Raw genomic sequence first — 56867 nt, 5'->3', positions numbered from 1 at the left:
GGCGGTACGGGCACGGCCTGCGGCGGCGCCTCGCGGACCTCCGTGTCGATCAGGTTGTACCGGCGCAGCGCCTGCCGCAGCGCGACCAGGTTGAGCAGGCTCAGCTGCAACGGCAGCTTGTGCCACGGCACGAACCGGTTCACCAGCCGGAACACGGCCCGTACGGGAACCCCGAGCACCACGTTGCGGCGCGGCTCCACCGTCATGAACCGCAGCCCCAGCCGGTGCGCGCTGCTCGCCTCGTACGCCACCTTGCGGGCCCGGTTCAGGTTGCCCAGCGGGCGGAACTCGTCCGTGGTGTACCAGGGGTTGAACGCCAGCTCCTCGACGCGCCGCGCCGCCGACCGGGCCTCGGCGGTGTCGATGTCCTGCGCGGGCAGCGTCAGCACCGCGACCGGCACCACCGCCGCCACGCTCTCCTTCCACTCCACCGCGCCGTTCTCGATGGGCGTGCGCCGCTCGTCCACGAACCGCTGCACGCACAGCTCGAAGGCGACGTCGCCGGAGGTCAGCCGCCGCGCCAGCTCGCGCCGCAGATAGCCGGGGTCGGCGTGGTCCGCCTTCGGCGCGGGCGGCGCGCCGGGGGCCGGGCGCAGTTGGTAGCGGACCGGGCCGGCCTCGCCCCACAGGATGGCGCCGCGGCTCCAGTACGTCTCCTGCGCGAGGCTGTCCACCGTGCGGCGGGTCGCCGCCTGCACATTGCGCCGCATCCGGTTCGCGGCCGTCAGCCCCACCGCCAGCGGCAGCTTCACCAGCAGCCCGAACGCCTTCTGGAGCGTGTTGCCGGCGCCCGCCATGGCCTTGGCGAAGGCCACGAACTCCCGTGCGTCGCGGGCGTGCGACACGGGGAAGTTCGTGGTCAGCAGGTCGTGGCTCTCCTCCGCCGACACCTCGACGCGCACGGCCGCGCCGCGCATGTCGCCGGTGGCGTCGTGCTGCGGTATGCCGCTCGCATTCGAGAGCCGTACCAGCGCCGGGTACTCGGCGCCGGGCTGGGCGAAGCCCGTCCGCAGCGGCGCGGGCAGGTCGTCGAGGAACCGCAGCCGCGCGTTCTCCAGCCCCAGCACCGCCTTGGCGTGGAAGGCCCGCTGCGGGTGCGCGGCCCCGCTCGTCTTCTTGTTCTTGAGCTGTACACGCATCAGCTCGCGGGCGAGCCGCTCGAAGACCAGCCGTTCGGCCTCGGGACTGCCGCCTTCGTAGTGTTCGTAGTGGTCGTGCTGCCCGGTGTCGGCCATGGGACGTGCCCTCCGTTGCGGGAGCAGGGGGCAGTGACGCTACTCGCGCGGATTCGCTTGCCACAGATGAGGTTTCGGGCCTCCTTGTGGATCTCGGCGGAGGGCGGCCGGGCCCCGGCCCGCCGCGGGAAGTCCCAGCTCGGCGGGGGCGGTCGCGCGACTGTGCGGGCGCCGGGGCCGGGCGGACGGGGACGTCCTACCCCAGCAGCCACACCAGGCCCGCACCCGATGGCCGGTGTTCGCGTCCGCCCCGGCCCGCCGGGGCCCGGCCCGCTCCGGACCGCCGCCCGGAGCCCTCCTCAGTACCCATGAATATTATCTCTGACCTGCACTTATTGATGCCGGGGTACCTGAGCAGTACGGTGGCCCCATGCCAGCCCTGAATGTGGACTTCCCCGACCAGGAGCTCCAGGAGATCCGGGAGATCGCCCAGGAGCGCGGGATGACGATGAAGGCCTTCGTCCGCGCGTCGACGGCCGATGCCATCGCGCACCACCGGGCGCTCAAGGAGGGCGCGGAGGTCTTCCGCCGGGTCTTCAACGACCCCGACCTCGCGGCCGCCATCGCCGAGGCCGGGATAGACGACGGTCCCACCGGCGCCTCCGGCCGGGCCGCCTGAATCCATGCTGCCGATCCTCCACATCGATGTCCGCTGGCTGCTCACGCAGCACGAGATCGCGCTCCCCGACCAGCCCGTGATCTCCGACTTCTCCGCCCTGGTCGCCGCCGTCGCCCGGCACCGCGTCGACCCGCCTCGCCTCGGCGTCGACTCCGACCCCGCCTGGCGCGCGGCGGCGCTCCTGCACACCCTCGTGCTGCTCAAGCCGCTGCCTGCGTACAACGTGCGGTTCGCGTGCGCGGTCACCATCTCCTATATGCACGCCTCGGGCGAAGGGCTCGACGATCCGTACGGCGAACTGGTCGAGCTCACCAAGGAACTGGCGGCCGGTGAGAGCGACGTCTTCGCGGCCGCCGACCGCATCCGCTCCTGGCGGCTGTGACGCGGGCTCTCAGTCCTCGGCGTCCGCCCCCGGCGGGGCCGGCGGCCACGCGTCCGTACGGAGCACCCCGAGCACGTACGCCTTCGCGACCAGCGCCGTCCGGTTGGGGACCCGCCAGCGGCGCGTGAGCCGGGTCAGGTGGTAGTTGACGCCGTCCACGGTCAGGCCGACCGCCTTGCCGACGGCGGCGGTCGTCGCGCCCGAGGCCACGAGCGCCAGCACGCGCGCCTCGACCTCGCTGACCTCCGGCGGAGCGGGCTGCGGCGGCTCGGGGGCCGTCTGGAGGACCGCGAGGAGCAGCGGATAGCCCGTCGGGGACGGCTCGCCCACCGGGTCCACCATCAGTTCGCCCGCGCGCTCCGCCCCGCCCGCGGCGCCCGAGCGCCAGCGCACCGCCAGCGGATAGCGCGACCGGCTGCCCCGCCGTATCGCCTCGATGACCCGGTCGAGTTGGGCGGGGGAGCGGGGCCGCAGCAGCTCCAGCAGGTCGCGCCCCGGCAGCCGGCCGGGGACCGTGCCCCACTCGGCGGCCATCGCCCGGTTGGCGAGGACGACCAGGCCGTTCGCCTGGCACACCGCGATCGGCAGGGGGACGCGGTCGAGCAGCAGGATGAAGTGGTTGCGCCAGACGACGGGCGACTCGTGCCCGCCCGAGTACGGCTCGTGCCCGTACACGCCAACCGCCCCTTCCCGCACCGCCGAAGACGCCCGGACGCCCGGCACAAGACCGGAACGTCAAAATCCACTGCACAATCATGCAGTGCGGCGGCGCGCGGCGGCCGAGCGGGGTGGCCAGGCTTGAGACATGAGCAATGTGACCATCGCGCACAGTGACACGGGTACCGCCGCGGACATTCCGCAGGTGGACGTCACCGACACGCCGAGCGACACCCCCATACAGCAGGCCATGGAGCTGGCCCGGCAGTACGGCCCCGTCTTCCGGCGCGTCCGGCACGGGCACGGCGTCCTCTTCGTCTCCGGGCTGGACCTGGTCGCCGAACTCGCCGACGAGGAGCGGTTCGCCAAGGGCATCGGGCCGGGGCTGGAGAACGTACGCGAGTTCGCCTCCGACGGGCTGTTCACCGCCTACAACGACGAGCCCAACTGGGCCAAGGCGCACGACATCCTGATGCCCGCCTTCGCGCTGGGCTCCATGCGCGCCTACCACCCCGCCATGCTCCGTGTCGCGCGCCGCATGATCCGCAGTTGGGACGGCCGCCTCGCACGGGGCGCCGCCGTCGAGGTCGCCGAGGACATGACGCGGATGACGCTCGACACCATCGGCCTCGCCGGATTCGGCTACGACTTCGAGTCGTTCGCCCGCGACGAGCCGCACCCCTTCGTCGGGGCCATGGTCCGCTGCCTGGAGTGGAGCATGCGCAAGCTCGGCCGCGCGCCGGACGGCGACTACGCGGCCGAGGACCGGGCGTTCCGGGACGACGCCGGCTTCCTCGCGGGCGTCGTCGACGAGGTCATCGCCGCCCGTACGGCCTCCGGCGACACCTCCACGGACGACCTGCTGGGCCTCATGCTCAGCGCCCCGCACCCCGCCGACGGCACCACCCTGGACCTCGCCAACATCCGCAACCAGGTCATCACCTTCCTCATCGCCGGCCACGAGACCACCTCCGGCGCCCTCTCCTTCGCCCTCTACCACCTGCTCAAGGACCCCGTGTCGCTGCGCCTCGTGCAGCGCGAGGCCGACGAACTGTGGGGCGACGCGGACGAGCCCGACCCGGCCTTCGAGGACATCGGGCGGCTGCGCTTCACCCGGCAGGTGCTCAACGAGGCGCTGCGGCTGTGGCCCACGGCCTCCGCCTTCGGCCGCGCGCCCCGCGAGGACACCCTCCTCGGCGGCCGGTACCCGCTGCGCGCGGGGGAGACCGTCACGGTGCTCGCCCCGATGCTCCACCGCGACCCCAGCTGGGGCGACAATCCCGAGCTGTTCGACCCCACCCGGTTCTCGCCGGAGGCTGAGGCCGCCCGCTCGCCGCACGCGTACAAGCCCTTCGGCACCGGTGAACGCGCCTGCATCGGGAGGCAGTTCGCGCTGCACGAGGCCACCATGCTGCTGGCGCTCCTCGCCCACCGCTACCGCTTCACCGACCACGCCGACTACCGGCTGAGCATCAAGGAGACGCTCACCCTCAAGCCCGACGGCTTCACCGTGAAGCTCGCCGCCCGCACCCCCGCCGACCGCGCCGCGGCCCGCGGCGGCCTCCCGGCGGGCGGCGGCGAACAGCCCCGCGCGGAGACCGGGGCCGGCGCCGCGAGCGGCCTGCCGACCCGCGCCCGGCAGGGCGCCGGGCTGCTCCTGCTGCACGGCACCAACTACGGCACCTGCCGCGACTACGCGCAGCGCCTCGCCGACGCCGCCGCCGACCTCGGCTTCGCACCCGCCGTCGCCCCGCTCGACGCCCACGCCGGCGCGCTCCCCGCCGACCGGCCCGTCGTCATCGTCGCCGCCTCCTACAACGGCCGGCCCACCGACGACGCCGCGCGCTTCGCCGCGTGGGCCGAGAGCGCCGAGGACGGCGCGGCCGACGGCGTGGCCTACGCCGTGCTCGGCGTCGGCGACCGCAACTGGGCCGCCACCTACCAGCGCGTCCCCACCCTCCTCGACGACCGCCTCGCGGCCCTCGGCGGCGCCCGGCTCCTGCCGCGCGCCGAGGCCGACGCCTCCGGCGACCTCGGCGGCGCGGTCAAGGAGTTCGCCGCGGCCCTGCGCGACACCCTGCTGGAGCGGTACGGCGACCCCGCCTCCATCGGCGCCGCCGCCGACCCGCGCGCCGACGAGCCCGCCTACGCCGTCACCGAGGTGACCGGAGACCCGCTGGACGCCCTCGCCGCGCGCCATGGACTGGTCCCCATGACCGTCACCGAGGCGTACGACCTCACCGACGCCGCGCACCCGCGCACCAAGCGGTTCCTGCGCCTCGAACTCCCCGCCGGGACCGAGTACCGCACCGCCGACCACCTCGCCGTGCTCCCCGCCAACGACCCGGCGCTCGTCGCCCGCGCCGCGGCCGTCCTCGGCGCGGACCCCGAGACCGTACTGTCCGTGCACGCCCGCCGCCCCGGCCGCGAAACCCTGCCCGCGGACCGCCCGCTGACGGTACGTCAACTGCTGACCCGCTACGTCGAGCTCCAGGACCGGCCCACCGCCGAACAGCGGGCCGCCCTCGCCGAGCACAACCCCTGCCCGCCGGAACAGGCCGCGCTCCGCGCGCTCGGCGACGACGACCCGCGCACCCTCATCGACCTCGTCGAGGACCACCCCGCGCTGCGCGGCGCCCTGCCCTGGCCGGTCCTGCTGGAGCTGCTGCCCCCGATGCGGACCCGCCACTACTCCATCTCCTCCGCACCCGCCGACGACCCCCGCCACGCCGACCTGATGGTCTCCCTGCTGCACGCCCCGGCCCGCTCCGGCCGCGGCGACCACCGCGGCACCGGCTCCGGCCACCTCAACGCGCTGCGCCCCGGCGACACCGTCCTCGCCCGTGTCCAGCCCTGCCGCGAGGCGTTCCGCATCGACCACGACGCCCGGACCCCCGTCATCATGGTCGCCGCCGGCACCGGCCTCGCCCCCTTCCGCGGCGCCGTCGCCGACCGTCGGCGCCGCGCCGCGACCGCCCCGGCCCTCCTCTACTTCGGCTGCGACGCGCCCGACGCGGACTTCCTGCACGCGGACGAGCTCCGCGCCGCCGAAGCGGCCGGGGCGCTCTCGCTGCGCCCCGTCTTCAGCGCCCGCCCCCAGGACGGCCACCGCTATGTGCAGCACCGCATCGCCGCCGAGGGCGCGGAGCTGTGGGACCTGCTGGAGGCGGGGGCCACGGTGTACGTGTGCGGCGACGGCAGCCGCATGGCGCCCGGCGTGCGCGACGCCTTCCGTGACCTGTACGCCGAGCGTACGGGCGCGGGCCGGGCGGCGTCGGACACCTGGCTGCGCGAGCTGACGACCGCCGGACGCTATGTGGAGGACGTCTACGCGGCGGGCTGAGGGCGTCTCCGCGGCCGAGGACGGCTACGCGGCGGGCCGGCCGCCGGGCCTGTCCCACCACTGGGGCGGCAGATGCAGCACCACGAGCGTGAAGCCCGCCAGGATGAAGTTCCGTCCGGCGGGCTCCAGCCCGTTCCACTTCGATGACTGCCACATCGCGAACCACTCCCCGCCGATCGCGATGAACCCCGCCCCGAAGAGCAGCATCAGCATCAGGAGCCCCAGGGTGCTCAGCCGCCGGGCGTGGACGAAGCCGCCGCGCCACAGCCCGCGCACCCACAGCGCCGTGCCGGCCACGAGGACGAGGGCGGCCAGCGTCTCCCAGGCGATGATGGCGATATAGGCGATGTCCTGCACGGTGCGCGAGTCGATCGCCCGCCACATCAGGTCGTCGTCCTTGAAGGTGGTGTCCATCGCCAGGACATGCCGCACGAAGTCGCGATTGGTGTCGAAGTCGGTGATATTGCCGAAGGCGACGAGCGCGATGTAGAGCGCCAGCGTGCCCGTGAGCACCGTCGCCGCGACGGGCAGCGTGCCGAGCCGCCCGAGTCTCTTGATGACCATGTCAGGAACGTAGCGGTGCGACCGCCACGAGGACAGTGCGGGGCGGCACCTCGTACCGGTCGCCGACGGCCGTCGCCGCTCCGGGCGCGGGCACGCCGTCCTCGGCGCCGGTGTCCAGGACGAGCCCGTAACGGGCGCCGGGCCTGCCGGGCACGGCGAAACCGGCGGGCGACGTGTCCGCGTTGAGCAGCACCAGGATGTCGTCGTCCGCCGCCGGAGCGCCCCGCCCCGGAACGCCGTCGCCCGCCAGCAGCAGCCCGAGGAAGCGCGTCGCCGGGTCCTGCCAGCGGCCCACGGTCATGACGCGGCCGTCCCGGTCGTACCAGGCGACGTCCGGGGGAGCGCCCGCCCCGGTGAGGAACGCCCGGCGCTTGAGGGCCGGGTGCGCGCGCTGGAGGGCGACGACCCGGCGTACGAACGCGGTGAACGGCTCCGGCTCCTGCGGCCAGTGGTACCAGCTCACCTCGTTGTCCTGGCAGTACGCGTTGTTGTTGCCGCGCTGGGTGCGGCCCAGCTCGTCGCCGCCGAGGAGCATCGTGACGCCCTGCGACAGCAGGAGGGTGGCGAGCATGTTGCGGCGCTGCCGGGCGCGCAGGGCGTTGACCGCGGGGTCCTCGGTCGGGCCCTCGACACCGTAGTTGGCGGCGCGGTCGTCGCCCGTCCCGTCCCGGTTGTCCTCGCCGTTGGCCTCGTTGTGCTTGCGCTCGTACATCACCAGGTCGGCGAGGGTCTTGCCGTCGTGGCAGGTCACGAAGTTGATGGACGCGTCCGGGCCGCGCCGGTCGGCGGAGTAGAGGTCGGCGGAGCCCGCCAGCCGCTCCGCGAGGCCGCCGACGGCCGGCCGGCCGCGCCAGAAGTCGCGGACCGTGTCCCGGTAGCGGTCGTTCCACTCCGCCCAGCCCGGCGGGAACCGCCCCACCTGGTAGCTGTCGGGCGCCCCCACGTCCCACGGCTCCGCGATGAGCTTCGTACGGCCCAGCACCGGGTCCTGGTACAGCAGGCCGAAGAACGCGGAGAGCCGGTCCACATAGCCGTGCTGCCGGGCCAGGGTCGCGGCGAGGTCGAAGCGGAAGCCGTCGACGCGCATCTCGGTGACCCAGTAGCGCAGCGAGTCCAGGATCAGCCGCAGCACCTCGGGGCGGCCCGCGTTGAGAGTGTTCTGGGTGCCCGTCGTATCGATGTAGCGGGACGGGTCGGCCGGGTCGAGCCGGTAGTAGACCTCGTTCGCCAGCCCCCGGAAGCTCAACGGCGTTCCCTCGGGCGGCCCTTCGGCCGTGTGGTTGTAGACGACGTCGAGGATCACCTCGATGCCCGCGGCGTGCAGCGCCTTGACCATCGACTTGAACTCCGCCACCTGCTGCCCCCGGTCGCCCGCGGAACTGTAGGCGCTGTGCGGCGCGAAGAATCCGACGGTGGAATAGCCCCAGTAGTTGGTCAGCTTCATGTCCAGCAGCCGCTGCTCGGAAAGGAACTGATGGACCGGCAGCAGCTCCACGGCGGTCACGCCCAACTCCGTGAGGTGCCCGACGACCGACGGATGGGCGAGCCCCGCGTAGGTGCCGCGCAGCGCGGGCGGCACACCGGGGTGCGTGACGCTGATCCCCTTGACATGCGTCTCGTAGAGCACCGTGTCCGCCCAGGGCCGCTCCGGCAGCCGGTCCGCACCCCAGTCGAAGGCGGTGTCCACGACCAGGCAGCTCAACTGCCGTGGCGCGAGCGGGTACATGGCCTTGGCGTACGGGTCGAGCAGCAGTCGCTCGGCGTCGAAGAACAGGCCGCGCGAGGGGTCGCGGGGACCGGACGCGCGGAAGCCGTACCGCTGCCCCGGCCGCGCCTCCGGCACGTACGCGTGCCAGATGTCGCAGTCCGCGGACATCGGCACCCGCCGCTCGCCGCCGCCCTCGTCGAGCAGGCACAGCACCACCTCGCCGCCGTACGCGCCGGCGGAGGAGTACACCGCGAAGTTCGTGCCCCGCCCGTCCCAGGCGGCGCCGAGCCGGTACGGTCCCGGAGTCTCCAGAGATACGGTCTCCATCATCGAACTCCCCTCGAACCGGGCCCGCACGGGGCCGGGTTCAGTCGTAGCCGCCGAACATGAAGAGGGCGGCGCGCTGGTCCGCCGGGTTCAGCAGCCCGTGCAGCTGTCCGCCCTTGAGCAGCGCGAGGTGACCGGCCGTCAGCCGCCGGACCTCGAAGCAGCGGGTTCGGGTGCCCGAATCCGCCCAGTCGCCGATCACCATCAGGCCGTCCCCCTCCAGCATCAGGAAGACCTCCTGGTTGTCGCGGTGCCGGTGCAGCCCGATCCCGCAGGCCGGATCCAAGACGTGCAGATCCATGTAGGAGACGGCGAAGAACGGCTCACTCTCGCCGCTCGCGTGCCCCTTGCGGCCGAACGCGTCGAGGTTGTACGGCTCCAGCACGCGGTCCAGCTCCCCGCTGTCCGCAAGCCGCCCGTACGAACTGAACAGGTTGCGGTACTCCAGGAAGCCGAGACCGCCGTGCGGCTGCGGGCTGACGCCGACGCTCAGGAACGCGTCCCAGCCGCGCACCCGCATCTCGAAGCCGAGCCGCACCGACCCCTCGGCCGGGTCCGAGGCCCCCGAGCCGTCGGCGTCCGCGGTCCACCGCACATCCACGTGGAGCGGGTTGACCGGGTGCATCGGATGGCGCGCCGAGACGGAGCGCAGATCCTGACCGTCGAGCCCGTCGCGGGCGAAGTCCGCCGCCCCGCCGGACAGCAGGTCCGGGCGCGGCTGGAGCAGCCCCGAGTCCAGCGAGGTCTTCCCCCGCTCGCCGAGCCGCTCGCGCAGCCCGTCGCGGCCCCGGCCCCACAGCTCGACCATGTAGAAGTCGCTCTCCTCGTCGTACGGGGCGCGCAGCCGCACCGGCTCGCCGCCGCCGACGGAGACCGTCACCCCGATGGCGTCGCCGAGCCGCCCCGCCGCCTGCCACAGCCCGGAGTCGGGCCCGCCCCGGTAGCCGAGCTGGAGGAACGGGCCGCGCCAGTCGTCCGTCGCCGCCCAGCCGCGCACCGCGCGGGTGTCGCCGAGGCGGAAGTCGCGGAGGTTCTGCTTCTGGAAGTCGGTCTTGACGTCCTGCTCCTCGGCGGCCAGCAGGTCCTGGTCCGGCGCGCTCGGCCCGTACAGCTCCAGCTGCCGCAGCGGGAAGAGGTACTGGAGCGAGACCGCCTCGTACGCCTCGCGCTCCGCCGCCGGCCGGTGGCGCTCCACGAGTCCGAGGAGCTTGACGAGCGGGTTGGCGTTCTCGTAGTCCGGTGATTTGCCGGGCTCCACGCGGAAGACCGAGTCGCTGTGCACGATCGTGGGCATCGGCCCTCCAGCAAGAGGTCTGCGGCGTCAAGAGGTCTGCGCCGGGCGACGGCGGCTACGTGGTGTGGTACAGGAACGCGACGAAGACGAGCGGCTCGTCGAACGGGTTGCGGATGCCGTGCACCCCGCCGCTCTTGGTGTAGATGACGCTCCCCGGCCGGACCGGGAGCTCGCGGCACTTGACCGGCCCCACCCCGAACACCGGCCGCTCCACCAGCGGATAGCCGTCCGTGTCCGCGGCGTCCCCGTCGCCCAGGTACGCGAGGCCCGCGCCCGAGACGACGTAGTACAGCTCCTCCGAGCCGATGTGCCGGTGCGTGCCCTCCACCGCGTGCGGCGGGACGGTGACCTCGTGGAAGAACACGAGATCGCTGCCGAGCTCGCGCTGGAAAAGCCACCGCATCCGCACGATGTTGTCCTCGCGCCGGTCCGGGCTGCTCTCGTCGCTCATGGCGTTGCGGTAGTTGACCGGCCGCACGCGCGAGGCGTCCGGAATGAAGAAGCCGCGCCGGAAGTCCAGCAGGTAGTTGCTGTCCGGGACGGTGTTCTCCGGGGCGCTGGGCGCATCGGTGCGCGGCTCCTGGTGCGAGCGCAGATAGGCGTTGTCCCACTGCGGCTCGCGCAGCACCTGCCCCGTCGGGTACACCACGCCGTCCTCGCGGAACGCCACGGCCACCTCGCGGACCGCGCCGAGCAGCGGCGCGAGGGCCGGCGCCCGGGTGATGGGCGCGTCCCGCCCCATCAGCGGCAGCACCCGCAGATCGTGCGGCGTGCCCTCCGGCGGCTCCAGGGTCTCCCAGAGCTCGACCGCGTACGCGCCGATCACCGGGTCCCAGTGCAGCGTGACCACCGCCTCCGCCGGCGCCGCCGCGTCGTCCCCGGTCACCCGCAGCCACGCCTTCGTACGGGGCCCGAGCCGCCGCCCGAACTCGCGGGCCTGCTCGACGAGGCGGATGCCGGAGTACTCGATCCGCAGCATCGCGCAGAGCCTGGTCCCGCCGAGGTACACATCGCCCTTGATGGCCGTGCCGTCCGCCGAGCCGCGCACCTCCGCGACGTAGTAGCGGTAGCGCGAGGACCGCGTCGCGTTCAGATACCGGGCATGGTAAATGCGGTCGGGGTAGAAGACGACCCGGAAGATCTCGTTCTCCGGGTGGGTGTAGACCTGATCGAACCGGCTGTCCATTCAGCGCCTCCCGCCCATCACAGCCCCCTGCTCATCAGCGCCGCCCGCTCATCACAGCCGCCCCAGCAGGGCGTCGCCGACCCGGAACGAGTTGGCCTCGATCGTGAGCGTCGGGTTGCCGCTCCCGGACGTCGGCATGAACGCCCCGTCCGTCACATAGAGGTTGTCGAAGTTCCAGGCCCGGCAGTCCGCGTCGAGCACCGAGTCCCGGGGGTCGGCGCCGAACCGCGCGCCGCCCAGCACATGGTTGGCGATCCGCACCACGGAGGCCCCCACCGAGCCCGAGCTGACGTCCTTCACCTCGCCGCCGTTCTCCAGGACCGCCCGGCACCGGTCGGCGAAGACGTCCATCAGCGCGCGGTCATGGCCGTGCCACGTCTTGAGGATGTACGCGACCGGGCGGCCCCACTTGTCCTTGACGTGCGGATGCAGCTCCACGCGGTTGGCGCGCTGCGGTACCTGGTTGGCCATGAACGCCAGCGACAGCCGCCGCCCGAACCCCGCGTCCAGATAGTCCTCGAAGCCGTTGCCGAGGATGTCCGTGTCGTAGAGGTAGCCCTTCCACATGTCGTCCATGTCCATCGCGTGCCAGGTGCGCGCCAGCGAGATCGGCAGGGCCCCGTCCGAGGTGTTGTTGTAGATCACGCCGCCCGCCCACAGCCCCCGCTCCCGGAACCACTCGGGCCGCGCGCAGTGGTCGGTGGCCCAGTCGGAGTCCAGCGTCCGGGACTTGTCGGCACGTGTCGGCACGGCGCACTGGGCGCCGCCGAAGCAGTGCGTGAGGAAGTACGCGCCGAGCAGCCCGTTCCCGTTCATCCGGCGCTCGAAGGCGGGGTCGGCCGCGCCCGACAGGAGCAGCAGCCGCACCGACTCGATCGCCGAGCACGCCACCACGACGACCTGCGCCGAGACCGTACGGGCCGCGCCGCCCGGATCGCGGTAGTGGACCCTGGTGACCCGCGCGCCCTCCGCCTCCAGATGCGTGACGCAGCAATTGGCGCGCAGCTCGAACCCCGCGCCGTCCGCCCGCAGCGGGGCGAGCAGCGACACCCACGTATTGGACTTGAGGCCCAGCGGATCGCCGTACCGGTTCACGAACGCCGTCTTGATCGACTCCCGGTCCGCCGGCACCGTACGGCCGCTCGGCGCGTGGTCCTCGGTGATCACGGCGAGCGGGGTGCGGTAGCGGCGCATGCCGAGCGCGTCCATCCCGGCCGCCGCGTACGCGCTGATCGGGTTGGGCGCCAGCGGCGGCTGGTAGTGGTCCGCCGACGGCGTCTTGGCCTGGCCCTCCCACGTGCCGTTGACGCCGATGAGCCGCTCGGCCCGGCCGTAGTACGGCTCCAGCTCCGCGTAGTCCACCGGCCAGTCGCGGGCCTCGCGCACCACGTCCCCGCCCGGGTCCGCCCGCAAATCCGTACGGCCCTCGTTGAACGAGCGCAGCCGCAGGTCCTCCGGCGTGAACCGGGGCGAGACCCCGCCGTACAACTGGGTGCCGCCGCCCACCACCTGCGCCGTGTACCCCTCGATGGTGACCCGGTCCCGCCCGTCGCCGTCCCGGTAGACATGCGGCTCGTCGTTGAGATCGGGCTCCACATGGCTGGAGAAGTAGGACTCGCCCGTATTGGCCACCCCTTGCACGGTGACCCGCTTCTCCGCGCCGGTCGCGAACGACTCGTCGCGCTTGAAGTCGCTCAGCCCGTCCGGGCTCTGCGCCTGCGTGCGCAGCAGCGGCCCCTTCTCCAGCACGAGCACCTGATGCCCCGCGCGGACGAGCGTATGGGTCAGCGGTGCGCCGCCCGCTCCGCTCCCGATGACGACGACCTCGACGTGCTCCGTCTCCTGCCGCACGTTCCCGCCCCCTCAGCCGCGGTAGTCCGGGCTGTGCCCCAGCGGCTCCTCGACGGCGCGCCGCCAGTCGAAGAGCGTGCCGCCGGCCTCGTCCCGGAACCGGCTCTCCAGATACATCCAGCCCGCCGCGCCGGAATTGCCGCCGTGCCGCGGATGCACGAAGGCGCCGGTCATCGCGTGCCGCCGCAACAGCAGCAGGAAATACCGGGGACTTCGATAACGGTCGTAATCCCAGCCGTCCACCCGCTCGGCGGCCATCTGCGTATAGAGATCCGCGTACAGCTCCGGGGGAGCGACCGCCGGATCCAGCCCGCTGAACCGCGACCGCAGCACATCGCCGATGATGTCCAGGCAGATGCGGTAATCGACCGCGTGATGCTGCTCCTGCCGCGAAATGACCTTGTCGATGTAATTGACCGTGCCGACTTCCTCGTCGAGCTGATAGGAGAGCGGGAACTCCGAGCCCCGCGCGCCCCGGTCGATCGACTCGTACGCCTCCCGCACGAACCGCCGGTTCTCCTCCAGCCGGAACGGCAGCAGATGCCGTACGAGCCGCCCCAGCAGGTCCCGCTCCGCGCGGCCCAGCGTCAGCGGCGCCGAGCACGCGTCCGTGAACAGCCGCGACCACGTACGGCCGTTGTCCGCGACCGTCTGCTGCGGGTTGACCGGGTCGAGGACGTACGCGCCGTCCACCGCGTACTTGTACTGGTGCACCTGCCCCTTGGCGACGCGCACCGTGGCGGCGAAGAACCCCGTCGGCCGCCGGGCGAAGAGCACCGGCCGCAGCGGCACCAGGACGTGCAGCGGGGCGAAGGTGCCCACCACCGACACCGACTCGGGAGACGCGGCGCGGCCGTCGTACACGAAGGTCACATCGTTGAAGGCGAACGACGTACGGGCGCCGATCCCGTCCCAGTGCGTGTCGACGACCGGGAAACGCCACGCCTCGCACACCGCGGCCCGCGGGTCCAGCGGCCCGTACTGGCCGAAATCATGACGGGCGTCGGAACTGTCCCGCGCGAGATATTTCGTGCAGTGATTCAGAACGTATTGATCGTCCTTATCGATGATCTCGACTTTCACCGCGGCCCCCCGGGCGATATGCCGATCAGGCGTCGCCGACGCCGGAATGCCAATGAACGTATTCCCGGTCCGCGGGCTTGTCCACGGCAGCGGTACGAGCCGATGAACCGGATGGCCGTGGTCCGGAGGTTTGCCACCGCCGTGCGGGGTACTTGTGGTGTTCTCGACCGTATCGTCTCCTTGGCCGCCGTCGATCCGGTCGCCGTCACTCAGGTTGGAGCAGATCGTGAGCCGAGCCCGGATCGTCATCATCGGAGCCGGGTTCGCCGGCTACCAGGCCGCCCGCGCCCTGTCCCGCTCCGCGCGCGGCGCGGCCGAGATCGTGCTGGTGAACCCCACCGACTACTTCCTGTACCTGCCCCTCCTCCCGGAGGTCGCCGCCGGGGTGCTGGAGCCGCGCCGCGCCTCCGTCTCCCTGACCGGCACGCTCAAACACGTCCGCCTCGTCCTGGGCCAGGTCGACCGGGTCGACCTCACCGGGCGCCGGATCGGTTACACCGACCCCGAGGGCGGGCGCGGCGAACTCGGCTACGACCGGCTCGTGCTGAGCGTCGGCAGCGTCAGCAAGCTGCTGCCGGTGCCCGGCGTCGCCGAGCACGCGCACGGCTTCCGCGGCCTGCCGGAAGCCCTGTACCTGCGCGACCACATGACCCGCCAGATCGAGCTGGCCGGCTCGGCCGCCGATCCGCGCGAACGCGCCGCCCGCACCACGTTCGTGGTCGTCGGCGCGGGCTACACCGGCACCGAGGTCGCCGCGCACGGCGCCATGCTCACCGAGGCCCTCGCCCGCCGCAGCCCCACCCTCCGCGAGGACCGCCTCCGCCCCCGCTGGCTGCTCGTCGACATCGCCCCGCGCGTCCTGCCCGAACTCGACGAGCACCTCTCCCGTACCGCCCACCGCGTGTTGCGCAAACGCGGCGTGGAGATCCGCACCGGGGCCTCGGTCAAGGAGGCGACGGCGGACGGCGTCCGGCTCGACGACGGCGACTTCGTCGAGACCCGCTCGCTGATCTGGTGCGTGGGCGTACGGCCCGACCCGCTCGTCGCCGGCCTCGGACTGCCCACCGAACGCGGGCGGCTCTGCGTGGACGAGTACCTGACCGTCCCCGGCCACTCGGAGGTGTTCGCCTGCGGCGACGCCGCCGCCGTGCCGGACGCGACCCGGCCGGGCGAGTACACCCCGATGACCGCGCAGCACGCGCAGCGCCAGGGCCGCACCGCCGCCCGCAACGTAGCGGCCTCCCTGGGCCGCGGCGCCCGCCTCCCGTACCGCCACCACGACCTCGGCTTCACCGTCGACCTGGGCGGCGCCCAGGCCGCCGCCAATCCGCTGCACGTCCCCCTCTCCGGACCCCTCGCGGGGGCCGTCACCCGCGGCTACCACCTCCTGGCCATGCCCGGCAACCGCGTCCGCGTCGCCGCCGACTGGCTGCTCGAATCGGTCCTGCCGAGGCAGGGCGTCCAGCTGGGCCTGGTGCGCTCCGGTTCCGTACCGCTGGACAGCGAGTCCCCGGAGCTGCCGCGGGTGCCGGTGGACGGGGCGCGCTGAGCGGATCAGGCCGGCCGGCGCCCGACCCGCGGGCCCGGCCGAAACGCTCGCCTCGCGGGCCCGGGCCCGCTGCGGCACCGTGGAATGAGCCCCACTGTCCTGCCCGACCGTGAGAGGGAGAGACCATGTCAGGCCACACCTACCGGGTGACGGAGATCGTCGGTACGTCGCGGGAGGGCGTCGACGACGCCATCCGCAGCGGAATCCAGCGGGCGGCGCAGACGCTGCGCGGGCTCGACTGGTTCCAGGTCACGGAGGTCCGCGGGCACATCGTGGACGGGGACATCGAGCACTACCAGGTCGGCTTGAAGGTCGGCTTCCGCTTGGAGGACGGCGACTGAACGGGGCGTCCGCGCGGCGTACGCGGGCGGAGCCTCCTGGCGCGTGCGTGCGTGAGTGAGTGCGTGCGATGCGATCGCGGGGCAGCGGAAGGCCGCTCGTAGCCGGGGAGCGTGAGCCCGGAGCCGCGCGCCCGATCAGGGGGACGGCCCAGACGATCTTCAGGCCAGCGCGGGCCACGGCGGCGGCGGGCCGGCGGCGAAGAAGCGGAGCAGGCCCAGCAGGCGGCCGGCCGGGGGCGCGGTCCAGTGGCGCTCGCCGGGTCTCGGTACGGGGTCCGGGAGGCGGCCGAGCGCCCAGGTGACGTGGTGCCACAGGACGCGCGCCTCCCAGGCGCCCTCTTCCGTAGTGTCCCCGGCCTCCTGCCGGTAGCCCTCCAGCATCGCCGGCACGCCGCCCAGCGGGATCTTCGCGAACTCCGAGGCCGGGTCCGCCCACATCGCGTCGCCCCAGTCCACGAGGGCGCTCAACGCCGTCGGGTCCGAGGTGACGAGGAGGTTCTGCGGGGCGACGTCCCCGTGCACCAGGACGCGGGGCGGATCGGCGGGCAGCCGCACCGCCAGCCGTTCCAGCCAGTCCGTGAGCCAGCGCGCGGCCCCCGGATCGAGCCAGCCGCCGTCGAGGAGCCGGGCGATCAGCGGCCGTGGGGCCTCGGGGACGTCGTCCACGGGGACGCCGGGCAACTCTCCACAGGCCCGGTACGGGGCATGCAGGTGGAGCTTGGCCAGCTCCCGCCCGACCTGGCGCAGGACGTTCCGCTCCGCGGACTCCGGCAGGCCGAGTACGGACATGTCCCGGCCGGGAGCGCGGCGGAGCACCATATGCGGCACGCCGCTCCCGGACCCGTCGGCCTCGTCGAAGGCGACGACCTCCGGGGTGAGCACGCCCGCGGCGCGCGCGACGGGGATGACCTCGGCCTCCTTGCGCAGATCGGCGACGGCCGCCCGCGTCCGCGGCACCCGCAGCACCAGCCCGTCCCCGAGCAGGAAGACGTGATTGGCGCCCCCGGAGGGGAGGGGGCACACCTGGTCGGCGCGGACGCCGTATCGAGCGGCGAGAGCCGCCGTCGTGTCATCCATGACCGGACATCCTCACACGGCCCTACGGCGGCCCCGCAAGCGAAATAGGCGGGCCGCCGACTCAGGGCCCTGTCGCCGGTCTCCCGCCTGCCCCGCGCCGCGTGGCACGTACTCCCGCCGCGCTGTCAGGCGCAGCCCGGCACCACTCGGAGCAAGACCGGACCCGCGCGGCGCGAGCGCTCGTGCCGCAACGCCCGCCCCTCCGCGCGCAGCCCCGGCCCGGAGGGCTACGGCACCACGGTGACCGGCCAGCGCCCCGCCTTCACCAGCCGTACCGCGACCGAGCCGATGATCCGGTGCCCCGCCTGCTCGGACGCGCCGACGACCACGGCGTCGGCCGTGAGGTCGTCGGCCGCCTGCACCAGCCCGGTGTACGGGTCGCCGCGGAAGGTGTGGAACTCCCAGCGCACATCCCATATGCCGCGCAGTCGCTCCGACGAGGCGCGGATCTCCGCCATCAGCTCCTCCGCGACCTCCTCCGTGGTCTCCACGACCGCCGCGCCCAGCGCCGCGCCGGACGCGAGCACGGGCTGTACGTACACGATGGCGAGCAGCGCGTTCTGCCGCCGGGCGAGGCCGGAGGCGTAGGCGGCGGCACGCCATGAGGAGTCGGAGCCGTCCACTCCGGCGACGATCACCTTCGGCCCGTCCGTGCCGCGCTCGAACGAGCCGCGCTCGCACTCGCCGGGACTCCGGTCCGCCTCGTCGCCGACCTCGTTGTGCTGGTCCTTCTCGTCCTTCACTGACCTTCGCCTCGCGTCATCCTCGATACGGCCCCGGGGGAGAGGCTAGCGGCCCGGACGTGCTCATGATCACTTGCCCCCGCCGCCGGCGCCCGGCGAGGGCGCCGGCACCGCCAGGCAGAGCGCGAAGCGGCCCGCGTGATCGGTCCACCAGTGCGTGAGCTCCATCCCCGCCGCCGCCAGCTCGGCCCGTACGCCCGCCCGGCGGAACTTCGCCGACACCTCCGTCCGCAGCTCCTCGCCCGCCTCGAAGGCCACCGCGAGGTCGAGCGCGGGGATCTTGACGGTGACGGCGGAACGGGCCCGCAGCCGCATCTCGATCCACTCGTGCTCCGGGTCCCAGAGCGCGACATGGTCGAAGCCGCCGGGATCGAAGTCCGCGCCCAGCTCGCGGTCGATCACGGCCAGGACGTTCTTGTTGAAGGCCGCGGTGACGCCCTCCGGGTCGTCGTACGCGCGCACGAGCACCCGCTCGTCCTTGACCAGGTCCGTGCCGAGCAGCAGCGCGTCGCCGGGCTCCAGCGCGGCCCGTACGGACGCCAGGAACACCGCCCGCTCGGGCGGCAGCAGATTGCCGATGGTGGAGCCGAGGAACGCGAGCAGCCGCGGCCCCGGCGTCCCCGGCAGTTCGAGCCCCTGCTGGAAGTCGGCGACCAGGGCGTGCACGGACAGCCCCGGGTGGTCCGCGAGCAGCGCGCGGGCGGCGCCGTCGAGCGCGCTCTCGCTGACGTCCACCGGCACGTAGTGGTCCAGTCCGGTCAGCGCCCGGATCAGGTGGCGGGTCTTCTCCGAGGAGCCGGAGCCCAGCTCGACGAGGGTGCGGGCGCCGGTCGCGGCGGCGATGTCGGCGGCGCGGACGAGGAGGATCTCCCGCTCGGCGCGGGTCGGGTAGTACGCGGGCAGCCGGGTGATCTGATCGAACAGCTCGCTGCCGCGCGCGTCGTAGAACCACTTCGGCGGGAGCTGCTTGGGCTCGCGGGTCAGCCCGGCGGCGACGTCGGCGCGCAGGGCGGCGGCGGTGGCGTCGGCGGGCAGGGCGCGGGTCAGGGCGAACGGGCTCACGGGCAGGGCTCCTTGAGCGGGGTCAGCAGGACTTCGGTGCGGGAGGCGGTGAGCAGGGTGCGGTCCGGGACCTCGTGCCAGCGCGGATCGTCGTCGTACGGCTCGGAGGCGACGACCACCCGGCGGCGCGGCCCGTCCGCTGTCGGGCCGACGGCCTGGGCCAGATACCAGAGCGTGTCGCCCCACGCCGTCGCCGTGATCTGCTCGCCGTCGGTGAGCAGCAGGTTCAGGCGCGAGCCGGGGGCGGCCGCGGCGAGCGCCGCGACCGTCTCCGCCAGGGCCTCCGCGGCCGTGTCCCCGCCGCTCAGCCGGTGTCGTACGAGCGCCCACACGAACGCGGAGTCGCAGCGCGCCGCCAGGTCCAGCAGTTCGGCGGCGGGCAGCCCCGCCGCGAGCCGCGCGGCGGAGTCGGGCCAGCCGAGGAGCGCGCCGTTGTGGCTGAACAGCCACGGCCCGTCCGCGAACGGCGCCACCGCCGCCTCCCCGTCGGCCCCGGCCTCGGTCGCGTCCCGCACGGCGCCGAGCAGCGCCCCGCTCCGCACGACCCGCGCCAAGTCCATGACCGACAGGTCCGCCCAGATCGGCCCGGATCTGCGGTACCGCGCGGGCACGGCGTCCCCGGGCGCGTACCAGCCGATCCCGAAACCGTCCGCGTTCACGGTCCCGTACCGCTGCCGGCGCGGGGCCCACGACTGCCGCAGGAGCGAGTGCGCGGGCCGCGTCAGTACCTCGCCGAGCGCGATGTCCGGCCCCACATAGGCCAGGTGACGGCACATCAGGCGGCCTCCGCGTCGCGAGCCGTGCGGAACCCCGAGAAGATCTGCCGGCGCACCGGCAGATCCCAGTTGCGGAACGTGCCGCGGCAGGCCACCGCGTCGACGCCGAAGGAGCCGCCGCGCAGCACCTTGTAGGAGTCGCCAAAGAACACCTCCGAATACTCCCGGTAGGGGAAGGCCCGGAACCCCGGATACGGCAGGAAGTCGCTGGACGTCCACTCCCAGACGTCGCCCATCAACTGCCGCACGCCCAGCGGCGACTGGCCCGCCTCGTACGCGCCCAGCGGGGCGGGGCGCAGATGGCGCTGCCCGAGGTTCGCGTGCTCGGGGCCGGGATCGGCGTCCCCCCACGGATAGCGGCGGGAGCCGCCGGTGAGGGGATCGTGGCGGGCCGCCTTCTCCCACTCCGCCTCCGTGGGCAGCCGCCGCCCCGCCCACCGGGCGTACGCGTCGGCCTCGTACCAGCTCACATGCAGCACCGGCTCGTCCAGCGGTACGGGCTCCACCACCCCGAACCGCCGCCGCACCCAGCCGGTCCCCTCGCGCCGCCAGAACAGGGGCGCGGTCAGCCGGTGCCGCCGCACCTGCGCCCAGCCCTCGGGCCGCCACCAGCGCGGGTCCTCGTATCCGCCGTCCTCGACGAAGCGCAGATACGCGCCGTTGCCGACCGGCAGCGTGTCGATGCGGAAGGCGGGCACGAAACGCCGGTGGGCGGGGCGCTCATTGTCCAGCGCCCACGGCTCGGTGGACGTGCCCATCGTGAACGGGCCGCCCTCCACCCGCACTTCGGACGGCAGCAGCGCCGTCGACGCGGGGGCGCGCGGCGGCTCGGGCGCGCTGAGCGCGGCGGGGCCGCGCCGTAGCTGATGGGTGATCAGCATCGTTTCGTCGTGCTGCTGCTCGTGCTGCGCGACCATGCCGAACGCGAAGGCCGCGGCGAGCAGCGGACGCCCGTGCAGCGGCGCCCGCGCCAGTACGTCCAGCGCCCGGTCGCGTACGTCCGCGACATAGCCGCGCGCCTCGGCGGGCGGCAGCAGCGGCAGCGCGGGCCGCTCGGCGCGCGGGTGCTCGAAGGCGTCGTACACGGAGTCGATCTCGGGGCGCAGCGCGTCCTGCCCGCCGACGGCCCGCAGCAGCCACAGCTCCTCCTGGTTGCCGATATGGGCCAGGTCCCAGACGAGCGGGGACATCAAGGGCGAGTGCTGGGCGGTGAGTTCGTGTTCGTCGACGCAGCCCGTCAGTACTCGGGTGCGCTCGCGCGCGGCGGTCAGCGCCGCCGCGGCGCGCTGCCGCAGCGCGCCGGGGTCGGTTTCCGGGATGGTCATCGGGATATCTCCTCGCCGGTGGCGGTCTCCAGCAGGTCGTCGGCCGGACATCGGCGGCGGGCCACGTACCGGTCGGTGAAGTCGGCGACGGCGCGCCGTATCTGCCGCGGCGCGCCGAGGCGGGGCAGTGCCTCCTCCGCCGCGGCGAAGCAGACGACGGCGGCGGCGTGCAGCTCGGGGTCGGCGAGGCCGTGCCGGGCGGCGCCCAGCCACAGCGGGTTGCCCGGCGCGGGCAGCGAACCGGCCGTGTCGGCCAGCGGCTTGACGGTCCGGTAGGCGGTCTCCGCGGCGGTCGGGTCGTCGAAGAGCGCCGCGGTCACGGCGAGCGGCACCAGCCAGCCGTCGTCGCCGGGCTGCGCGTCGATCATGCGCAGTTCGAGGTGGCCGCGCGGCCGCACCGGCGGGAACAGCGTCGTCAGGTGGTAGGCGAGATCGTCCTCCGTGGGCGGCCGGGGCCGCCCGCCGCGTGCCCAGGCGCGGAAGGACAGCGCCTCGGGCATCTCCCAGGGCCCGTCGTCGGCCCGTACGCACATCACCGGCGCGTCGAGCGCGTACGCCGTCCACGCCGCCCGCGGATCGGGGCAGTCGTCGGGCGGCGCGAGGGTGCGGCCGGGGTCCAGCTGCGCCCACGTCGCCTGCCGGGCCGAACGCCACCCCGTCGGACGGCCCAGATGCAGCGGCGAATTCGCGAACGCGGCCACCAGGACCGCGCCCAGCAGATGAGCCAGCCGCCAGCGCCGCCCGAAGCCGAGCGGTCCGGGCTCCTCGTGGCCGGCGTCCACGCAGACCTGCACCGACGCGGTGCGGCTCATCATGGTCCGCCCGGCCGGCCCGCGCCGGTCGAAGTAGGACTCCATGGCGTCGTATCGCGCCTCACGCAGCAGGCGGCACGGCGTGTGCCAGGGGTCCTTGCCGTGTCCGGCGAGCGCGATCCCGAATTCGCCCAGCGCGGCTCTGATGAGCTCGAGGTCGCGGGCGGTGTCCGCGACGCAGGCGGCGAGGGACTCGGCGGGCAGCGAGCTGAGCTCCAGCTGGCCGCCGGGCTCGAAGGTGAGCGCCGATCTCAGCGGCAGGGCGCGCGCCCGGTCGGCGGCGGCCCGCATACGGGCCGGGGCGACGGGGCGCAACGGGTCGTGCAGGTCGTGCAGGAGCCATTCGAGTTCGACCCCGACCCGGCGCGGCGGCCCGGTCTTGAAGCAGATGCCGTGCACGAACTCCTCGGACTCGGACTCCGTGACGGCCCGCGCGATGTGCTGCCTGTGCGGCATGACCTGTGCCTCCGTCCGCTGCTGCCGCGACTTCCGTCGCCGCCGGGCGTGGTGCTCCGTACCACCTAAGCCATTGCGGGCGATCGGCTCAAGGGGGCCGAGCGAAAGATCCAGCCGCGCGGGACCGCCCGCGGACGTCCCCGGCCCGGCCCCGCCGCCCCGGCCGCGGACGGGGCGGCGGACGGCTCAGCCGGCGATCGCGCAGACGCTCGAGGCGTGCGCGGCCGGCTCGTCCCGGCCCTTCGTCGTCAGCGTAATATCGGCGAACGCCAGCCGCCGCCCGAGCTTGGTGACACACGCCCTGACCAGCACATCCGTGCCGGTGACGGGGCGCTGGAAGGTGATCGACTGCTGGACGGTGGTCATCGGCCCGAACCCGCCGCGGGCGGCCGACACCGCGATCACGGCGGCCGTGTCGGCGGCGGCCATCAGCGCCTGCCCGGACAGCGCGCCGCCCTCCCGCGCCAGCGCGTCGGACCACGGCAGCCGCAGCACCGCGTGGCGCTCGCCCGTCTCCGTCACGGTCAGCCCCAGCTCCCGCACCCACGGGGCGAAATGGTCGGCGAGGATCTTGTCGGCGGCTTCGTTCGTCAGCGTCATCGCGCCATTGTGGCCTTGACGCGGCCACCGAGGAACGCCGTACGGTCGCGGCGTGAGTGCCGACGACGTGTTCGCGCCCGAGACGTACGCCCGCGGCGTGCCCTACGACCTCTTCCGCGAGCTGCGGGCCACGGCCCCGGTGTGCCGCGTCGAGGAGCCCGCCAGCGGCCCCTGGCCGGCCGGCCCCGGGTTCTGGGCCGTCTTCCGGCACGCCGACGTCCGGCATGTGCTGCGCACCCCCGAGGACTACTCCTCGCACCTCGGCGCCACCCAGATCCGCGACCCCGACACCCCCGCCGACCTGGCGTTCGTCCGGTCCATGATGCTCAATCAGGACCCGCCCGGACACGCGCGGCTGCGGCGGATCGTCGCGGCGTCCTTCACCCCGCGCGCCGTGCGCGAGCTGGAGGGGGTTATCGAGGCGCGGGCGCACGCGCTGATCGACGGCGTCGCGGCGCGCGGCGAGGCCGACTATGTGGAGCTGGCCGCCGATCTGCCGGTGTGGACGCTCGCCCATGTCCTGGGGGTGCCGGAGCGCGACCGGCGGCTGCTGTTCGACTGGTCCAGCCGGGTGATCGGCTACCAGGACGACGAGTACGCGGCATCCGCGACGTACGCCGCGTACCCATCCCAGGGCGGGGGCGGCGTGGCGGAGGAGCTCAGCGGGATGGGGCGCGCGGCCGTCGCCGTACGCCCGGCGCTCCGGGCCCGGCCGGACGGGACCGCGGTCAACCCCCGCTCGCGCGCGGCGCTCGCCGACATGTTCGCGTACGCGCACGCGCTGGCCGAGGCGCCCCGGCCCGGCAGCGTGATGGCGCACATGCGGGAGGGCGGGCTGGACCGCGAGGAGTTCGAGAACATGTTCTTCCTCTTCGCGGTGGCCGGGAACGAAACGCTCCGCAACGGCATCCCGGGCGCGCTGCTGACCCTCCTCGACCACCCGGAGCAGTGCGCGCGGTTCGTGCGGGAGCCCGCGCTCACCGACTCCGCCATCGAGGAACTGCTGCGCTACTGGCCGCCCGTGATGGACTTCCGGCGCACCGCCGCCCGCGACGTCGAGCTGGGCGGCGTGCGCATCCGGCGCGGCGAGAAGGTCGTCGTCTACCACGCCTCCGCCAACCGGGACGAGACCGTCTTCCCCGACCCCGACCGCTTCGACATCACCCGCGCCCCCGGCCCCCACGTCAGCTTCGGCCACGGCCCGCACCTGTGCCTGGGCGCGCACCTCGCGCGCGTACAGCTGCGGGCCATGCTGCGCGCCACCCTGGAGCGGCTGCCCGGACTCGAACGGGCGGGGGAGCCCGTCCGGCTGACCTCCAACTTCCAGAACGGGCTCAAGCACCTGCCCGTCAGATGGCGAGCCACCGGCTGAACAGCGCGGCAGGGCCGACCAGACGGCGGCCCGTCAGACGGCGAACATGACCCTGAACGGGCCCGTCGCATCGCCCACCGCGTGGCCGAACGGCGAGTCGAAGTCCCAGATCAGAAAGAGCAGGAAGGCGATGAGCGCGCTGTAGATCCCGGCCAGCAGCAACTCCCGCCCAGAACGCCGGATCTGCAAGGTGAAGATCAGCCCCACGGCCACCACCGCCCCGACGATCAGCCCGAACCACACCACGCCGGGCATCGTGTCCCCGGCGTTGTGCGCCCGCTCGCCCCGCGCGTCGTCCACCGCGCCGACCTGGTCCAGCAGCGGCTGGTACGACTGGTTCTCGTGGTCGTCGCGCGGTACGTACGAGGTCACGTCCTCACGCACCTTCGCCAGCAGCTCGGCGCCGCGGTCGGACAGCCGGCCCGAGTCCAGCATCTCCGGCCACTCCTTGTGCACCACATGACTGACGTACGCGTGCACGTCCTTGCGCGTGGTGTCACGGGCCGTCGGCGCGTACGCCTGGACCCGCTCGCTCACCTCGTGCAGCGCCTGCGCCTCGACGCGCACCCCGTCCTGCGCCGCGGTCCGCGCCTCCCACACGCCGGCGATGGCCAGGCCGAGCACGATGGCATAGACCACGCCGACCATCATGGTCATGTACTCGATGACGTCGGGCGTCTCGCTCGGATCGTCGTCGTCGCCGACTCTGCGCTGCCTGAGCACCGTGATCGTCAGGACCACGGCGCACGCGGCGGCCATCGCCAGGGTCAGGACCAGCCACTCCGACAAGGGAACCTCCGAAGGACGAACGGGAATCCGGGCGGCGCGCGACGCGTCAGCGGTCGCGGCCGCCGCCCGAGCGCGGCCGCAGCATCGCGGCGGCGAGCACGGCCGGACCCATGATCAGCAGGGCGAACGTGACCATCGACTGACCGCCCGCCGTCCGCTTGTGCACGGACCGGTGATAGGCGCGCTGCGCGAGACGGGCGGGCGTCGGCTCGGCGGAGCCGGCGGGCGGCCGCGCCGTCGGCGACGGCGGGGGAGCGGGCGACGTCGACGGCGGCACAGGCGCCGGTTCCGTCGGTACGGGCGTGGGGTCCGGGTGTCTCGGCGGTGCGGGGTGCGCGGGCGCCGGTCCGGGCGGCCGGGGCTCGGGTGGCCGAGGCTTGGGCGGCACGGGCCGCTTCGGCGGTCTCGGCGCGGCGGCGCGGCACGAGCGGCCGACCACCGCCCAGGACCCCCCGGCCCCCGCCTGCGCCCGGACGCAGCCGCCGGGCCCCCGCACGGTCGCCGACGCGGACGAGCCGTCGCTGGAAGCGGAGACGGAGGAACCGCCCCCCGATACGGAGACGGAGGACCCGCCCCCTGACACGGAGACCGAGGAGCCGTTCCCCGACACGGAGACCGAGGGCCCGCCGTGCGAGAGGCGCGGCCGGGGCGGGAAGCCGTGGTGACCGCGCGCCGGCTGCTCGCGCGGGCCGGGGGGAGGCATGCCCCGGGCCCCGCCCGCGACGTGGCTGCGCGCCCCGTCGTCCGCAGGGCCGCGCACCACGGCGGCCGGGCCGGCCGGCGCGCCCTCGCCCGCCCCCGTGCCCATCCCCGCCGTGGCCAGCACCGCCACCGCCGCCACGATGCCCGAACGTCCTGCTCGAAGCCATGCACTCACATCAAGGATGGTGCGCGGCACGGCTGTTGATCAGTCTCCGGAGCAGCCGGATTCCTCCGATGGGCTGAAAGACGGGCCGTTGCGGCCGTTCCGGGTTTGGATCGCCCCGCGTCTCAAAGGTCCGTGAAGTCCCCGTGCCGCCCCGCGCCCGCGGCGAACCGGGCGGCCCCCTCGGCGGCCTCGCCCAACGCCCGTACTCCGTAATCGAATTCCACCGCCATGGCCGCGTCGAGCGGCGCCCCCTCCTGTTCCAGCAGGGATGCGCGGTCGCCGCGCAGGCACGTCTGCGGGAAGCGGCCGATCTCGGCCGCGAGCCGCTCGGCCTCGGCGCGGGCGCGCCCCGGCGACACGAGCCGGTTGGCGAGCCCCATCTCGTACGCCTCGGCGGCCGGCACCGGGCGGCCCGTCAGCACCAGGTCCATCGCCCGGCTCGCGCCGATCAGACGGGGCAGCCGCACCGTGCCGCCGTCGATCAGCGGCACGCCCCAGCGGCGGCAGAACACGCCGAAGACCGCGTCCTCCTCGGCCACCCGCAGATCGCACCAGAGCGCCAACTCCAGCCCGCCCGCCACCGCGTGGCCGCTGACCGCCGCGACCACCGGCTTCGTCAGCCGCATCCGGGTGGGCCCCATCGGCCCGTCGCCGTCCGCCGCGACGCGGTTGGCGCGCTCGGAGCCCATCGCCTTGAGGTCGGCGCCCGCGCAGAACGTACCGCCCTCGCCCCACAGCACGGCCGCCCGCGCCCTCTCGTCCGCCTCGAACGCGCGGAAGGCGTCGGCGAGCGCGGCGGCGGTCGGCCCGTCCACGGCGTTGCGGACCTCGGGCCGGGCGAGGACGACCGTGGTGACGTTTCCCGCCCGCTCGACGCGGACGCTCACCGCGCCCCCTCCGCGACCGCCCGCTCCAGCACCGGACCGAGGTCCACGCCCGTCGGCAGCGTCCCGAACGCGTGCCCCCAGTCGCCGCCGAGCCGCGAGGCGCAGAAGGCGTCCGCGACGGCCGGCGGGCTGTGCCGCACCAGCAGGCTGCCCTGGAGCACGAGGGTGAGCTGCTCCGCCAGCCGGCGCGCCAGCAGCTGGGCCCGCCCCGGATCGGACAGCTCCCCGAGCAGCTTGCGCACCCGCGCCACCGCCGCGTCGAGCCGGGCGTCCGCGCCCGCCGCCGCGTCGACCTCGGCGAAGAAGGCGTCCAGCGCCGCCGGCTCCTTGGCGAGCGCCCGCAGCACGTCGAGGGCCGCGACATTGCCGGACCCCTCCCAGATGGAGAGCAGCGGCGCCTCCCGGTACAGCCGCGGCATCCCCGACTCCTCGACATAGCCGTTGCCGCCCAGGCACTCCAGCGCCTCGGCCGCGTGCGCGCTGCCCCGCTTGCACACCCAGTACTTGCCCGCCGCCAGCGCGAGCCGCCGCAGCGCCGACTCCGCCGCGTCGCCCGCCTCGGACCGGTCCAGCGCCGCCGCCAGCCGCATCCCCAGCACCGTCGCGGCCTCCGACTCCACCGCCAGGTCCGCGAGGACGGCGCGCATCAGCGGCTGGTCGATCAGCTCCGCGCCGAACGCGCGCCGGTGCGCCGCGTGGTGCAGCGCCTGCCGCAGCCCGGCGCGCATCCCCGCCGCCGACCCCAGCACGCAGTCCAGGCGCGTCATGTTGACCATCTCGACGATCGTGCGCACCCCCCGGCCCGGCTCGCCGACCGGCCACGCCACGGCCTGCTCGTACTCGATCTCGGCGGACGCGTTCGACCGGTTGCCGAGCTTGTCCTTGAGCCGCATCAGCCGCATCGCGTTGCGCGTGCCGTCCGGCAGCAGCCGCGGCAGCAGGAAACACGTCAGCCCCTCCGGCGCCTGCGCCAGCACCAGGAACACATCGCTCATCGGCGCGGACGTGAACCACTTGTGCCCGGTGAGCAGATACGAGCCGTCGCCCGCCGGCACGGCCGCCGTGGTGTTGGCCCGTACGTCCGAGCCGCCCTGCTTCTCCGTCATCGACATGCCCGCGATCAGCCCCCGCTTGGTCAGCGGCGGGCGCGGCGCGGCGTCGTACACGGTGGCGGAGAGGAGCGGTTCGTACGCGGCGGCGAGCTCCGGCTGCGCGCGCAGCGCGGGCACGGCCGCGTACGTCATGGAGATCGGGCAGCCGTGGCCGGGCTCGGCCTGGGCCCAGGCGTAGAACTTCGCGGCCCGCACCAGATGCGCGCCGGGCCGGGACTCCGCCCAGGCGGCGGCGTGCTGGCCGCTCTCCACGGCGGCGGCCATCAGCCGGTGCCAGGCCGGGTGGAACTCGACCTCGTCGACGCGGTGCCCGTAGCGGTCGTGGGTGTGCAGCACGGGCGGCGAGGCTTCCGCCATCCGGGCCCAGTCCTGCACCTCGGGCGACCCGGCGCGCGCCCCGAGCGCGCGGACCTCCGCCTCGCCCCACGCCCCGCCGTCCCGCCGCAGGGCTTCGAGGAGCGCCGCGTCGTCGGCCGTGCTGGAGCCGGTCAGGGGCGGGGCCTGGTTGAGAACTTCGTGGGTGGCGCTCACGGCGACCTCCGGGCGGTGCGGCTGGGGCGGTACGGGCCTGTGCGGTAGACGGGTCCGGGTCGGTCCTGGTCCGGGGCGGTCCCGGTCCGGGCGTCGTGCCGGTATTACAGTTGCATGATGCGTGATGGGGAACTGTAATGGATAGGGTGTGGCCAGCCATGGACGACACCGAACCGGGCGGCGCGGAGCCGCGTACCGCCGACCTCAGCACCGCCGACCCCGGCGTCGCCGGACCCCTCGCCCTCCGGCCGCTCACCGCCCGCTCGATCGTGCTCTCCACCCTGCTGGGCCACCACCCGCCGACCCTCCCGGCCCGTGCCCTGGTGCGCGTCGGCGACCTCTTCGGCATCGCCGAGGGCACCGTCCGCACCGCGCTGACCCGCATGGTCGCCGCCGGAGACCTCGCCCAGCACGACGGCGCGTACCGGCTCACCGACCGGCTGCTCGCCCGCCAGGCCCGCCAGGACGACAGCCGCGCCCCCCGCACCCGCCGCTGGGACGGCGGCTGGGAGATCGCCGTCGTCACCGCCGAGCGCCGCCCCGCCGCCGAGCGCACCGCGCTCCGCCAGGCCATGACCGCCCTGCGCCTCGCCGAACTCCGCGAAGGCACGTGGCTGCGCCCCGCCAACCTCGTACGGGACCGGCCGCCCGTCGTCCTCGCCCAGTGCACCCTGCTGACCGGCGCCCCCGAATCCGGCCGCCCGGCGGAGCTGGCCGCCGCCCTGTGGGACCTCGACGGCTGGGAGCGGCGGGCCCGGGCCCTCCAGCGGGCGCTGACCGGCGCGCACGCGCTCGCGGAGCGGTTCACCGTCTCCGCCGCCATCCTGCGCCACCTCCTCGCCGACCCCGTGCTGCCCGCCGAACTCCTGCCGCCGCGCTGGCCGGGCGACGCGCTGCGCGCCGGGTACGACGCCTTCGAGGACGAGTTCCGCCGGATTCTGGCCCGCCATGTGGGCGCGTAGCCCCCGCCCGAGCCCCCGCATCGCGTTGTCGGCGGGCCCGTACCGCCACGTCAGCGGGTCCGTACCGCCGTCAAACGCCGGGGAATGTGAGCGGTCGATGACAATTCCGCTGATCGGCGGGTACCGGTGCGGGAGCACGGCCCGATCGGATCGATACTGATCGCATGTCACGCGTGCTGCTGATCGAGGACGACCGCGCCGTACGGGAAGGGGTCACCCTCACCCTCCGCCGCCGCGGCCACGAAGTCGAGGCCGCGTCGACCGGCGACGCCGGGCTCGCCGCGCTGGAGACCTTCCGGCCCGACCTCATCCTCCTCGACCTCATGCTCCCCGACCGCAGCGGCTTCGAGGTCTGCCGCCGCATCCGCGCCACCCAGCAGCTCCCGATCATCATGCTCACCGCGCGCGGCGACGACATAGACGTCGTGCTCGGCCTGGAGGCCGGCGCCGACGACTACATCGTCAAGCCCGCCCGCGGCGAGGTGCTCGAAGCGCGCATCCGCGCCGTGCTGCGCCGCGCCGCGCCCGGCGACGCCGCCGAGGGCCCCGTCGCCGCGCCCCCGGCCGCCGAGACCCATGGCGACCTCACCATCGACCGCGGCGGACTGCTGGTCGCCAAGCACGGGAAGGACCTGTCGCTCGCCCCCTCGGAGCTGAAGCTGCTGCTGTACCTGTCGGCGGCGCCGGGCCGGGTCTTCAGCCGCCAGCAGCTCCTGGAACACGTCTGGGAGCACAGCTACTACGGCGACGCCCGGCTGGTGGACGCCTGCGTGATGCGGCTGCGGACCAAGGTCGAGGACTCCTCGCGCTCGCCCCGGTACATCCAGACCGTACGGGGTTTCGGCTACCGCTTCGGGCCGGTGTGATGTCCTCGGAGCCCGACGGCCGGAAGGCCCCCGACGGTGAGGAAGGGGCCTCGGACCGTAAGGAGGGGGCCTCCGGCCGTGAGGAGGGGGCCTCGGATCGTACGCCCGCCGGGCACGGGAGCGCCGAGGACGGCCCGCCCGCCCGGCGCCGGTTCAAGCCGCGCTCCCTGGCCCGCGGCCTGCGCGCCCGTCTCGTGGTCGCCTTCCTGCTCGTAGCGGCCCTCAGCGCGCTCACCACCGCGGCCCTCACCTTCCGCGAGGCCCGTAACGCGATCCTCAAGCGCACCCAGGACACCGCAGTACAGACCCTGCGCTCCCGGGTCGATTCGCAGCTCCCGGATGTCCCCTTCCCGCCCGACCAGGCGGCGCTGGCCACCTTCACCCACGACCTCGACCAGGCTGGGGAGCCCCAGCGCTGGAGCACCTACGCCCGCTACAAGAACGAGGGCGTGGCGGTGGACGACATCCCGGGCGGCACGATTCCCCCCAAGCTCGCGGAGAAGGTGCGCAAGGGCGTGTCCGCCTTCCAGCGCGTCGAGGACGGGGGCGAGCCGTGGCTCGTCATCGGCCTGCCCGTCACCTTCGGCGACAACGCTTCGGAACTGTCCGGCCTGGAGGTCTACGCGCGGATGCCGCTGCGCGGCGAGGAAGCCAACGTGGGGGCGCTCGTCGAGGCCGCCCAGCGCGGCGCGCTGCCCGCCTTCGCGATCGCCATCATCCCGGCGCTGCTCGCCGCACAAGGGGTGCTGCGACCCGTACGGGAGCTGCGGCGCGCCACCCAGAAGATCACCGAGGGGGAGCTGGACACCCGGCTCAAGGTGACCGGCGGGGACGAACTCGCCGACCTCTCACGGACGTTCAACGGCATGGCCGCCGCCCTGGAGGAGAACGTCGCCGAGCTGCGCCGGATGGAGGCCAACGCCCGCCGCTTCGCCGCCGACGTCTCGCACGAGCTGCGCACCCCGCTGGCCGCGATGACCGCCGTCACGGACGTCCTCGACGAGGACGCCGGCGACCTCGACCCCGACACGGGCCACGCGGTGCGTCTCATCACCGAGGAGACCGGCAAACTCGCCCGCATGGTCGAGGACTTGATGGAGGTGTCCCGGTTCGACGCGGGCGCCGCGGCGCTCCACCTCGACGAGGTGGACATCCGCGAGGCGGTGTGCAAGACGCTCCAGGCGCGTGCCTGGGAGGGCCGGGTGACGGCCGATCTGCCCGAGGGCGTACGGGCCAGGATCGACCCGCGCCGGATCGACGTCGTGGTCGCCAACCTGGTCGGGAACGCGCTGCGGCACGGCGGTCCGCCCGTGCGGATCACGGCGCGCACCGAGCCCCGCGAGGACGGCGACCGGCTGCTGATCGAGATCTCCGACGGCGGCAGCGGCATAGACCCCGAAGTCCTCCCGCACGTCTTCGACCGCTTCTACAAGGCGGACGCCGCGCGGGCCCGCTCGGAGGGCAGCGGGCTCGGTCTCGCCATCGCCATGGAGAACGTGCGGCTGCACGACGGCACGGTACGGGCCGCCAACAGGCCCGAAGGAGGAGCGGTGTTCACCGTGGAACTGCCGCTGAGGCGGGGAGGGAAGCCGGCGTGAGAAGACTGTGGTCCGGGGCGGCCGCGGCGCTGCTGCTCGTCCTGGTCCCGGGGTGCGGCGTCGAGCCGACCGGGGTCATCGACGTGGGACAGCCCGCCACCGGCGCGAAGCGGCCCGGAGCCTCGGCGCGTGAGGCGGTGCTCTACTTCCTCTCGCCCATGGGCATGCGGCCGGTCCGCCGGCCCGCCTCCGACGATGTGAGCGCGGAGGAGGCGGTGCACCTGCTGATCGGCGGCCCCAACGGCGCCGAGCGGCGGCGCGGCATGCGGACCGCGGTGCCGAAGTTGGCCGACGTCCACGTCACCACCGGTAAGGGCCGGGTCAGCGTGCAAGTGCCCATGAAAGTGAGCGATCTCGGTGTCTTCGCCCGCAACCAGCTGGTGTGCACCGCGGCCGGGAACGACGTGCCGGGCGGCAAGCCGTCCTGGGAGGTCAAGGTCGACCTCAGCGGCGGCGGCGGGGCCGTCGAGGATCTCATGTGCGACATGTACAGCATCCTTCCTCCCTCGAACGGGCCCACGCCCTCGGAGAGTTCGCTGCCCGGCGCCGACGGGGTGAATGACGTGCCGGCGGGCCGACGGCACGTCGACGAGAACCTCAATCGAGTTGATGGCCTGTCACCGACCCCGCCTCCCAAAGGTCGTTGAAGCGCTGTACGCGCCGGGCGACCCGGGTGTCCCGCAACACCAGCCGGGTGTTGGCGATCACGGGTTCCAGCGCCTGCTCGGCGCTGACCTCGTAGCTGACCGCGTCGTCGAAGATGATGAAGTCGAACATCGTGTCGAGCTTGAGCGTCTGCGACAGCGTGGACATCAGCAGCACCCGCACCTCCACGCCCAGATCCGCGTGGCTCACGCGCAGCTCCCGGACGGCATCGTCGTCCACCAGGTCCGGGTGGTCGACGATGAACAGCCGGCGCACCCGCACGCCGCGCTTGATGGCCTCCCGCTGCGCCGCCAGATACCGCCGGCCCAGCTCGGTGGTCCAGAAGTTCACGTCCACCGAGGTGCTCGTGGCGTCGATGGAGCCGGCGGTGCTCTGCGTGAGGGCGAGCAGCCAGTCGTGGTCCTCCCCGTCGTACACCGCCTCGCCGGCGTCGAGGCCCTCCATCAGCATGCCCACCCGGGTGATCTCCGACTGGGCGATCGTGGCGACGATGTCCGGGCCCTCCGCCTTGATCTTCGCGGCGCTGCTGACCAGCTGGACGACCGATTCGGTGTGCAGGGGCGAGTTCTCCACCAGGCTGAACAGCTTGGTGGCCTCGCTGATCTTGGAGTACCGCCGGTCGACGAGGGACTTCATGTCCTTCGCGTGCCGTTCCAGCGAGGACTCCACGCCGTTCAGCCGGCGGTCGAAGTCGGCCATGTACTGGATGATCAGGGTCGATCCGCCGATGAAGATGGAGATGGTCAGCCGCCAGATCTCCGGCTGCCCGGTGGCGTTGGTGATGAGGTAGGCCGCGCCGCCGACGGCGAGCGTGATCGCGGCCTTCCACAGAAACGGTGGTATCGCGTGATCGCGTTCCATGTCGTCCCCCCGGGGATCGTGCCGTGGCTCCCGTCAGCGGGAGGCCAGGGCGTCGCACAGCAACGGGATTGCTTGCAGCGTCAGTTGGTCCCGGATGCGCTGGACCAAGGTGTGCCACTGCCGGGTGAAGCCGGGCTCCCGTTCCAGGGCGTCCCACAGCGGCGCCAGAAGTCGGTTCACGCGTGCTTTCGGCATCCACAAGTGCAGCAGATGATCGACCGCGGGGCGCAGGGCCAGCACGGCCCCCGCACCCTCGGCCGACCCCAGGCGGCTGCGCTCGACCATGGTGACCAGGGTCGTCAGCAGCCAGTCGTGCAGGGCGAGGTCCTCGCAGAACGCCGCGGCCGCCGCCGGGTCGGGGCCGGGCAGCCGCAGCGAGAGCGTCCGCAGCCGGTCGTCGGCCACGGTGAACCGCTCGACGACCGCGCCGCCGTCCCCCTCGGTGCAGCACACCGCGGCCCATCGCAGCCGGGTGCGCCGGGACTTGAAGGGCGGCCGGCGGTCCAGCAGCGGATGCTCCAGCACATCGGTGAGCAGCCGCTCCGCGATGGCGCCGAGATCGACCGTGCCGGGGTCCGGCGGCTCGACGGACAGGAAGCCGTCGCGCAGGTCCGGCACCGACGGGCGCCCCACCGGCACCACCACCCCCGGCCGCACCAGATAGTGCCCCCACGGCATCCGCTGCTCCGTGCCCGCCTCTCCGGCCCGGAACAGCGCCGTGGCCTGGAGCACCCGCCCGCCGGTGAGCACGGCCCGCGCCGCCACCGTGCCGACGCCGCGCACCTGGCGGCCCGACGCGGTGGGCAGCGCGCAGTCCACGCCGGTGAGCAGGTCCGGCGAGACCGCGTACGGATTCGGGCGCTCCGAGACGCGCACCAGTTCGTCCGGGCGCAGCCGCAGCAGCCGCGCCGACCCGTCCCGCGAGAGGGACCCGGAGGTCTGCAACAGGCACGTCCGCACCTCGCCGCACGCGATGACCCGGGCCTCCGGCCCCGCCGCGGCGCTCATGGCTCGTCGAAGAAGTGGTAGGACGTCCGCCGCACGATCTCCGCGGGCACCTCGACGCCCTCGCGCGCGGAGCGCTCCGCGACCTGGCGCAGCACGGCCTCCTCGACCACCACCCGTTCCAGCACGATGTGCACGGCGTGCTCCACGGGCAGGAACCGGGTGGGCAGCACGGAGTACGTGCGGTAGGCGGCGAACGGCGCGGCGGCCGGGTTGAGCTGGAGCAGCGGCGGCAGCTGCGCCCACTCCTCGGGGAACTCCCCGTTCCACGGGCTCGGCCGCAGCACCGGCTCCCCGCGGTCCCGGAGCAGCCCCAGCCGCGTGAGCTGCCACACGGCCGCGAGGAAGGGGCAGGACCAGGTGCGGTCCGCGCCGTCGCCGTCCCATAACTCGATGTCGACGAAGATCGAGTGGCGGCGCGCGCCGACCTCCGACGGCGGCTGCCACGCGGCGAGACCGCTCATGGCCTCCAGCGAGCCCGTCGCCGGGGTGCGCTCGCCGTTGGCCAGCCAGCCCACCTGCCGTACGGACGGCCGCGAGCCGTCGCTGCCCGGCGGCGGCGACTCCACGAGCCGCGGCTCCACGGACCGGGCCGGCTCCACGCCCCCCGCGCGGGCGCACGCCGACTCCCGCGCCAGGTAGTCGATGGTCAGCCCGGCCCGCCGCGCCTCGTCGAGCAGCATCGGCAGCACCTCGGCGGGCGTCGAGAACGGGCTGAAGTAGTCGTCGACGAGAAAGCAACTGCTCACCCGCGGGCGGCCCTTGGGCACCGTGCCCGCGAGCGACGCGTGCAGGGCGTCGGCCCACGGCTTGACCCGCGTGAGCTGACGGCGCAGCCGCTCACGGCCCGCCGCGAAGTCCTCCATATACAGATGCCCCAGCTCCATGGAGACATGGGAGAGCGGCACCGCCTGGGTGCGGGGGTCGGCGGTCGCCTCGCGGAACACGGAATCCACTACCGCTCCCCCCAGGCCGCGTCGTCGTAGAGCCTGTCCGCCAGCTCCTCCAGCGCCTCGCGGGTCGCCCGGTTGGCCACCTTGCTCGCCAGCACGTCCTCATCGGTGATCAGCTGCTCCCGCCACTGGAGTACGGGCTCCAGCGGCACCGTGCTCAGCACCCGGCTGTAGCCCACCTGCTGGGCCGAGGCGAACTCCTTGAGGTCCTGGTCGCACTTGCGCAGCCACGCCGACTGGGGCGCCGGCACATGCGCCAGCAGCGGGGACTCCGGGTCGGGCACGGCGGCCCGTACGAACCGGATGGAGGACAGCAGCCGCGCCTTGTCGTGCCCGCGCGCCACGCCGCCGGCTACCACTCCCCGGTCGCCGAAGACCAGCCCGGACGCGGCGATGATGTGCTGCCGGGTCCAGCGGTGGAAGATCAGCCAGCGCACCAGCAGCTCCCGCGTCTCGGGCTGCGAGGTCGCGTCGAGCGCCATGTCGACCGCGTACGAGCGGCCCGCGCTCAGATCCACGAGGATCACGTCGAACTCCTCCTCCAGCCGCAGGAAGAGGCTGACGCAGCGGCGCACGGCGTCGCGGTTGGTAGCGAACTCGCCGCCGCTGCGGTCTCCCGGCACCAGCACCAGCTGGCCCGAGCCCGTGGGGCGCTGTCGCAGCGCCTCGTTGTCGGTGTCCGCCCAGACGTCGATCCGGTGCGGCTCGGCGACCTTTCCCTGGAGGTAGGAGTGCAGCCCGCCGCGCTCGACGCCGCGCAGCGAGCCGGGGACGTCGAAGACGGCCGCGGCGGTGGGGGAGCCGAAGTCGAAATCGAGATAGCAGACGTCGTCGCCGCGCAGCGCGCGCCGATAGGCGAGATTGGCGCTGGTGACCGAGCGGCCGGTGCCCCCTTTGTCGGAGGCGGCGAAGACGAGCACGCCTCACACCCCTCTCGACCCGGCGCGCCGGGCGACGACCAATTCGTCGAGCTGGCCCAGTACGTCCAGGGCCAGCGCGCACGCGGTGCCCGGCCGGTCGTCCACGATCTGCCGCGCTCTGCGCAACTGGAGCTCCACGGTTTTGAGCCGGATCTCCCGCGAGGTGTCCTCGCAGGAGGCGGCTTCCAGCATTTCGTTCCCGAAGAGATGGCCGGCCTCGCTGAGCAGAGCCGTCGCCATGCTGTTCAATTCCGCGCTGCGGATGGGAGGTTGACGGTACAGGCCGGTGGCCGCGGTCATGCATTCGACTATGCGTTCGGTGATGGTCCAGGACAGCGGCGACGCGGTCGGCGGCGAATCCGGGCACACGGCGTGCACGTTGTCCCACAGCTTCGCGCCCGCGCCCGAGGGAATGCGCCGCTCCCAGAGATGGTCCAGGATCTGCTCCGCCAGCCGCAGCAGCCGGTCGTGCGAGCCGATGTTCCGGGAGAGGCTGCACAGCTGGATCGTGCGCTTGAGCAACTGCGCCGGGAAGTCGGACATCGACCACTGCATGGCCGGCCCCAGGCTCTCGCTGCCCAGCAGCGGCAGCCTGATGCCCGGATTATGCAGCTCCACCGCGGGGTCGTCGCGCGTCATCCGCCGGGTGATCTTGGCTCGCGAGGCCAGCTCCTCCATGACCGCCACGGTCCGGGTGAGGTCGTCGTCCGTGGCCCGGCGGCGGAACAGGTCCTGGACCAGGATGGCCGCCACCGAGAGGCTGAAGTAGTCCGACTCCAGGTACTGACCGCCCGTCTGCCAGGGGACGTCCTCCAGGGGCCAGCGGCCCTCGCCGAACCGGGCGATCTTCGACCAGTACTGCTGGGTGATCTCCCAGCGCAGCCGGAGCGCCTCCGCCAGCCGCTGCTGCTCCGTGTTGAGCAGGCCCAGCGTCAGCGTCCGGTTGGAGAACAGGTCCGCGATGCCGTCGAGCGCGACCACCGTGAAGTACAGATAGGGCGACGGCCGCGCGACGCCCTTGGGCTGGGCGCCGATGGGCGCGGTGGTGTCGATCGGCGGAGCGTCCTGCACCACGCCCCACGACCAGCCGCACTCGAACAGCAGATTCTCGTTGCCGAGGTCTCCCACGACATTGATGCCGAGATCGACGTATTCCCGGATCGCGGCCCGGATCGGTTTCAGCTCGCGCTGGAGCTGCTGTACCACGGAACGCCGGGAAAGGTGCTCCTGGTTCACCCGGTCGCACAGCGCGACGCCCTGCTCGGATTCGGCGTCGAAGAGATTGACGGTGAAACACCGCAGCAGACTGACCATGGCAGCGGTCAGCCGCTTCCGGGTGGCCGCCTCCAATTCGAGCGCCATTTCCTCCACGTCTTTGCGCCGCGGTTCCCGGGCGTAGACCTTGAGGAATCCGAGCGTCGCCAGCGCCAGCGTGATCGACATGGAATAGGAATCCACCACGCCGAGCGCCCGCTGCTCCGGCGTCAATTCCTCATTCGGGTCCTGCGAGTCGAAATAATATCCGCCGGCGAAGCTGGGGCCCGAATCCCCGGCGGTGTGCGCGTCCATGAACTCGGTGAGTGCGGTGATCAGTTTGCAGGGAATGTCCTCGCGGGTTCCCGCTTTCCGCAGGGCGCGCAGGGCGTCGTCCGTGGTCTCATTCGGCGCGTCCAGCCGGAAGGCCGGGATCTCGGTCGCCGGATAGAGCAGGCACAGCAGATGCTCCGCGTCGGCGACGCTGCTCGCACCGCCCCGCTCGCCCCATTGCCAACTGCCGTCGGGAAACGAATGCCGGGCGATGGCCTGCCAGATCTCCAGCAGGTGCTGTCGTGGCTGGATGCGCATCCCGTACCCCTTGGATGAGAGCGTCCGCGTGCGGAATGGTCAGGCCGGGTCGCGCCGGCCGCAGGCCAGGATCATGCCGGTGTACCCCTCGCGCACCGGGCCCTCGGGCAGCCCGAACCGCCTCAGCGTCTTGACCGTGGCGTGCGGGTCCAGACTGGCCTCGACCTCCGCGCTGCCGACCTCGCAGGCGGGGAACAGGTCGTCGCCGACCCAGTAGCCGCCCGAGTTCTCCATGAACGCGGCGGCGAACGGCGCGCCGGGCGCCAGCGATCCGATGAACGCGGCCACCGCGCCCTCGAACTCCCGGTGGGAGGTCGACAGCGATTCCGCGACGAAGAACATCGTCCCGACCCCCTGATTCCGCAGCCGCTCGGGCAGCCGGAACAGGTCGCCTTCCTCGACGGTCACGGAGTGCTTGAAGCGCGCCCGCGGGTCGGTGATGTCCTGATATTCCTCTTCTTTGCACAGCACTTGCCAGAAGGGGGCCCAGCTGTCGTCGTACCGAGGAACCTGGTTCCGCAGCCAGGCGGCGTTTTGCGCCGATCGCTCGTACAGGGTGATCTGGTCACACCACGGCAGGAGCGAGAACGCGGGATAGAGATTGGCCCCTGCACCCACATCGATGCCCGAAACCGGCCGTTCCGGGTTCGTTCGGAAGTGATCGGAGAAGTAGTCTCTTACGACATTGATGATCTCTTCGTCGTCCGTGCGCAGCGCACTGTAGTTGTGCTGCATGTATGACTGGGAGTCGAACGAGTCCCAAGGTGCGTCCCTGTTGAGACACAGCGTGTCACCCTCTGACGTGAGATCCATGCAATCGATGTTAGCGCCAAGTCGCCCCACCGGGTCTGCGGAGTAGAGGATTTACGGAAGGCGCATGACAGCGCCGGAGCGAAGCTGACAATGACCTTGAGAACGCCTGCCGGAAGTGGATGCTCGATGACCGGAAAGTGACCGGAGCGCCCGGAGGAACCCTCTCAAGATGTTCACCCGATAGTGAATGCGCGCCCCGTTGACACATTGATAGGGCGTGCTACTCGCGGCGCTTCGGGGCCCGTACCGGCCAATTCGGCACGATGGCCGCCGCCGGAGGCGGCACGCACGCGCGGAAGAACAGCGGCGGATCGGATACGGGCGGGAAACCGCGACCATGACCGGAACCCGACGGCCCCGCTCTCCCGCCCCCGCGCACCGCGCGCCGTTCAGGGCTGAAGACCGCCGAGTCGCCCCTCCAGCAGGACGAGCAGCTCGCCGAGGGTCTTCGCGAGGGCGGCCTGGCGCTCCGGGGCGACCCCGGAGAGCAGGGCCGACTCGTAACCGAGCTGGTCCGGCAGGAGCCGGTCGATGAGGGCGCGGCCCTCCTCGGTGAGCGAGAGATGGGCGACGCGGCGGTCCCGGACGTCGGGTCGGCGGGCGACGAGGCCGCGCTGTTCCAGCACGCGCAGCCGCTTGGTCACCGCCGCCCCTGAGGCGAAGGTCTCGCGCGCCAGCTGCCCCGGCGTCAGCTCGCGGCCCGTACGGCGCAGCGTGCCGAGGATGTCGAACTCCGGACGGGTGAGCCCCTCCCGCACCAGCGGGGCGTCGGTGGCCTGTCGCAGCAGCGCGGAACAGCGGTTGAGCCGGCCGATCACGGCCATCGGGGAGGTGTCGATGCCGGGGTGCACCCGCTGCCACTCGCGCACCACCCGCGCGACAGTGTCGTTGGCGTGATCGGCGCGGTCGACGTTGTCAGCGCCCGCGGTGTCCTTGGCGTCTTCGGCCACGATGTCGGTCCTCTCCGCTCACAGTCCGCCCAATTCTGCCGCTTGCCGGAAGGAGGAGCTGCCACCGAGCGGCCCGCGGGAACGCCTGGGGCCCGCCGGGGCTGTCGTCGTGTCAGATGATGACGGCTCAAGCCGCCATCACCGGGGCGGACAGCCGGCGGACGAGGGAGGCCAGGGTGCGGTGGCCTTCCTGTTCCGCGAGGGCCACCCGCTCCTCGGGGAGGGCGCGTTGCCACCACTCGCCGGAGGCGACGTCCACGGCCTCGCGCAGTTCGATGAGCGCGGCCGCGAGGCGGTCGCGGGCCCAGCCCGCCTCGTGGTGGTCGTGTGAGGTGGCGAGCAGCCGCACGGCCGACTCGCGTGCTTCGGAGACGTGGCGCAGGGCGGACTCGATCCGGTCGGTGGCGCGCCGGTTGGTGACCAGTACGCAGGCCAGCACCCCGACCACGGCGCCGACGACCGTGTCGATCCAGCGGTCGGCGATGAGCCGTGAGGCCGGGAGGTTGTTGGCGAACTCGGTGAGCAGCAGTGCCATCGGGGTCACGCAGACGCTGCCGAGCCAGTAGTTGCGGGAGATGAACGCCTCCGCGCAGATCTGGAAGACGAGCGCCAGGAGGACCATCGTGAGGTGCCCGGTGCGGATGAGCGGCAGCAGCGCGGTGAACAGCAGCAGCCCGAGGAAGTTGCCGAGGGTCCGCTGGAGCGCCCGGTTCCAGGTGAGGGTGGTGTTGGCCTGGAAGACCGCGGCGGCGGTGACCACCGCCCAGTACGGGTGGCCGACGCCCACCGCCATCGAGGCCCAGCCCGCCACGGCGCACCCCGCCGCGACCCGCGCGCCGATCGGCAGCAGCGGGGAGCCCGGCCGGAGCCGGCGCAGTACGGCGCCGAAGCCGCGCGGCCGGTCGGGGGAGGGGCGGCGGGGCGCGTGCCGGTCGCCGTCCGCGCCGACGCCGAGCAGCTCGGCGCGTTGCGCGGGCGTCAGCGCGACCAGCGGCAGCGGCCGGCCCTTGCGCAGGTCCCGCGCCCAGATCTCGAACCGGCCCGCCTCGTCGGCGCCGGGCGCGACGGCGAGCGTGGACTCGGCCCGGATCAGCAGCCGCTCCAGCTTCACGTCGCGGTCCCGGACGAGGAAGAGGGCGTGCCAGGCCGCGTTGACGGCCGTGGCGGTGGCGTGCCGAGGGCCGCGGCCCGCGCCCGGTTCGGCCCGCAGCGCGCGGGCCGCGGCCTCCAGTGCGCGGGCGGTCAGGATGCGCTCGGGCCCGCGCGGCCGGACCAGCGCGGGCGCCATGCACACCAGCCACGACAGGGCCCCGCAGGCGAGCACGATGCCCAGGTGGAAGGGGACGTCCCCGATGTGCTGCGGCACGAAGAAGGCGCTGGCCGTCACGAAGGTCACGATGATGTTGCCGGGCGGCCCGATCAGCGTGGCGTCGCAGACCATCTTGTGCAGGGCGGCGAGCAGCGAGGCGATCAGCACGAGCAGCGGCGCGGAGGTGATCAGGGACGAGCTGACCAGGGCGACGGCCACGCTCGCGACCATGCCGAGCACGACCCAGGCGAGGGTACGGGCGCGGGCCGCGTACGGCTGCGCGTGGCCGTAGAGCGCGCAGAGCGCCCCGGCGGAGGTGTACAGGGCGAACTGGAGATGGCCGGTGGCGAGCAGCGTCAGATTCGGGATCGCCATCGCGACGCCCGCGCTGAGCGCGGATTTGTGCCAGATGTCCGCGGCGCGGTTCAGCCGTACCGCGCTGCGGACGGGCAGCGGGCGTACGCGGACGCCGCGTGCCGGGGTGGACGGTGAGGGCTCCTTGAGGGTTCTCCGATGCTTCGCGTGCTTCGCCATACATATAACGTTAGCAGGTATTTTACTCGTGAAATATGTCCAGCGCCCGCGCCCGGCACTCCGCGGGCGTCCCCCAGGCCGACCGCAGCGCCCGCGCCTTCCCGATCCACAGCGACAGATCCAGCTCGGCGGTGTAGCCGATCGCCCCGTGCAGCTGGAGCGCGGTACGGGCCGCCGCGTACGCCGCCTCGCCCGCCGCGACCTTCGCCGCCGCGATCTCGGCCCCGGCGCTCGCCGCCCCCGACCCCAGCGCCACCGCCGCCCCGAAGACCAGCGGCCGGGCGAACTCCAGCCCGACCAGCGTGTCCGCCAGCCGGTGCTTGACCGCCTGGAACGAGCCGATCGCCGCACCGAACTGCGTCCGCTGCCGCACATACGCGACCGTCTGCTCCAACAGCGCCAGCCCCGTGCCCAGCGCCTGCGCGGCGGTCGCGAAGGCCGCCCAGTCGGCCGCGTGATGCGCCGCCGCCCGCACCGCGAGCCCGCTCGCCACCGCCTCGCCCGCCGGATGAGGCCGCGCGAGACGCCGGGCGGGATCGAGGGACGGCTGTACGGGGCCGTGCCCGCCGCACCGCCGCAGCTCGTCCGCCGCCGTCACGGCGAAGACCGCGTCGGCCGCGTCGGCGTCCAGCGCGTACGGACTCTGCCCCGGCACCGCGAGCGACACCGCCGCCCGGCCGTCCGCCAGCCGCGGCAGCCACTCCTTCGCCCCCGCCGCCTCGCCCTCCCGCGCCAGCCGGCCGAAGAGCGCGGCCGCCGCGACCGTCTCCACCAGCGGACCCGGCACGGCATGCCGCCCCAACTCCACGAAGGACACGGCGAGTTCGACGGGCAGCGGCCCCACGCCGCCGTACGCCTCCGGCACCGCCAGCGCGAACACCCCCGCCTCGGCGAGCCGGCCGTGCAGCGCCCGGCCCGGCCCGTGATCGCCCGCCGCCCAGGCCCGTACCGCCGACGGCGTGTCGGCCGCCGACAGCATCCGGTCCAGCGTGCGGCCGAACTCGGTCTGCTCGTCGTCCAGGAGGAACCTCACGACCGGCGTCCCTTCGGCAGGCCCAGCAACCGCTCGGCGATGATGTCCCGCTGGATCTCATTGGTGCCCGCGTAGATCGGACCGGCGAGCGAGAAGGTGTAGCCGTCCGCCCAACTCCCGTGCGCGGGCGCGTCCTCGGCGCCCTCCGCCAGCTCGCCGAGCGGCCCGAGCAGGTCCAGCGCGCACTCGTGCAGCGCGATGTCCAGCTCGGACCAGAACACCTTGTTCAGACTCGACTCGGCCCCGATCGCGCCCCCCGCCGCGATGCGCGAGGCGTTGGCGTACGTGAACAGCTGATACGCGCGGGCGCCGATCACGGCGTCCGCGACCCGGTCGCGCAGCGCCGGAACCCCCGTGTCCGCGCTCTCCCGCCACAGGCCGACGAGGCGTCCGGCGGCGGCCGTGAACCGCCCAGGACTGCGCAGCGTCAGCCCCCGTTCGTTGCCCGCCGTGCTCATCGCCACGCGCCAGCCCTGGCCCGGTTCGCCGATGACGTCCTCGTCGGGCACGAAGACCCGCTCCAGCGACAGTTCGGCGAACGCGGGCTTCCCGTCGAGGCGGCCGATGGGTCGCACCGTCACGCCCTCCGCATCCAGCGGGAACATCGCGTACGTGAGCCCGCGGTGCGGCCGGTCCGCGTCGGGGTGGCTGCGGAACAGGCCGAAGGCGGCGTCGGCGAAGGCGGCCCGCGACGACCAGGTCTTCAGCCCGCCGAGCAGCCAGCCGCCGTCCACCCGCGTGGCCGTGGACCGCAGCGAGGCCAGGTCGGACCCGGCCTCCGGCTCGGACCACGCCTGCGCCCAGATCCGCTCGCCGCTCGCCATCGCGGGCAGCACGCGGGCGCGCTGCTCCTCGGTGCCGTGCTCGAAGAGGGTGGGCGCGAGGAGGCTGATGCCGTTCTGGCTGACGCGGCCGGGCGCGCCCGCCGCGTAGTACTCCTCCTCGAAGACCAGCCACTGAAGGACCGAGGCGGCCCGGCCCCCGTACTCCTCGGGCCACGAGACCGCCGACCAGCGGTCCGCGTGCAGCGTCCGCTCCCACTCCCGGTGGGCCGCGAACCCCTCGCGCGTCTCCAGCGAGGGCAGCGGCACGGCCGGCACGTGCCCGGCGAGCCACTGCCGGGCCTCGGCCCGGAACGCGTCCTCCTCGGCGCCGAAGTCGAGATCCATCAGGAGCCCGCCTTCTTCATGGCGCGCACGTCCATGCCGCCCAGCGGGTCGGCCGCGGTCTCCGCGTTGTGCGCGTGCGCGAGGTGGTGCAGGCCGAAGACGGAGTCCAGCCCCGTGTGCAGGCCCTGGAGGTCCTCGGCCTGGTTGACGGCGCGCTTGGTGAGCGCGAGCCCCATGCGCGGCATGTCGGCGATACGGGCCGCCAATTCGCCCGTACGGACGGTGAGTTCGGCCCGCGGCACGACGCGGTTGACCATCCCCACCTCGTACGCGCGCCGGGCGCTCATCCGCTCGCCGGTGAACAGGAACTCCTTGGCGATCCTCGGCGGCATGACCCACGGGTGCGCGAAGTACTCGACGCCGGGGATGCCCATCCGCACGACCGGGTCCGCGAAGAACGCGTCCTCGGAGGCGACGATCAGATCGCAGACCCACGCCAGCATCAACCCGCCCGCCACGCACGCCCCTTGAACGGACGCGATGACCGGCTTCGGCAGCTCGCGCCACCGCCGGCACATGCCCAGATACACCTCGGACTCGCGCGCGAAGCGGCTCTCCGCGCCCGCCTTGTCCGAGTGGTCCCACCACAGCCCGGCCTTGCGGTCGAAGGGGAGATGGGCGTCGCGCTCGGGGGTGCCGATGTCGTGCCCGGCGCTGAAGTGCTCGCCGGCCCCGGCGAGGACGACGACCTTGACCGTGTCGTCGTCGGCGGCGCGGTAGAGGGCGCGGTCCAGCGCGTACGTCATCGCGGAGTTCTGGGCGTTGCGGTAGGCGGGCCGGTTCATGGTGACGGTGGCGACCGGGCCGCTCACCTCGTAGCGCACCGTCTCTTCATGGGGCGTGTCATGGGGTTCGTCGTGGGCGGCGGTCATCGGCGACTCCTTCCCTAACAAGTGTTTGGTAGGTTAACGTAACGCCATGAGCAGCGTCGAGGAATCCCGCGCCCCCGTGCCGTACGTCCCCGGCCACGGACTGCTCGCGGGCCGCGGCGCGGTCGTCACCGCCGCCGCCGGGGCCGGCATCGGCGGGGCCACCGCCCGCAAGTTCCTCCAGGAAGGCGCCCGCGTCGTCCTCGGCGACCTGCACGCCCGCCGGCTCGCCGAGTCCACGGCCGCGCTCGCCGAGGAGTTCGGCGCGGACAGCGTCGCCTCACTGCCCTGCGACGTCACCGACGAGGCCCAGGTCGCGGCGCTCTTCGACCTCGCCGAGGAGCGGCACGGACACCTCGACATCGTCGTCAACAACGCCGGGCTCGGCGGCACCGCCGACCTCGTCGAGATGACCGACGACCAGTGGGACAAGGTCCTCGACACCACCCTGAACTCCACGTTCCGCTGCACCCGCGCCGCCCTGCGCCGCATGCGGGCGTCCGGCCGCGGCGGCGCCATCGTCAACAACTCCTCCGTCGTCGGCTGGCGCGCCCAGCGCGGCCAGGCGCACTACGCCGCCGCCAAGGCCGGGGTGATGGCCCTCACCCGCTGCGCGGCTGTCGAGGCCGCCGACTACGGCGTGCGCGTCAACGCCGTCGCCCCCAGCCTCGCCATGCACCCGCACCTCGTGAAGGTCACCACGCCCGAACTGCTCGCCGAGCTCACCGAGCGGGAGGCGTTCGGCCGGTACGCCGAACCCTGGGAGGTCGCCAACGTGATCGTCTTCCTGGCCAGCGGCTACTCCTCGTACATGACCGGCGAGTGCGTGCCGGTCAGCAGCCAGCATGCGTGAGCGACGAGGCCGGGGGACGAGAATGGGGGAGTGCCGAACAGCAAGAAGAAACCCACCGTGACCCCCTCGCCCGAGCGGCGCGGGGAACTGCTCGCGACCGCCGCCGAGGTCTTCGCCGCGCAGGGCTACAACGCCACCACCGTCCGCCGGATCGCCGACGAGGCGGGCATGCTCGCGGGCAGCCTCTATTACCACTTCGACTCCAAGGAGTCGATGCTCGACGAGATCCTGACCGCCTTCCTCGACGAGCTCTGGGCCGGGTACGACGCCGTGCTCGCCGCCGGGCTCGACCCCCGGCAGACCATCGAGGCCCTGGTCACCGAGTCCTTCCGGGAGATCGACCGGCACCGCGCCGCCGTCGCCATCTACCAGAAGGAGTCCCGCCACCTCGCCGCGCAGCCGCGCTTCCGCTACCTCACCGAATCGCAGCGGAAATTCGAGCAGGCATGGCTCGGCACCCTGGAGCGCGGCGTCGCGGCCGAGGTCTTCCGCGCCGACCTCGACATCCGCCTGACCTACCGCTTCGTCCGCGACACCGTCTGGGTCGCCGCGTCCTGGTACCGGCCGGGCGGCGCCCACAGCCCCGAGGAGATCGCCCGCCAGTACCTGTCGATGGTGCTGGACGGCATCGCCCTGCGGGAACAGCCCCCGACCCCCTAGGGAGAGACCACGCCATGGCCGAGGCATACATCGTCGAAGCGGTACGCACCCCCGTCGGCCGCCGCCGCGGCGGACTCGCCGGGGCCCACCCGGCCGACCTCGGCGCCCATGTGCTCCAGGCCCTCGTGGAGCGCTCCGGCATCGACCCGGCCGCCGTCGAGGACGTCGTCTTCGGCTGCCTCGACGCCGTCGGCCCGCAGGCCGGCGACATCGCCCGCACCAGCTGGCTGGCCGCCGGGCTCCCCGAGGAGGTGCCCGGCGTCACCGTCGACCGGCAGTGCGGCTCCTCCCAGCAGGCCGTCCACTTCGCGGCCCAGGCCGTGCTCTCCGGCACCCAGGACCTCGTCGTCGCCGGCGGCGTCCAGAACATGTCGCAGATCCCCATCGCCTTCGCCAGCCGCAAGGCCGCCGAACCGCTCGGCCTCACCGACGGGCCGTTCGCCGGGTCGCGGGGCTGGCGGGCGCGCTACGGCGGCCTGCCCGTCGACCAGTTCCACGGCGCCGAACTGATCGCCGAGAAGTGGGGCATATCGCGCCGGGACATGGAGGAATTCGCGCTCCGCTCCCACCAGCGGGCCGTCCGCGCCCTCGACGAGGGCCGCTTCGCCCGCGAGACCGTCGCGTACGGCGACGTGGCCGCCGACGAGGGCCCGCGCCGCGACACCTCGCTGGAGAAGATGGCCGCCCTCAAACCGGTCGTCGAGGGCGGCACCCTGACCGCGGGCGTCTCCTCGCAGGTCTCGGACGGCGCCGCCGCCCTGCTCCTCGCCTCCGAACAGGCCGTACGCGACCACGGGCTGACGCCGCGCGCCCGCGTCCACCACCTCTCCGTACGCGGCGAGGACCCCATCCGGATGCTGTCCGCTCCCATCCCGGCCACGGCGCACGCGCTGAAGAAGACCGGCATGGCGATGGACGGCATCGACCTGGTCGAGATCAACGAGGCGTTCGCACCCGTCGTCCTGGCCTGGCTGCGCGAGACCGGCGCGGACCCCGGGAAGGTCAACGTCAACGGCGGCGCCATCGCGCTGGGCCACCCGCTGGGCGCCACCGGCGTCCGGCTCATGACCACGCTCCTGCACGAACTGGAACGCACGGGCGGACGCTACGGCCTCCAGACGATGTGCGAGGGCGGCGGCCAGGCGAACGTCACGATCATCGAGAGGCTGTAGCGGCGGCTGTCGCGGACCGGCCCCCGGGGGATCACCGGGGGCCTCGGCCCCGCCGCCAGGCGCTCGGCGTCACTCGGGGGCAGGCAGCCCCGCCAGCGTCGCGCATGCCTGCTCCATCACGCGGTCCACCAGCTCCGCGCAGCTCGGCAGGTCCTCGATGAGGCCGGCGACCTGGCCCGCGGCCATGACGCCGAGATCGGTGCGGCCCTCCACCATCGACGCGCGCAGCAGCATCGGCGTGTTGGCGGCCAGCAGGACCTGACTCCAGGTCAGCTCCTTGCCGTGCCTCATCGCGAGCCCGTCGCGCACCATGGCCGGCCAGCTCAGCCCCGAGAGCTTCCGGAAGGATGCGGCGTGCCGCAGCGCCCGTACGAGCGAGGCGGCGCGGCCCGAGCGCTCCAGCTCCGCCACCAGCTCCGTACGCAGCATCCGGTGCGGGAGCCCGTCCACCTTGGTGGTGAGCGTGACGTCCTTGACGGTGGCCGCCAGGTACTTCGCCTTCACCGCGTCCGGCACCGTGCTCTCGGCCGTCAGCAGGAAGCGGGTGCCCATGGCGATCCCGGCCGCGCCGTGTGCCAGAGCCGCCACGAGACCGCGCCCGTCGCGGAAACCGCCGGCCGCGACGACGGGGATGTCCACCGCGTCGACCACCTGGGGGAGCAGTACGGTCGTGGCGACCTCCCCGGTGTGGCCGCCGCCCTCGCCGCCCTGGACGACGACCGCGTCCGCGCCCCAGGCCGCCACCTTCTCGGCGTGGCGGCGCGCGCCGACGGAGGGGATGACCACGACGCCCGCGTCCTTGAGCCGGGCGATCAGCTCCCGCGAGGGCGCGAGCGCGAAGGACGCGACCCGCACCCCCTCCTCGATGATCACGCCGACCCGCTCCGCCGCGTCGCCCGCGTCCGCCCGCAGATTGACGCCGAACGGCGCGTCCGTACGCGACCTCACCTCCCGTACCGCGGAGCGCAGTTGAGGAACCGTCATGGTCGCGGAGGCGAGGATGCCGAGCGCCCCGGCGTTCGCGGACGCGGAGACCAGCCGGGGGCCCGCGACCCAGCCCATGCCCGTCTGCACCAGCGGATGGCGCACACCGACCAGCTCGGTGAACGGGGTCGCGATCCGCCGGTCGCTCACGGCCGGACCTCCCTCTCCCGCAGCCCGCGCGGATCGATGACCTCCCGGATCAGCCGCAGCTCCTCGGCGGTCGGCTCGCGCGTGCGAGGGGCGTCGTCCGGCACGTCCAGCGGGAAGCCCGTGGCCTCGCGGAGCCGGTCCGCGTCCACGCCGGGGTGCAGGGACCGTACGCGCATGCGGTGGTCCGGCGTCTCGAAATCGAGGACGGCGAGATCCGTTACGACCCGCGGGATGCGGTGGAACCGCGTCGCCGACGGCCCGGCCGCCGCCGCCCGCTCGTAGCCGACGCCGCACACCATGTCGACCTTCTCCACCAGCACCCGTGGCGAGTGCTTGGGAACCCAGTAACTCGTCGGATTGTTCAGGGTGTTGGCGGGCGCGCCGCGCACGCCGAGGAGCTGCCGGGACGGCTGCTGCCAGTCGCCGATGCAGGAGATGTTCTGGTTGCCGTAGCGGTCGAGCTGGCTCGCGCCCATCATCACATGGCGCTTGCCGCCGGTGACCATCGCCAGATGCCGCCGGTAGGGCAGCCAGCCCTCGGTGACCCGCGACGCCTCGCCGAGCGCCGGCACATCGCCGATCAGCAGCGCCTCGCCGTCCGTGAGCAGCAGCTCGGGCGCGAACGTCAGCTTGGCGAGCCGCGCCCCGACGCTCGGCACCGTGCCCATGGGGCTGGCCAGGATCTCGCCGTCGCCGCGCCACGCCTCCGCGCACGCGATCACGCAGTACTCCGCCCGCGTCGCCCCCGAAGTCCCCGGCTCGCTCACGCGCCCTCCTTCGCGAAGGCCGCGACCGCGGCCTGATAGGCGTCCTCGTCCCCGCCGAGGAAGCGCTCGGCGAACTCCCGCCAGGCGGCGGGGTCGGCGGCGGCCTTGGCGTACGCGGCCTGGAAGGGCTCGTCGCGGCCGTAGTCCGGCACGCAGGACGTGAAGTGCGCCCCGTTCGGGGCCTCCACGACGCCCGTCACCTCCTGACGCCCCACCAGCAGCGTCTGCGGGCCGCCCGCTTCGGCGAACTCGGCGGTCCCGACGACGCGTTCGCACGAGACGTACGCGTCCGTGGCCGCCTCGCAGAACAGGTCGTCGAAGTACGGGTCCGGGCCCAGGTACTGGCCGTTGCCGTGCGCGTCCGCGCGGTTGAGGTGGACGAGCGCGGCGTCCAGCTTCAGCGCGGGCGCGGCCACGAACTCCTCGCCGTCCTCGTACGGCGAAGTGACCGTGCGCAGCGACGGGTTGACCGTCATCACGTCGGAGCCCAGCCCGGCCCGTACGGGCAGGAACGGCAGCCGGTGCGCCGCGGCCGTCAGCCCCCACATGAACATCGCCTCGTCCAGCTCCATCAGCTCGAAGTCCCCGCGCTGGCGGGCGGCGCGGAAGTGGGGTTCGAGGGGGATCGAATCGAGCGTCGCGAACGCCGCGACCAGCTTGCGTATCCGCCCGGCGGCCGCCAGCAGCCCCACGTCCGGGCCGCCGTAGGAGACCACGGTCAGATCGGTCACCTCCGAGCGCAGCACCGCCCGCACCAGGGCCATCGGCTTGCGCCGCGACCCCCAGCCGCCGATGCCGACCGTCATGCCGCTCTCCAGGCGGGCGGCGACCTGATCGGCCGTCATGAGTTTCTCGGTCCTGTCGCGGGCCACGGCTACTCCTCGCTGCCGAAGGCGGAGCGGACGCGGTCGGCCGTGCCGCTGAGGTTGGCCTCGAAGGTGAAGCCCTGCTCGAAGCGGTAGCTGCGCCGCACGTCCACCGGGTCGATGCCGTTGATGGCGGCCTTGGCGAGCCGGATCAGAGCGCCGTCCTTCGCGGCGATCTCCCGGGCCAACGCCAGGGCCGCGTCCGGCAGTTCCTCGCGGCTGACGACCTGCCAGACGGAGCCGTGGCGGTGCAGCTCCCGCGCGGTCGCGGTCCGCGAGGTGTAGTAGAGGGCGCGCATCAGGTGCTGCGGGACCAGCCGGGCGAGGTGGGTGGCCGCGCCGAGCGCCCCCCGGTCCAGCTCCGGGAGGCCGAAGACGGCGTCCTCGCTCGCGACGATGGCGTCGGCGTTGCCGACGAGCCCGATGCCGCCGCCGAGGCAGTGCCCGTGCACGGCCGCCACCACCGGCACCTCGCACTCGTAGACCGCCGCGAACGCCTCGTAGCAGCCGCGGTTGGCGCCGATGAGCGCCTCGTGGCCCGCCGAGCGCTGGATCTCCTTGATGTCGACGCCCGCGTTGAAGCCGCGTCCGGCGGCGGTCAGCACGACGCAGCGTGCGCCGGGGTCGGCTCCCGCGTCCCGTACGGCTTCGGCCAGTTCGTGCCAGCCGCGTACGGGGAGGGCGTTGACCGGCGGGAAGTCCACCGTGACGACGCGGACGCCGTCGTGCGGTGCGGAGGTGGAGACACCCATGAGCGGATCAGCTACCTTTCCACCAAACGTTTGTTAGGTGAGAAGGTAGCAGCGGATCGCCCGCTGCGGGAGGTGCCACGTGACGGTCACCATCGATCTGTCCGGCCGCGTCGCCGTCGTCACCGGCGGCACGCGGGGCGTCGGCGCGGGCATCAGCCGCGCCCTGCTGGCCGCCGGCGCCGACGTCGTCGCCTGCGCGCGCCGCCCGCCCGACCACCCCGTCGAGGCCGGCGGCAGAACCGCCCGCTTCCACGCCGTGGACCTCCGCGACCCGGAGGCCGTCGCCCGCCTCTTCCAGCGGGTCGAGGACGCGTACGGGCGGCTCGACGCCCTCGTCAACAACGCCGGCGGCAGCCCGTACCGACTGCTCGCCGACAGCGACCCGAGGCGCGCCGCGCGGGCCGTCGAACTCAACCTCATCGCCCCGATGACGGCCTCGCTCGCCGCGCACCGGGCGCTGGCCGCCGCCGGCGGCTCCATCACCATGATCGGCAGCGTCAGCGGCGCCAGGCCCTCGCCGGGCACGGCCGCGTACGGCGCCGCCAAGGCGGGCCTGGAGAACCTGGCCCGCTCCATGGCCGTCGAATGGGCGCCCCGCGTCCGCGTCAACACCCTGGTCCTCGGCATGGTCCGCACCGAGCTCTCGCACCTCCACTACGGGGACGAACAGGGCATCGCGGCCGTCGGCCGCACCGTGCCGCTCGGCCGGCTCGCCGAACCCGCCGAGATCGGCGACGCCTGCGTCTTCCTCGCGTCCGACCTCGCCGCGTACGTCACCGGGGCGAGCCTGCTGGTGCACGGGGGAGGGGAGCGCCCCGCGTTCCTGGACGCCGCGACGGTCAACCGCGACGGGACTCACGGCGGGGCTCACGACTGGTCTCACGGCGATCCCGTCGCCGAAACCATCGCCCCTCAGTCCAGCGCCGAACGCACCGCCGAACGCACCGCCGAACGCATCGCCGAACGCATCGCCGAACAAGGAGAGATGACATGACCGGAATCTGTGCCGGACGCGTCGCCGCGGTCACCGGCGCGGGCCGCGGGCTCGGCCGCGCCCACGCGCTCGCCCTCGCCGCCGAGGGGGCCAAAGTGGTGGTCAACGACCTCGGCGTCGGCCTCGACGGCGACGGCCCGGCCGACAGCCCCGCCGACGGCCCCGCGCGGCGCGTCGTGGACGAGATCCGCGCGGCGGGCGGCGAAGCCGTCGCGCACGGCGGCGACATCGCCACCGCGAAGGGCGCCCAGTCCCTGGTCGCCACGGCCCTCGACGCGTACGGGCGGCTCGACACCCTGGTCAACAACGCGGGCTTCCTCCGCGACCGGATGCTCGTCAACCTGGACGAGGACGACTGGGACGCCGTCGTACGGGTCCACCTGCGCGGCCACTTCCTGCCGCTCAAGCACGCCGCCGCGTACTGGCGCGCCGAGTCCAAGGCAGGCCGCACCCCCGAGGCGCGGGTCGTCAACACCAGCTCCGGGGCGGGGCTACTGGGCAGCGTGGGACAGGGCAACTACTCCGCCGCCAAGGCCGGAATCCTGGGCCTGACGCTCGTCGCCGCCGCCGAGATGTCCCGCTACGGCGTCCTCGTCAACGCCATCGCCCCCGCCGCCCGCACCCGCATGACGGAGCGGACCTTCGCCGAGACGATGGCCGCCCCCGGCGGCGACGCGTTCGACGCGATGGCCCCGGACAACGTCTCCCCGCTCGTCGTCTGGCTGGGCTCCGCCGCCAGCGCCGGGGTGACCGGCCGCGTCTTCGAGGCCGAGGCCGGACGCATCACCGTCATGGAGGGCTGGCGCCCCGGCCCCACCGCCGACAAGGGCGCCCGCTGGACCCCGGACGAGGCGGGGGACGCCGCGCTGGAACTCCTGGCGCGCGCGGCGGAGCCGCAGCCGGTGTACGGGGCAGGGTGAGCGAGGGCCCAGGCGGTGGGGGCAGGCGCAGGACCATCGTCCGAGGCGACCGTCCGATGCGCCGGGCGCGCCGCGCGGGTGCGATGGGCGGATGAGCGATCTTGTGGGCCCGCTCGGGCCCGCCGTCCGCGCCCGCCTGCGCCGGGCCAGGCCGGACGCTTGGCGGGCGGCGTGTCAGGACACGACATCCTTGGCCCGGAAGTGCCGGAAGGCCAGGGCGAAGAACACCAGCGAGTAGGCCACCGAAACCGCCGAGCCCCTGATCATGCCGCCCCATTCCAGCTGCGGCTGGAGCGCGTCGGCCCAGGCGAACTGCCAGTGGGCGGGGAGGAAGTCGCGCCAGTGGCCGAGGGCCGTGACCGCGTCGAGGACGTTGCCGACGATGGTCAGGCCGACCGCGCCGCCGACCGCGCCGAGGGGCGCGTCGGTGACCGTGGAGAGCCAGAAGGCGAGGGCGGCCGTGACGAGCTGGCCGACGAAGATGTACGCGACCACGAGCAGCAGCCGCGGCACGGCGTCGCCGGAGGGGAGGGCGCCGCCCGTCGGGAGCCGTAGGTCGCCCCAGCCGTACGCGGCCGTGCCCGCCGCCAGGGCGACCAGCGGCAGCAGCACCATCGCCGCCGCGCTGAACCCCAGCCCCACCGCCAGCTTGCTCAGCAGCAGCCGGGCCCGCGGCACCGGCGCTGCCAGCAGATAGCGCAGACTGGACCAGCTCGCCTCGGACGCCACCGTGTCGCCGCAGAACAGCGCCACCGGCACCACCAGCAGAAAACCCGCCGAGACGAAAAGGCAGGTCGCGGTGAAGTTGGCGCCGGAGGCGGTCGCGGAGTCGATCAGCGACACCCGGCCGTCCCGGCCGCTCGGCTGCCCGCCGATCGCGAACGCCGCGATCAGCACGAACGGCAGCACCGCCAGCACCGCCCCGACCACCAGCGTGCGCCGCCGCCGCAGCTGCCGCATCGCCTCGACGCGCAGCGGCAGCGTGTGCCGGGCCCGGTAGCCCGGCGCGGACGGACCCGGCGTGGGCGCCGTACTCATGGACGTACTGCTCACGAGGAGCCTCCGATCAAGGTCAGGAACGCGTCCTCCAGGCGGCGGTGCGGGCCGACGCTCGCCACCGGGATCTCCAGCCGGACCAGCTCCGCGACGAGTTCGGCGGAGCCGATGCCCTCCAGCCGCACCAGCAGCCCCTCCTCGGCGGGCACCGCCGAGGCGACGCCCGGCAGCGCGGCCACCTTTTCGGGCGTGGTGTCGGACAGCCCGCCCTCCACGCCGACGAGCAGCGTGTCGCCCGAGCCGATGATCTCCGCGACCAGCCCGGCCTGCACCAGCCGCCCGCGGTCCATCACCACCAGGTGCGTACAGCTCTGCTCCACCTCGGACAGCAGATGGCTGGAGACGATGACGGTGCGCCCGGCCGCCGCGTAACGGATCATCACCTCGCGCATCTCGCGTATCTGCGGCGGGTCGAGGCCGTTCGTCGGCTCGTCCAGGATCAGCAGGTCCGGCAGCCCGAGCATGGCCTGCGCGATGGCCAGCCGCTGCCGCATGCCCTGGCTGTACGTACGGACCGCGCGGTCCAGCGCCGAGCCCAGCCCGGCGATCTCCAGGGCCTCGTCGAGGTGGGCGTCCTCGGCGGGCCGGCCGGTCGCCCGCCAGTACAGATCGAGGTTGGCCCGGCCGGTCAGATGCGGCAGGAACCCCGCGCCCTCCACAAAGGCCCCGACCCGCGACAGCACCGGCGCGCCCGGCCGGATCGCGTGCCCGAAGACCCGGATGGCGCCGCCGTCCGGCCGGATCAGGCCCATCAGCATCCGCAGCGTGGTGGTCTTGCCCGCGCCGTTGGGGCCGAGCAGCCCCAGCACCTGCCCGCGCTCCACCCGGAAGGACAGGTCCCGCACCGCGTAGCGGTCGGCGGACCGCGCGTACCGCTTGCTCAAGTCCGTGATCTCCAGCGGCACGTCGGCGAGGCCGGCGTCCGGCGCGGGGGTCGCGGTGCGGCGGCGGCCGACGAGCAGCAGGGCCACGGCGACGACCGCGCCCGCCGCCGGCAGCCCCCACGTCCACCACGGCAGCCCGGCGGACGCGGTCCGCACGCCGGGCGCGGTCGGCGCCAGCAGCCCCTCGCCGGCGAGCGAGACGCTGTACGAAGCGGGCTCGACCGGTGAGGCGTAGCCCATGTCCGTGGCGGCGAGGACCAGGCGCATCCGGTGCCCGGCGGCGAAGTTGTGGTCGACGGCCGGCAGCCGCACCTCGACGGTGCGGCCGTCCTTCGCGCCGCTCACCCGGACCGGCGTCACGAGCTGGGACGGCAACTGCTGCTGACCGTTCGGCCCGACGTCGTAGACCTTGGCGAACAGCACGGCCTCGCCGCCGTCCGCCTTGACGCGCAGTTTCACGCGCGGCGACCCGGTGACGCGCACCCCGGTCGACAGCGGCGCGGAGTCGAAGCGCGCGTACTGGCCGGGGAAGTCGAGGGACAGTCCCGCGCCGAGGCCGGAGAGCTGGGCGATGGAGCCGATGCCCGGCACCGAGGAGATCGCGGCCGGGCCCGCTCCGGCCGGGTTGGCGAAGGTCTGCTCGCCGCCCGTGAGCTTCACCGGCCGCTCGTCGTTCGACAGCCCCGGATAGCGGTCGCCGCTCGCGCCGCGCAGCTGCGCCGCGCCGTTGGTGGAGTCGACGCCGCCGGTCCGCGTGACGCGGAAGGCGGGCCCGGTGTCCGTCCCTTTGTCGCCCTTGAGGTAGCGGTCGAACCACGCCTCGGTGCGCCGCTCCACCCGGGCCGTCTCGCGCTCGCCGCCGTCGTGGCCGCCCGCGATCCAGTCCACGGCCACGGGCGCGTCGTTGGCCCTGATCGCCCTGGCCATGGCGTCGGCCTGGCCGAGCGGGAAGAGCGAGTCGGTCTGACCCTGCGTGATGAGCGCGGGCACCTTGATCCGGTCGGCGACCGCGGACGGGCTGCGCTCCTGGAGCAGCTCGCGCGCCCGCGCGTCCGGCTTCCCGGCGACGGCGACCCGCTCGTACATCTCGCACAGCGCCTTCTCGAACCGCCCGCACCCCGACGACTGCGACGGCGCCGCCTTCGCGTCGCCGATCCCCGTCGTGGTCGAGCCGGTGGTGAAGAAGATCCCGGCCCAGAGCTTCTTGAAGACGTCGTCGGGGAAGAGGGAGTCGGCGAGGTTCCAGTAGGTGATCTGCGGGGCGATGGCGTCCACGCGCTTGTCGTACCCCGCCGCGAGCAACGAGAGCGCGCCGCCGTAGGAGGCGCCCGCCACGCCGACCCGCGGGTCGCCGGGCTTGTCGAGTTGGACCTCCGGGCGCTTCGCCAGCCAGTCGATCAGCCGGCCGGCGTCGGCGACCTCGTGCCGCGGGTCGTTGAGCCCGATACGGCCCGTGGAGCTGCCGAAGCCGCGCGCCGACCAGGTGAGCACGGCGTAGCCGTCGCGCGCCAAGTGCTCCGCCTGGCCGCGCAGATCGTCCTTGCTGCCGCCGAAGCCGTGGGCCAGCAGGACGGCCGGTCTGCGCTCCGTACCCCCGGAGGTGAAGAACGACGTGTCGACGCGGACCGTGGCACGGGACCCCGGCGACTCGGGCAGCGACAGTACGTGGTCTTCGCGGTGTACGGGGGCTTCGCCGCCGGAGGCGGCCGCCGTCCAGGTACCGGCCCCGGCGAGCACGGCGACGGCGGCCAGGGCGGCGACGAGCCGTCCGCGCCGTCGGGGCAAACGCAGCTTCATGCCCGCATGCTAAACGGAGTCTTCATCCACCTGCCGCGCCACCTGCGCGAAGGCGCACCGGCGGGGGAGCCGCGCGGGCCCCGGACCGTACGGCGACAGCGGTACGGTCC

At 73.6% G+C, this 56867-nt stretch carries 52 protein-coding genes (1 of these 52 running past the window's edge); 16 read left to right on the top strand and 36 right to left on the bottom strand.

The window, feature by feature from the left end; all coding sequences use genetic code 11:
• Positions 1 to 1235 carry the start of a peroxidase family protein gene (locus AB0I49_RS33020; RefSeq protein ID WP_363230859.1) on the bottom strand. 1636 nt of this gene lie to the left of the window's left edge, so 1235 of the gene's 2871 nt are visible here — the first part of the coding sequence; the start codon lies at positions 1233 to 1235; its stop codon lies beyond the left edge, outside the window.
• Between the two features lie 370 nt (positions 1236 to 1605).
• Between AB0I49_RS33020 and AB0I49_RS33015 the strand changes: the two genes are divergently transcribed.
• The gene (locus AB0I49_RS33015) at positions 1606 to 1854 is read left to right on the top strand and encodes a hypothetical protein (protein WP_363230858.1); all 249 of its coding nucleotides are present in this window, start codon (positions 1606 to 1608) and stop codon (positions 1852 to 1854) included.
• A 4-nt stretch (positions 1855 to 1858) separates the two neighbouring features.
• Positions 1859 to 2236, top strand: a complete 378-nt coding sequence (locus tag AB0I49_RS33010; RefSeq protein WP_363230857.1) for a toxin Doc — start codon at positions 1859 to 1861, stop codon at positions 2234 to 2236.
• A 9-nt stretch (positions 2237 to 2245) separates the two neighbouring features.
• On the opposite strand, the gene AB0I49_RS33005 is transcribed toward AB0I49_RS33010, so the two are convergent.
• Complete coding sequence (locus AB0I49_RS33005) at positions 2246 to 2911, bottom strand: LuxR C-terminal-related transcriptional regulator (protein WP_363230856.1); 666 nt, start codon at positions 2909 to 2911, stop codon at positions 2246 to 2248.
• A gap of 130 nt (positions 2912 to 3041) precedes the next feature.
• On the opposite strand from AB0I49_RS33005, the gene AB0I49_RS33000 reads away from it, so the two are divergent.
• A complete protein-coding gene (locus tag AB0I49_RS33000) occupies positions 3042 to 6236 on the top strand; it encodes a cytochrome P450 (RefSeq protein WP_363230855.1) in 3195 nt (1064 codons plus the stop codon).
• Between the two features lie 24 nt (positions 6237 to 6260).
• On the opposite strand, the gene AB0I49_RS32995 is transcribed toward AB0I49_RS33000, so the two are convergent.
• Genes AB0I49_RS32995 through AB0I49_RS32970 form a run of 6 tightly spaced genes read right to left on the bottom strand, consistent with a single transcriptional unit; the run spans position 6261 to position 14249 of the window.
• Positions 6261 to 6800: a DUF2165 domain-containing protein gene (locus AB0I49_RS32995; RefSeq protein WP_363230854.1), complete on the bottom strand. Its 540-nt coding sequence runs from the start codon at positions 6798 to 6800 to the stop codon at positions 6261 to 6263.
• 1 nt (position 6801) lies between these two features.
• Positions 6802 to 8835, bottom strand: a complete 2034-nt coding sequence (gene glgX, locus AB0I49_RS32990) for a glycogen debranching protein GlgX (protein WP_363230853.1) — start codon at positions 8833 to 8835, stop codon at positions 6802 to 6804.
• Positions 8836 to 8875: 40 nt separating this feature from the next.
• A complete protein-coding gene (locus tag AB0I49_RS32985; protein ID WP_363230852.1) occupies positions 8876 to 10129 on the bottom strand; it encodes a hypothetical protein in 1254 nt (417 codons plus the stop codon).
• 55 nt (positions 10130 to 10184) lie between these two features.
• Positions 10185 to 11315, bottom strand: a complete 1131-nt coding sequence (locus AB0I49_RS32980) for a cupin domain-containing protein (RefSeq protein WP_363230851.1) — start codon at positions 11313 to 11315, stop codon at positions 10185 to 10187.
• A gap of 51 nt (positions 11316 to 11366) precedes the next feature.
• Positions 11367 to 13166 (bottom strand): GMC family oxidoreductase, encoded by a 1800-nt coding sequence (locus tag AB0I49_RS32975; protein ID WP_363230850.1) that lies wholly within the window; start codon positions 13164 to 13166, stop codon positions 11367 to 11369.
• 12 nt (positions 13167 to 13178) lie between these two features.
• Complete coding sequence (locus AB0I49_RS32970; protein ID WP_363230849.1) at positions 13179 to 14249, bottom strand: hypothetical protein; 1071 nt, start codon at positions 14247 to 14249, stop codon at positions 13179 to 13181.
• Positions 14250 to 14475: 226 nt separating this feature from the next.
• On the opposite strand from AB0I49_RS32970, the gene AB0I49_RS32965 reads away from it, so the two are divergent.
• A complete protein-coding gene (locus AB0I49_RS32965; RefSeq protein WP_363230848.1) occupies positions 14476 to 15798 on the top strand; it encodes an NAD(P)/FAD-dependent oxidoreductase in 1323 nt (440 codons plus the stop codon).
• A gap of 125 nt (positions 15799 to 15923) precedes the next feature.
• Entirely contained in the window at positions 15924 to 16139 is a 216-nt protein-coding gene (locus AB0I49_RS32960) for a dodecin (RefSeq protein ID WP_363230847.1), read from the top strand.
• 159 nt (positions 16140 to 16298) lie between these two features.
• On the opposite strand, the gene AB0I49_RS32955 is transcribed toward AB0I49_RS32960, so the two are convergent.
• The 7 genes from AB0I49_RS32955 to AB0I49_RS32925 all read right to left on the bottom strand — a co-directional run bounded on the left by AB0I49_RS32955 (position 16299) and on the right by AB0I49_RS32925 (position 22990).
• The gene (locus AB0I49_RS32955) at positions 16299 to 17216 is read right to left on the bottom strand and encodes an aminoglycoside phosphotransferase family protein (protein ID WP_363230846.1); all 918 of its coding nucleotides are present in this window, start codon (positions 17214 to 17216) and stop codon (positions 16299 to 16301) included.
• A 227-nt stretch (positions 17217 to 17443) separates the two neighbouring features.
• The gene (locus tag AB0I49_RS32950) at positions 17444 to 17854 is read right to left on the bottom strand and encodes a universal stress protein (protein WP_363230884.1); all 411 of its coding nucleotides are present in this window, start codon (positions 17852 to 17854) and stop codon (positions 17444 to 17446) included.
• 174 nt (positions 17855 to 18028) lie between these two features.
• The gene (gene egtD / locus AB0I49_RS32945; protein ID WP_363230845.1) at positions 18029 to 19021 is read right to left on the bottom strand and encodes an L-histidine N(alpha)-methyltransferase; all 993 of its coding nucleotides are present in this window, start codon (positions 19019 to 19021) and stop codon (positions 18029 to 18031) included.
• Positions 19018 to 19797 carry an ergothioneine biosynthesis protein EgtC gene (gene egtC, locus AB0I49_RS32940; protein ID WP_363230844.1) on the bottom strand — a complete coding sequence of 260 codons (780 nt, stop codon included), beginning with the start codon at positions 19795 to 19797 and terminating at the stop codon, positions 19018 to 19020. Before egtC ends, egtD begins: the two co-directional genes overlap by 4 nt.
• A complete protein-coding gene (gene egtB / locus AB0I49_RS32935; RefSeq protein WP_363230843.1) occupies positions 19797 to 21122 on the bottom strand; it encodes an ergothioneine biosynthesis protein EgtB in 1326 nt (441 codons plus the stop codon). The genes egtC and egtB overlap by 1 nt, the downstream gene beginning before the upstream one ends.
• Positions 21119 to 22390, bottom strand: a complete 1272-nt coding sequence (gene egtA / locus AB0I49_RS32930; RefSeq protein WP_363230842.1) for an ergothioneine biosynthesis glutamate--cysteine ligase EgtA — start codon at positions 22388 to 22390, stop codon at positions 21119 to 21121. Before egtA ends, egtB begins: the two co-directional genes overlap by 4 nt.
• A 186-nt stretch (positions 22391 to 22576) precedes the next feature.
• Complete coding sequence (locus tag AB0I49_RS32925) at positions 22577 to 22990, bottom strand: PaaI family thioesterase (RefSeq protein WP_363230841.1); 414 nt, start codon at positions 22988 to 22990, stop codon at positions 22577 to 22579.
• A gap of 52 nt (positions 22991 to 23042) precedes the next feature.
• Between AB0I49_RS32925 and AB0I49_RS32920 the strand changes: the two genes are divergently transcribed.
• The gene (locus AB0I49_RS32920; RefSeq protein WP_363230840.1) at positions 23043 to 24362 is read left to right on the top strand and encodes a cytochrome P450; all 1320 of its coding nucleotides are present in this window, start codon (positions 23043 to 23045) and stop codon (positions 24360 to 24362) included.
• A gap of 33 nt (positions 24363 to 24395) precedes the next feature.
• Here the strand turns inward: AB0I49_RS32920 and AB0I49_RS32915 are convergent, their stop codons facing one another.
• On the bottom strand, positions 24396 to 25151 hold the full coding sequence (locus tag AB0I49_RS32915; RefSeq protein WP_363230839.1) for a hypothetical protein: 756 nt from the start codon (positions 25149 to 25151) through the stop codon (positions 24396 to 24398).
• 46 nt (positions 25152 to 25197) lie between these two features.
• Complete coding sequence (locus AB0I49_RS32910; RefSeq protein ID WP_363230838.1) at positions 25198 to 25428, bottom strand: hypothetical protein; 231 nt, start codon at positions 25426 to 25428, stop codon at positions 25198 to 25200.
• 100 nt (positions 25429 to 25528) lie between these two features.
• Between AB0I49_RS32910 and AB0I49_RS32905 the strand changes: the two genes are divergently transcribed.
• A complete protein-coding gene (locus tag AB0I49_RS32905; protein ID WP_363230837.1) occupies positions 25529 to 25816 on the top strand; it encodes a hypothetical protein in 288 nt (95 codons plus the stop codon).
• A 325-nt stretch (positions 25817 to 26141) separates the two neighbouring features.
• Here the strand turns inward: AB0I49_RS32905 and AB0I49_RS32900 are convergent, their stop codons facing one another.
• Both AB0I49_RS32900 and AB0I49_RS32895 read right to left on the bottom strand, forming a co-directional pair.
• Positions 26142 to 26906, bottom strand: a complete 765-nt coding sequence (locus AB0I49_RS32900; RefSeq protein WP_363230836.1) for a crotonase/enoyl-CoA hydratase family protein — start codon at positions 26904 to 26906, stop codon at positions 26142 to 26144.
• A complete protein-coding gene (locus tag AB0I49_RS32895) occupies positions 26903 to 28549 on the bottom strand; it encodes an acyl-CoA dehydrogenase family protein (RefSeq protein ID WP_363230835.1) in 1647 nt (548 codons plus the stop codon). The genes AB0I49_RS32900 and AB0I49_RS32895 overlap by 4 nt, the downstream gene beginning before the upstream one ends.
• Positions 28550 to 28707: 158 nt before the next feature.
• Between AB0I49_RS32895 and AB0I49_RS32890 the strand changes: the two genes are divergently transcribed.
• The 4 genes from AB0I49_RS32890 to AB0I49_RS32875 all read left to right on the top strand — a co-directional run bounded on the left by AB0I49_RS32890 (position 28708) and on the right by AB0I49_RS32875 (position 32622).
• Entirely contained in the window at positions 28708 to 29511 is an 804-nt protein-coding gene (locus tag AB0I49_RS32890) for a PaaX family transcriptional regulator C-terminal domain-containing protein (RefSeq protein WP_363230834.1), read from the top strand.
• Positions 29512 to 29675: 164 nt separating this feature from the next.
• Positions 29676 to 30377: a response regulator transcription factor gene (locus AB0I49_RS32885; protein WP_363230833.1), complete on the top strand. Its 702-nt coding sequence runs from the start codon at positions 29676 to 29678 to the stop codon at positions 30375 to 30377.
• Positions 30377 to 31975, top strand: coding sequence for a HAMP domain-containing sensor histidine kinase (locus AB0I49_RS32880; RefSeq protein WP_363230832.1), 1599 nt, complete (start codon positions 30377 to 30379; stop codon positions 31973 to 31975). The genes AB0I49_RS32885 and AB0I49_RS32880 overlap by 1 nt, the downstream gene beginning before the upstream one ends.
• Positions 31972 to 32622, top strand: coding sequence for a hypothetical protein (locus tag AB0I49_RS32875; RefSeq protein ID WP_363230831.1), 651 nt, complete (start codon positions 31972 to 31974; stop codon positions 32620 to 32622). Before AB0I49_RS32880 ends, AB0I49_RS32875 begins: the two co-directional genes overlap by 4 nt.
• Here AB0I49_RS32875 and AB0I49_RS32870 read toward each other — a convergent pair.
• From AB0I49_RS32870 to AB0I49_RS32820, 11 genes are all read right to left on the bottom strand, one after another.
• Positions 32573 to 33502 carry a DUF6879 family protein gene (locus AB0I49_RS32870; protein ID WP_363230830.1) on the bottom strand — a complete coding sequence of 310 codons (930 nt, stop codon included), beginning with the start codon at positions 33500 to 33502 and terminating at the stop codon, positions 32573 to 32575. The genes AB0I49_RS32875 and AB0I49_RS32870 overlap by 50 nt on opposite strands.
• A gap of 33 nt (positions 33503 to 33535) precedes the next feature.
• Positions 33536 to 34510: an SCO2521 family protein gene (locus tag AB0I49_RS32865; RefSeq protein ID WP_363230829.1), complete on the bottom strand. Its 975-nt coding sequence runs from the start codon at positions 34508 to 34510 to the stop codon at positions 33536 to 33538.
• Positions 34507 to 35454, bottom strand: coding sequence for an SCO2522 family protein (locus tag AB0I49_RS32860; protein ID WP_363230883.1), 948 nt, complete (start codon positions 35452 to 35454; stop codon positions 34507 to 34509). Before AB0I49_RS32860 ends, AB0I49_RS32865 begins: the two co-directional genes overlap by 4 nt.
• A gap of 8 nt (positions 35455 to 35462) precedes the next feature.
• Entirely contained in the window at positions 35463 to 36380 is a 918-nt protein-coding gene (locus AB0I49_RS32855; RefSeq protein ID WP_363230828.1) for an SCO2523 family variant P-loop protein, read from the bottom strand.
• 3 nt (positions 36381 to 36383) lie between these two features.
• Positions 36384 to 38225 carry an SCO2524 family protein gene (locus AB0I49_RS32850; protein ID WP_363230827.1) on the bottom strand — a complete coding sequence of 614 codons (1842 nt, stop codon included), beginning with the start codon at positions 38223 to 38225 and terminating at the stop codon, positions 36384 to 36386.
• Between the two features lie 39 nt (positions 38226 to 38264).
• Positions 38265 to 39038, bottom strand: a complete 774-nt coding sequence (locus tag AB0I49_RS32845; RefSeq protein ID WP_363230826.1) for an SCO2525 family SAM-dependent methyltransferase — start codon at positions 39036 to 39038, stop codon at positions 38265 to 38267.
• A gap of 389 nt (positions 39039 to 39427) precedes the next feature.
• Complete coding sequence (locus AB0I49_RS32840) at positions 39428 to 39910, bottom strand: MarR family transcriptional regulator (RefSeq protein ID WP_363230882.1); 483 nt, start codon at positions 39908 to 39910, stop codon at positions 39428 to 39430.
• A gap of 205 nt (positions 39911 to 40115) precedes the next feature.
• Positions 40116 to 41831 (bottom strand): FUSC family protein, encoded by a 1716-nt coding sequence (locus tag AB0I49_RS32835; RefSeq protein WP_363230825.1) that lies wholly within the window; start codon positions 41829 to 41831, stop codon positions 40116 to 40118.
• Between the two features lie 22 nt (positions 41832 to 41853).
• A complete protein-coding gene (locus AB0I49_RS32830; protein ID WP_363230824.1) occupies positions 41854 to 42864 on the bottom strand; it encodes an acyl-CoA dehydrogenase family protein in 1011 nt (336 codons plus the stop codon).
• Positions 42861 to 44033, bottom strand: coding sequence for an acyl-CoA dehydrogenase family protein (locus AB0I49_RS32825; protein WP_363230823.1), 1173 nt, complete (start codon positions 44031 to 44033; stop codon positions 42861 to 42863). The genes AB0I49_RS32830 and AB0I49_RS32825 overlap by 4 nt, the downstream gene beginning before the upstream one ends.
• Positions 44033 to 44905 (bottom strand): enoyl-CoA hydratase, encoded by an 873-nt coding sequence (locus tag AB0I49_RS32820; RefSeq protein WP_363230822.1) that lies wholly within the window; start codon positions 44903 to 44905, stop codon positions 44033 to 44035. Before AB0I49_RS32820 ends, AB0I49_RS32825 begins: the two co-directional genes overlap by 1 nt.
• Before the next feature lie 46 nt (positions 44906 to 44951).
• On the opposite strand from AB0I49_RS32820, the gene AB0I49_RS32815 reads away from it, so the two are divergent.
• Genes AB0I49_RS32815 through AB0I49_RS32805 form a run of 3 tightly spaced genes read left to right on the top strand, consistent with a single transcriptional unit; the run spans position 44952 to position 47587 of the window.
• Positions 44952 to 45755, top strand: coding sequence for an SDR family oxidoreductase (locus AB0I49_RS32815; protein WP_363230821.1), 804 nt, complete (start codon positions 44952 to 44954; stop codon positions 45753 to 45755).
• A 30-nt stretch (positions 45756 to 45785) separates the two neighbouring features.
• Positions 45786 to 46415, top strand: coding sequence for a TetR/AcrR family transcriptional regulator (locus tag AB0I49_RS32810; protein WP_363230820.1), 630 nt, complete (start codon positions 45786 to 45788; stop codon positions 46413 to 46415).
• A gap of 14 nt (positions 46416 to 46429) precedes the next feature.
• A complete protein-coding gene (locus AB0I49_RS32805; protein ID WP_363230819.1) occupies positions 46430 to 47587 on the top strand; it encodes an acetyl-CoA C-acetyltransferase in 1158 nt (385 codons plus the stop codon).
• Positions 47588 to 47656: 69 nt separating this feature from the next.
• Here AB0I49_RS32805 and AB0I49_RS32800 read toward each other — a convergent pair whose 3' ends face one another.
• From AB0I49_RS32800 to AB0I49_RS32785, 4 genes are read right to left on the bottom strand one after another with little or no spacing between them, the layout of a single operon-like run.
• Positions 47657 to 48706, bottom strand: coding sequence for a nitronate monooxygenase family protein (locus AB0I49_RS32800; protein ID WP_363230881.1), 1050 nt, complete (start codon positions 48704 to 48706; stop codon positions 47657 to 47659).
• A gap of 11 nt (positions 48707 to 48717) precedes the next feature.
• Complete coding sequence (locus AB0I49_RS32795) at positions 48718 to 49488, bottom strand: CoA-transferase (RefSeq protein WP_363230818.1); 771 nt, start codon at positions 49486 to 49488, stop codon at positions 48718 to 48720.
• A complete protein-coding gene (locus AB0I49_RS32790; RefSeq protein ID WP_363230880.1) occupies positions 49485 to 50333 on the bottom strand; it encodes a CoA-transferase in 849 nt (282 codons plus the stop codon). Before AB0I49_RS32790 ends, AB0I49_RS32795 begins: the two co-directional genes overlap by 4 nt.
• A gap of 29 nt (positions 50334 to 50362) precedes the next feature.
• Positions 50363 to 51106, bottom strand: coding sequence for an enoyl-CoA hydratase family protein (locus tag AB0I49_RS32785; protein ID WP_363230817.1), 744 nt, complete (start codon positions 51104 to 51106; stop codon positions 50363 to 50365).
• A 79-nt stretch (positions 51107 to 51185) separates the two neighbouring features.
• Between AB0I49_RS32785 and AB0I49_RS32780 the strand changes: the two genes are divergently transcribed.
• Both AB0I49_RS32780 and AB0I49_RS32775 read left to right on the top strand, forming a co-directional pair.
• The gene (locus AB0I49_RS32780) at positions 51186 to 52100 is read left to right on the top strand and encodes an SDR family oxidoreductase (protein ID WP_363230816.1); all 915 of its coding nucleotides are present in this window, start codon (positions 51186 to 51188) and stop codon (positions 52098 to 52100) included.
• Positions 52097 to 53020: an SDR family oxidoreductase gene (locus AB0I49_RS32775; RefSeq protein ID WP_363230815.1), complete on the top strand. Its 924-nt coding sequence runs from the start codon at positions 52097 to 52099 to the stop codon at positions 53018 to 53020. Before AB0I49_RS32780 ends, AB0I49_RS32775 begins: the two co-directional genes overlap by 4 nt.
• 174 nt (positions 53021 to 53194) lie before the next feature.
• Here AB0I49_RS32775 and AB0I49_RS32770 read toward each other — a convergent pair whose 3' ends face one another.
• Positions 53195 to 54058: an ABC transporter permease subunit gene (locus AB0I49_RS32770; RefSeq protein WP_363230814.1), complete on the bottom strand. Its 864-nt coding sequence runs from the start codon at positions 54056 to 54058 to the stop codon at positions 53195 to 53197.
• 11 nt (positions 54059 to 54069) lie between these two features.
• Complete coding sequence (locus AB0I49_RS32765) at positions 54070 to 56757, bottom strand: alpha/beta fold hydrolase (RefSeq protein ID WP_363230813.1); 2688 nt, start codon at positions 56755 to 56757, stop codon at positions 54070 to 54072.
• Positions 56758 to 56867: the final 110 nt, after the last annotated feature.

The organism is Streptomyces sp. NPDC050617, assembly GCF_040654795.1.
In the GTDB taxonomy this organism is placed as follows: domain Bacteria; phylum Actinomycetota; class Actinomycetes; order Streptomycetales; family Streptomycetaceae; genus Streptomyces.
Note: the sequence above shows the minus strand (reverse complement) of the source record. Positions and strands in the feature narration are given on the sequence as shown.

What these genes read in the sequence shown, in the direction of transcription:
- AB0I49_RS32805 (WP_363230819.1), top strand. Translation starts at nt 46,430, where the DNA reads ATGGCCGAGGCATACATCGTCGAAGCGGTACGCACCCCCGTCGGCCGC.
- AB0I49_RS32865 (WP_363230829.1), bottom strand. Translation starts at nt 34,510, where the DNA reads ATGAGCGCCGCGGCGGGGCCGGAGGCCCGGGTCATCGCGTGCGGCGAG.
- AB0I49_RS33010 (WP_363230857.1), top strand. Translation starts at nt 1,859, where the DNA reads ATGCTGCCGATCCTCCACATCGATGTCCGCTGGCTGCTCACGCAGCAC.
- AB0I49_RS32925 (WP_363230841.1), bottom strand. Translation starts at nt 22,990, where the DNA reads ATGACGCTGACGAACGAAGCCGCCGACAAGATCCTCGCCGACCATTTC.
- AB0I49_RS32995 (WP_363230854.1), bottom strand. Translation starts at nt 6,800, where the DNA reads ATGGTCATCAAGAGACTCGGGCGGCTCGGCACGCTGCCCGTCGCGGCG.
- AB0I49_RS33000 (WP_363230855.1), top strand. Translation starts at nt 3,042, where the DNA reads ATGAGCAATGTGACCATCGCGCACAGTGACACGGGTACCGCCGCGGAC.
- AB0I49_RS33015 (WP_363230858.1), top strand. Translation starts at nt 1,606, where the DNA reads ATGCCAGCCCTGAATGTGGACTTCCCCGACCAGGAGCTCCAGGAGATC.
- AB0I49_RS32815 (WP_363230821.1), top strand. Translation starts at nt 44,952, where the DNA reads ATGAGCAGCGTCGAGGAATCCCGCGCCCCCGTGCCGTACGTCCCCGGC.
- AB0I49_RS32785 (WP_363230817.1), bottom strand. Translation starts at nt 51,106, where the DNA reads ATGGGTGTCTCCACCTCCGCACCGCACGACGGCGTCCGCGTCGTCACG.
- AB0I49_RS32885 (WP_363230833.1), top strand. Translation starts at nt 29,676, where the DNA reads ATGTCACGCGTGCTGCTGATCGAGGACGACCGCGCCGTACGGGAAGGG.
- AB0I49_RS32770 (WP_363230814.1), bottom strand. Translation starts at nt 54,058, where the DNA reads ATGAGTACGGCGCCCACGCCGGGTCCGTCCGCGCCGGGCTACCGGGCC.
- glgX (WP_363230853.1), bottom strand. Translation starts at nt 8,835, where the DNA reads ATGGAGACCGTATCTCTGGAGACTCCGGGACCGTACCGGCTCGGCGCC.
- AB0I49_RS32825 (WP_363230823.1), bottom strand. Translation starts at nt 44,033, where the DNA reads ATGGATCTCGACTTCGGCGCCGAGGAGGACGCGTTCCGGGCCGAGGCC.
- AB0I49_RS32765 (WP_363230813.1), bottom strand. Translation starts at nt 56,757, where the DNA reads ATGAAGCTGCGTTTGCCCCGACGGCGCGGACGGCTCGTCGCCGCCCTG.
- AB0I49_RS32790 (WP_363230880.1), bottom strand. Translation starts at nt 50,333, where the DNA reads ATGACGGCCGATCAGGTCGCCGCCCGCCTGGAGAGCGGCATGACGGTC.
- AB0I49_RS32985 (WP_363230852.1), bottom strand. Translation starts at nt 10,129, where the DNA reads ATGCCCACGATCGTGCACAGCGACTCGGTCTTCCGCGTGGAGCCCGGC.
- AB0I49_RS32955 (WP_363230846.1), bottom strand. Translation starts at nt 17,216, where the DNA reads ATGGATGACACGACGGCGGCTCTCGCCGCTCGATACGGCGTCCGCGCC.
- egtB (WP_363230843.1), bottom strand. Translation starts at nt 21,122, where the DNA reads ATGACCATCCCGGAAACCGACCCCGGCGCGCTGCGGCAGCGCGCCGCG.
- AB0I49_RS32890 (WP_363230834.1), top strand. Translation starts at nt 28,708, where the DNA reads ATGGACGACACCGAACCGGGCGGCGCGGAGCCGCGTACCGCCGACCTC.
- AB0I49_RS32980 (WP_363230851.1), bottom strand. Translation starts at nt 11,315, where the DNA reads ATGGACAGCCGGTTCGATCAGGTCTACACCCACCCGGAGAACGAGATC.
- AB0I49_RS32870 (WP_363230830.1), bottom strand. Translation starts at nt 33,502, where the DNA reads ATGGAACGCGATCACGCGATACCACCGTTTCTGTGGAAGGCCGCGATC.
- AB0I49_RS32835 (WP_363230825.1), bottom strand. Translation starts at nt 41,831, where the DNA reads ATGGCGAAGCACGCGAAGCATCGGAGAACCCTCAAGGAGCCCTCACCG.
- egtA (WP_363230842.1), bottom strand. Translation starts at nt 22,390, where the DNA reads ATGCCGCACAGGCAGCACATCGCGCGGGCCGTCACGGAGTCCGAGTCC.
- egtC (WP_363230844.1), bottom strand. Translation starts at nt 19,797, where the DNA reads ATGTGCCGTCACCTGGCCTATGTGGGGCCGGACATCGCGCTCGGCGAG.
- AB0I49_RS32775 (WP_363230815.1), top strand. Translation starts at nt 52,097, where the DNA reads ATGACCGGAATCTGTGCCGGACGCGTCGCCGCGGTCACCGGCGCGGGC.
- AB0I49_RS32850 (WP_363230827.1), bottom strand. Translation starts at nt 38,225, where the DNA reads ATGCGCATCCAGCCACGACAGCACCTGCTGGAGATCTGGCAGGCCATC.
- AB0I49_RS32880 (WP_363230832.1), top strand. Translation starts at nt 30,377, where the DNA reads ATGTCCTCGGAGCCCGACGGCCGGAAGGCCCCCGACGGTGAGGAAGGG.
- AB0I49_RS32820 (WP_363230822.1), bottom strand. Translation starts at nt 44,905, where the DNA reads ATGACCGCCGCCCACGACGAACCCCATGACACGCCCCATGAAGAGACG.
- AB0I49_RS32960 (WP_363230847.1), top strand. Translation starts at nt 15,924, where the DNA reads ATGTCAGGCCACACCTACCGGGTGACGGAGATCGTCGGTACGTCGCGG.
- AB0I49_RS32845 (WP_363230826.1), bottom strand. Translation starts at nt 39,038, where the DNA reads ATGGATCTCACGTCAGAGGGTGACACGCTGTGTCTCAACAGGGACGCA.